This window comes from Colwellia sp. MEBiC06753 (assembly GCF_053470325.1).
In genome coordinates this window covers 115,343-158,347 of the sequence record NZ_JBQMTM010000008.1, presented here as the reverse complement: position 1 = coordinate 158,347, position 43,005 = coordinate 115,343, and the positions used below count along the sequence as shown (strand labels likewise).

Below are 43,005 nucleotides of genomic sequence, written 5' to 3'. Positions count from 1 at the left end.
GCCGCCAGCGTTCAATCTGAGCCATGATCAAACTCTTCAATTAAAATCGTTTGTTGAGACATCTCTTATAAAAGAGCGTCTCGGCTCAATGAATTCTGTACAAAATAAAACTTAAAAAAGTATTTTTGCATGAACTTCACTGAGTTAATTTTTGCTACCGAAGTAGCTTATTTGTAAAATCAACATCATGTGAATGTCCACACAAATTGCATGATAACTAATTGTTAAAGATGCCTACCAAAGTAGGTATGCCGAACTGTTCATGAATGAACGCGTTGTTCGGCGCAGGCTATCAATCTCACTCGTTGCTAGACCGCTTGTTCTCTTTCAGGTCATTCCCTGTCAGAGCGGATGCGTATTCTACTCATCCCTGTTTCGATGTCAACAAGTTTTTTGAAAATTTCTTTAAAAAAGTTTTTCAAACTTATCTGACCCGTTTAATGCTAAATCGTTAACACTAAACTGTTCAAAACAGCATTCTCAAGTCTCCCTGGGAAGTGGATGCGCATTTTAGGGATTTTTTAGAAAGGATCAAGCACTATTTTTAATTTATTTACTGTTTGCTTTTTTATTGAACAAACCGCCGATATTACAGTCATAACAAATGAAATATGTACAAAACTAATAGCAATGGACGCGTGAATTGCGCTATCTAGGTTTTAAACAGCGAGTCTTAGTAATTTATTAAGGAAATAATATTACTAGCATATAGAAATAAAGAGTTTTAAATAAATGAGAGCCTTAGTATTAGTTATATTTGTTTTTCTTACCGTTCAACAAGCAATTGCCACCAATTACCAACATAAACATAAGGCACAAGCAATTACTAACTTTTTAGAGCAACAAGTTAGTGCCACTAATAGCGTAAAAAAAGGCGTTCAGGCAATGCTGACGATTTATCCTGAGCAGGTAAACGTTATTATGCCTATTGCATTAGATCGTTACCCTGACCAATACCAAGCAATAATTGCTGGAGCTATTAGTGCAGAACCTGCATTAACTAGTGATGTAGTCGCTGCAGCAATTGCCAGCGGTGTTGCTAGTAGTGAAGCTATTGTTCAAACAGCCATTGAAGTTGAACCTAGCTATGCTAAAGAAATAGTCACCACTGCCTGTACAAATGATATCAATGAAATAAATAACATCATGCGAGTGGCGGTTTCCACTCGAGCAATAGACGCGGATGATATTGTCGATGATACCCTTGCGCTATTTCCTGAACATATAACTGATATATTAATTGGCGCAATAGAGGCGCTTCCAGAAAAAATTACCGACTTTGTCAGTTCTGCATTATTAATGTTTCCGGAAGATAATAGCGAAATTGTCGGTACAGCAATTAAACACAATACCGCATTAAGTAATGAACGCGTTGTGTTATCAGCTATTGATAGCGGCATGGACAAATCAGCAGCAATTGAAGCTGCAATTGAAGCAGGAGCCACTGCCAACGAGTTCAGTGCGATTACTATAGTAAAAGACTAAGAATAAAGGCTAAGTAAAAGGTAGAGCGCTGGACAAATAATAGATTATGTATAAGATCTGCGCTCCACGAAATTAAGGTACTCGCATGTTCGATCATATTCGCCCAGAAAATTACGATGCACAGTTAATAGAAAAGCAGTCAGAAATTACTGCTATGTTTGCAGAGTTTAATCCACCTGCTTTAGCATCTTTTCCATCACCACCAACTCATTATCGTTTACGCGCAGAATTTCGTGTCTGGCATGATGGCGATGATCTCGACTATATAATGTTTAATAGTGAAACTAAGGAAAAGTATAAAGTTACGGAATTTCCAATTGCGAGTGTACTAATTAACCAGGCAATGGCAAAACTAATTACTTATGTTAAAACTAATGAAGTATTAAGACGTAAGTTATTTCAGGTCGACTTTTTATCAACATTAAGTGGTGAGTTACTTGTTAGTTTGCTTTATCACAAGCAGTTAGACGAACAATGGGTAACTGAAGCAAACGCATTAAAAGCGCAATTAAGTGAAATTGCCAAAACCGATATTATTGGCCGAGCTAAAAAACAAAAAATCATTTTAGATAAAGATTATGTAGTCGAGCAGCTGACAGTCGATGGTAAACAGTTTGTTTATCAGCAAGTAGAAAATAGCTTTACCCAACCCAATGGTGCAGTTAATCAACATATGCTGTCTTGGGCGAGAACAGCTTGCGCTGGTCGCGGTGGCGATTTAATTGAGCTTTATTGTGGCAACGGAAACTTTAGTATTGCCTTAGCGGATCAATTTGATCGCGTTTTAGGCACTGAAATATCAAAATCATCAGTAAATTCTGCGCAATACAATATTAAAGCAAACAACTTAACCAACGTTGATATTGTTAGAATGTCGAGCGAAGAATTTACTCAAGCGATGAATGGTGAACGTACGTTCAGACGATTAGAGGGGTTTGATTTAACAAGCTATCAATACGATACCGTGCTTGTTGATCCACCAAGAGCTGGGCTTGATGACGAAAGCGTGGAACTAGTTCGTCAATTTGACACGATTATCTATATTTCCTGTAACCCAGAAACGTTAAAAACCAACTTAGCGGCATTAACCACTAGCCACGAAATTAAAAATTTCGCGCTATTTGACCAGTTCCCATTTACCCATCATGTAGAAACCGGTGTGGTGTTAACCCGTAAAAAGTAATTTAACTGGTTTGAATTAATTATGATGTTGGCGCCTAGCATTTAAGTCTTGGGCGCCTCGGGCAATTAATCTTAATTGTTCGATGGTGCGATTAGCCAGGTCTTCTCGTTCAGACTTTGAATAATCTAACGCTTCAGCGCCAGCACTAAATACAATAATAACCGCAGCATTCGCCTGTAAATAGGCAATATCACGCTCTAGTTTATTGGCTAGCTCGATATAATCACATAGCTCCATAGTGAAATAACGTATCTCTCTGCTGACCGCAGCCCTAAATTCTGGCGACGTACCCGAACGTTCACGCAGCAATAAACGAAAGATATTGCCATTACTTTCAATAAATTCCATAAAGGTAATAACAGAGATTTTGATCACTGAGCCGCCTTTTTCTATGCGCTGTCGAGCCTGACGCATTAATTGGCGTAACGTTAAACCCGCTTCATCGACTAAGGTTAAACCGAGTTCATTCATATCAGAAAAATGACGATAAAAAGAGGTTGGCGCTAAGCCTGCTTCTTTAGCAACTTCACGCAAACTTAAACTAGAAAAACTGCGATCAGCACTTAACTGACCAAGGGCAGCATCTATCAATTGTCGCCGCGTTTTTTCTTTCTGTTGTGCTCGAATACCGCTCATTATCAAAACCTTATCGTTAGTAACAGCCCATCATAGCGCAAATCACCAATAATTGTCAGCGCTGTAAAACACCAGATGTGACGATTTCTATCTTGACTGAATGTTGGATAAAGTTAAAATAGTGTACAAGTGTACGCTCAAATTTATCACCTTTGGAAGTTTAATGAAAAAACCCCCTCTTATTTGGCTAAATGTCATCGTGTTTTTAGTGACGTTTTTATTTGCTGCGATTGTTGTTCCTTACCGAGCATTTACTCATGGTTTTGATATGGCTGAAATTACTATGGCCATTGCGTGTTTTATTTATTGCGGTATTTCTATTACCGCTGGCTATCACCGACTTTGGTCACATAAAACTTACCAAGCTCATTGGAGTGTACGACTTATTTTTGCTTTAGGTGGTGCCTTTGCCCTGCAAAACAGCATTTTACATTGGGCATCTGATCATCGTATTCATCACAAACATGTCGATAACAACGACGTTGATCCGTATTCAGCGAAAAAGGGGTTCTGGTATTCACATATCGGCTGGATGTTAAGGGAGTATCAAGCCCATCGTTATTCAAACTACGAAAACGTGCGTGATCTGCAAAAAGATAAAATTGTTATGTGGCAGCACAAGCATTATCTACTGTTAACAATTATCATGAATTTTGGTGTGCCATTAGCATTTGGTATCTGGCATGGCGATATCATCAGCAGCTTACTACTCGTTGGTTTTTTACGACTGGTGTTAAGTCATCACACAACGTTCTTAATCAATTCATTGGCACATATTTGGGGTCGTCAAACCTATACCGATAAAAATACCGCTCGCGATAATGGTATTTTAGCATTTTTCACCTTTGGTGAGGGCTATCACAATTTCCATCATATTTTTGAAAACGATTACCGAAATGGCATTCGCTGGTGGCATTTTGATCCAACCAAATGGTTAATCAAGGGATGTAGTTATTTCAATTTAACCAAGAATTTAAGAAAAAGCCCTGAAGATAAAATCGAGAAAGCGAAACTTGCTATGGCATTAAAGCGCAGCCAGCAAAGACTTAAGGCTCATCCACATGCCGAAGAATTACTGCAAAAATTGCAAGCAGATTACGATGCACTGATTGTACGTATCAATGAATTCTATGCACTGAAAAAGCAGTTGCTATTAGCTCGCAAAGAAAAGCTGCAAAACGAAATGGAAAATTCAGAATTAATGAAACAATTTCATGAACTAAAACATTCACTTGCAGAACAACGAAAAAACTGGAACTTACTAGCAGCAAAACTCGCTTAATTACCTATGTGGTGATTAATAAACTAGTTACCTTACCTCTATTTCCTGCTACTATTTTTGCCTAGCATGGAAATAGAGGTCACTTCAATTGGCAAAAACAACTCCCCCTACTCAACAATCTTTTGATTACGACGCAATAATTATCGGTACTGGCCCTGGTGGTGAGGGTACAGCAATGAACTTAGCTAAAAAAGATAAAAAAGTCGCGGTTATTGAACGATATAAAGACGTCGGTGGCGGCTGTACACACTGGGGCACTATTCCATCCAAAGCACTTCGCCAGTCAGTAAGCCGATTAATTGAATACAATTCAAACCCACTATTTAGCGGCACCGAAAAAGCCAAGCATTTAACCTTTCCCGATATTTTAAGCCATGCCTCTGCGGTGATCCGTAAACAGGTAAAATTACGCAGCGGATTTTACGAACGCAATAGCGTTGAGCACTTTATTGGCGATGCATCATTCGTTGATGCACATACCATCAGTATTTTAAGAGAAGATGGTTCAGTCGAGTACATAACCGGCAAACAAATTGTTATTGCTACCGGTTCAAGGCCATATCAACCGGAAGATATAGACTTCAGTCATTCTCGAGTATATGACTCAGATAGCATATTGTCGCTTCAACATGACCCTCGCCATATCATTATCTATGGTGCAGGTGTTATCGGCTCAGAATATGCGTCCATCTTCCGTGGCTTAGGGGTTAAAGTCGATTTAATTAATACTCGCGACCGATTATTGTCGTTCCTTGATGACGAAATGTCAGACTCGTTGAGTTATCACTTATGGAATAACGGGGTTGTTATACGCCATGGTGAGCAAATTGAAAAAGTTGAAGCCAATGACGATGCTGTAATCGTTCATCTAGAATCAGGCAAAAAAATGCGTGCTGATTGCCTGCTTTGGGCCAATGGCCGTACCGGTAATACAAAAGATTTAAAGCTGGAAAATGCAGGGTTAACTGCCGATAGCCGCGGCCAATTAAAAGTAAACAATCATTATCAAACTGAAGTAGAAAATATCTATGCAGTTGGTGATGTTATTGGTTACCCAAGTTTAGCCAGTGCTGCCTTTGACCAAGGTCGCCTTGCTGCCAGTGCTATGATCGACAATAAAAGTACAGCAAAGTTAATAGTTGATATCCCCACCGGTATCTATACCATTCCAGAAATTAGCTCTGTGGGTAAAACCGAGCAACAACTGACCAAAGAAAAAATTCCTTATGAGGTTGGTCGTGCGCAGTTTAAGCATTTAGCCAGAGCGCAAATTGCCAATAGTTTAGTTGGCTCACTCAAAATACTATTTCATCGGGAAACTAAAGAAATTTTAGGGATACATTGTTTCGGTGAAAACGCTGCAGAAATTATTCACATTGGTCAAGCAATTATGCAGCAAACCAATGGTGGCAATACTATTGAGTATTTTGTGGAAACCACATTCAATTACCCAACAATGGCTGAAGCGTTTCGCGTGGCAGCACTTAATGGCTTGAACAGGTTATTCTAATGAAAGCAGTTCACGCACTTTGGATTTTAGTAATAATGTTATTTGCTCTGCCAGCAAAGGAAATACACGCAGAGCAATTTACTGTTTATCTTACCCGTCATGCAGAAAAGCAAAGTGAAGGGAAAGACCCAAATTTAACTGGTTGTGGTCAGTTAAGAGCAAATCAGCTGGCCGAGTTATTTAAAAATATCGAGTTAGCTGCAGTTTACAGCACGCCATATCAACGCACACTTGCAACAGCTGGTCCAACGGCTAATTCAAAGAATATTAGATTAGTGCAATACGCAGCAAATGGATTGTCACAGCTAGCCAGAACCATAAAACAAAATAAACAAACGGTTTTAGTGGTTGGTCATAGTAATACCACACCAGAACTGCTCGCACTATTAACTGGTCAAGCAAGCGCTCCGATGACGGAACAAGAATACCAACATTTGTATCAGCTACAATTTAATCATAATGAAGTTGTTGTAACCGATATAACCCAGCCATTACGCTGTAACTGACTACCGCACTAACCTACAGCATAGTCTACAGCGCTAACGGGCAATATTCACCTTGGGTTAATAGAGTGGCTTAGTGCTGCCGCTGCCTTTCTTAATTAAGGCAATATCATTAAGCGTATATGGCGTGCCCCATTGCTGAATGGTAACAACTTCACGCTCAACTTTGCCCTTATACGCGATAATATTGCCAGCAACTTTCATCTCAGCCGCCATATTCATCGGCAATAACTTGTCACCACTTTCACTGACGATGCCATAAAAGCCACCTTCAAACGATAAATACGTTACGGTACCAATTTGCCAACCTTGTTGGCGATATGCATTAGCATCCATGGTTTGTTCGGCGGCAATATTTGTACATGAGATTAAAAAAAATGCAGAGATCGCATATATCCAGCGATGCTTTGGCAAGGTAAACAACATAATTATTTTCTCTAAGCTTGTAATTCAAAGTGGTGGCGTGGTGGCCGTTCGTAGGCTTGATTAATATTAAGGTAAAATGTTTCGATACGACTAGCGCGCTCATCAACTGACTGATCTCGCTCTGGACTAGTTTGCTCCTGAGACTTTAATGTTGAAGCAATAAACTGATCAAACTCTTGAGATTTCTGCTCTGAAGCTTCCGCATTGAATGATTCGATTTCTGGTGAGTTATCGCCAAGGGGTTTAGATAAGTCATTCTCTTGAGCTTCTTCAGCGCTGGTTGTTATTCTTTCCTGTAACAGCTCTGTTTGCGCTTGCGCCAAAGCACTAGAGGCTTTAGCTGCAACTCTTAAGTCTTGTGCCGATGGATTTGCCGGAGCAAGCGCTGCATCGTAAACTTTACGCATTTTAGAAACGGTTTCTTCAGGTGAGCCTGGCTTAGATAAATCAACCGAAACCTCTCCTTCTACCGCATAACGCTTACCATTAGGGCCAACTTCATAACTATAACTTGGCGCGCCAGTATACCTTCCACCAGTAGCTGAATGTGCCTGCTCATGCGCGATCACTTCTTGATGTCTTAGCTCTAGGTCACGAACTTCCTGTCGTTCTTGCTCAGTTAATTCATTGGCGTCATTTGAGGTTTCATTGGTTTGGTCAGAACGTTTATTTTCTGATTGTTCAGCTTTTTGCTCAGGCGAACCCTGCTCCGCAGACTCTTGCTGCTGATTGCCTTCTCCAGGCTGACGCTCATTGACACGAGAACGAGCTCGCTCAGCTCGCTCTTGAATAGCTGCAAAATCAAAACCTTCTTCAGCTGCCTGTGCAGGCGTACGCACTCGTTCTTTTTCTGAAGCAACACCTTTTTCAGCTGCACTTTGGCTTAACGCCGCGGGTTGGGATATAACATCTCTTAAACTATTTTCACGACGCAAATTATCCGTCGGTGGATTAACAACGGTTGCTAAGGGAAGTTGATTGGCTTGCGGCGCGATATTCATAAGGTGATAGCAGCTAGTTATGCCGTAACATCAAGTAAAGTGCCTAAGGTTTCATCGGCTGTTTTGATAACTTCAGCAGATGCTTTAGCCTGATATTCAGCTACCTTCAGATTAACTATTTCTTCATTCAAATTAGGAATGCTCTGATTCGAAGCTGCAGAGTTATTCGTACTCACAGCAGAGTCTTCTTGTGTAGCAACCGTTGCATCAACAATATTTGACGCTGCTTCACTCGCCTGCTGTGTCGCGTTTTGATAGCCTTGAACACCGGCATTAAATGCTGATTGAATTTCCACACGCCCCCCAATGATGTGACAAATTTAGTGAATTAAATAAATAACAAAACATCACTAAATTTTTTGATTTGTCTTACTGCTTAATTATCGACCAAACGTTTAATAAAGTCAATTCTGACAAGGGCTCTACGCTTGACTGTGACCATGCCTAATCAATTAATTAGTAGTAAGTTTATGCTGTGCTAACCAATCAACTAAAATCTCGGTAAATTGATGAAAATTAGAAATAAAAGGCGCATGCGATGCTTTTTCAAGAGTGATGCTTTCACTATTAGGTGCCAATTGGTCAATTTTATCAATCACCGCTTTAGGTACAAGGCCATCCATTTTTCCATAAATGCGCAAAAATGGCAGGTCAATAGTATTTAATATTTGTCGTAAATCTATGTTAGACAATAAGGACAAGCCTTCATCAAGTGCAAAGCTACTAGGCAGTGGACCAGACATGACTAATTGTTGAATTTGCTTAATATCTTCTTTGATATGTGTACTGCCCATTGCTTGTATTTTCAGAAATCCATTAAGCGTTTTTTCAATATCTTGAGCAATTTGTTGATGAAACAAAGTTAACAACTCTGGTTTTAGGCCAGGCCAATGTTCTTGTTGCTGAAAACACGGTGAACTAGCTACGGTAATTAACGCGTGCACAGCGTGCTCTCTATTTTTACGCGCGATTTCAGTTGCCACTAGCCCACCTAATGACCAACCTAAATAAATTGCTGGCTTCGCTACTGAGTTAACAATTAAGTCCGCAATATTTTCCAGCGAATATTCCTTTGGGCAGTGATTAACATTGCTACCATAACCTGGTAAATCAACCAATATAATTTCAAAGTGCTTAGCTAAAGCCTGCGCCAATGGTTGAAAAACGCCACTATTTAATCCCCAGCCATGAAGCAGAACAATGGTTTGCCCTTGACCAAAACTCGTAAAATTTAACCTATGTGCCATGCTTTAAATACAGAATAAAATATTGGCGCTAGTTTATCGAAAACTGCAATTGAATAACAATGAAATGCAAAGGATTGCCTATCATCAGTCACCCGCGCCTAGTTAACTGGTGTAAACAGCTAATTAGCCAAATTAATTATTGCGAAATCTGTGATCAAGCGCTCAAGGGTGAGGATGTCATCTGCCAACATTGCTTGGCGGTCATTCCACAGTTTTCCTTAACGGATTGGGCTGGCGACCTGCTTAATCGCCCAGAAATTTATCGCTTGTTTCGCCAATGTAAATTCGACCATTTGATCAGCGTTACACCTTATCAATATCCGATTAATCAATGGTTGACCCAATATAAATATCATCGACAGCTAAGATATGGTGCTCTGTGTAACCGTTTACTTGAACACCAAGTATTACCATTGATACAAAATCAAATATTAACACCACCTGATTTAATAATACCGGTTCCTATTCACATCAATAAATGGCAACAGCGGGGTTTTAATCAATGTCAGTTATTAGCGAATAGACTGAGTAAAATACTAGGTATTTCCGTTAATAATGACGTTATTGTTCGTCATCAGAAAACCCGTGCTCAAGCGCATTTATCAGGTAAACAACGGCGTAAAAACTTAAAAGGATGTTTTACTGTAGTTGATCAGAATATATTGCAAGGAAAACATGTTTGGCTGGTTGACGATATCGTCACCACTGGCGCAACCGCCAACGAAATTAGCCGCCAATTAAAGGCGGCTAATGCGCAATCAATAACACTAATTACTTTAGCAATAAGTGCTTAATTACTTGCAGGAACATTAAAAGCTTTCGCGAAAAATAAGCTATTCGCTAGGATTTTAGACGTTCCTTGCCAATACCCTCTGAAGATTAAAATTTCAGTGGTAGCAATAACCCGCCCCTCGCCAACATTATGAGCAACAATAGAGGCATTATGAGCTAACCTGTTGACTAAGTTTTTGTCGCTATAACCACTTAACAAAGGACTTTCTGGAAATTTTGCCACAGTTGAAAATGGTACTTTTGATCGCTCCATAATCAGATTGCTGTTTTTAAAGATCGGTAACTTACTTCTTTGATAACCAAACATTAGCGGATGACTTAAATCAACATCAGCTTCAAAGATAGTACCAGCAATTAATTTGCGCGCAGATAGCGCTTCTTTATCTGCGTAAGATAAATTCTCAGTATCAAATAGCTGGTTGATTTGCGATTTACTGACGAAATTAGTCTTTAAAATTTCTTTGTCTGCTAGCCAACTGGCTGCTCGTTTTTGAGCAAACACCACACCACCATTTTTTAACCATGTTGTTAATTTTGTTTGAAACTTCTTCGTTAAGTCACTGTAGTCACCGTCAACGAAGATAATATGGCTGTATGGCGTTAAATCTATTTTCCCGATCCGGCTTTTCTCAATAACCGTCACCGGTATTTCTAGCTCTTGATCGAGATAATAACGAATTTCACCAGCTTCGTACTGAGAAACTCCTTTTCCGCCTATTAATAATGTTTTAACAGGCTCAACAACACGAAATGAATTGCTGCCTAAATCAATTCCTGATGGTGTAAGCCCAGTACTAATAGGCACAATCGATGCGGTTGTGTTGACGCTTAGCTGCTTGATAAGCTCTTGCCAAAGTGACGCTTGTTGAATACCTGCCGGAATAACCAAAGTGCCGGGTTGAAATTGAGTTAACTCCCCATTAACTTCACTGCTGAAGGCTTTGGTCGCGACTTTCACTTTAATGCCGTTGGCCAGTAATTTATTCAATAATTTAGGCGCAAAATAATCATGCCATTCAATGGCGTAAGCGTATGCTGGTGCTACATTATTTTGAGCTTTGCTAAATTCAGGACGCCAAGCTGCAGTTGCTAACTTTAAGCCCCATGTTCTTTGAACTTCACTAAATTCAATATTCATCGCCAAAGGCAATGTCCAGCCAGATACATCGTAAAAGGTATTATCGTTAAATTCTGTTTGTTGGCTAAATAGGGCTTTAATCACACGATATTGACGTTGCGCCAACGGCACAAAATAACTATTTTTAGCTGGGTATACTTGAGTATTTAAACGAAAGTCTTCGGATAACGAGTACACTTCAATTTGGTGTTGATTTAACTTAGACAAAAATAGATTTAAACGGCTGATATCTTTATCTTCATGAAAAAGGTAGCCAACAAACTTTTCTTTTTTCGCTTGCTTAATCGCTGAGTCATAAAAATCTTTGCGATAATCAGCTAACTCTTTACGTAAATTCCATGCCCCTTCAAGGGTAGATAACGAAGTTAGTACATGATTTTTAATGCCATATTCAAAGGTCAGTAATCCGTTAATAGTTTCTTGTTGCATACCACGACTACTGGCTTGTTCAAACAAAATACCAACACCACCATTTACATCCGGATAGGTACTACCCTTGCCGTAATAGAAGTCGTCAAAACTTTCTTCGCTGTAGTACAAGCGGTTTTCGGTATCCAGTGCTTTAGCGTGGTATTGTGCAATTGCTTGGGTAAGTTTTGTATTGGCTGCTGGCGTAATTGGGTTAGTTCGAGTTGGCACACCAGGCTGGAAAAAGTAGCTGCTATTCGCGCCCATTTCGTGAAAATCACCTAAGACATTCGGCTGATATTGGTGGTAAGCTTTTAAGCGATTAACACTTTCCTGCTGAGTTAATAACAACCAGTCACGATTTAAGTCAAACCAATAATGGTTAGTGCGACCCGTAGGCCAATTTTGGTGATGCTCAATATGATTAGGATCGCTATTAGCAGTTTCTGAACCAAAAGTTGCAACCCAATTGGCGAATCGATCCATGCCATCAGGGTTAATGCTCGGCTCCATCACCACAATCACATCATCTAATAATTGTTTTACTTGAACATTGGTTGACGCTGCTAAATGGTAGGCCACCACCATAGCCGCATGAGCACCACTGATCTCATCACCATGTACGCTATAACCGAGCCAGACGACAATTGGCAAATTGGTATCAGCTGGATTTTCGCTGCGCTTTGCCAAAATATTATCTAAATTAGCGAGGTTTTGTGGTGAAGAAATAGTCAGTAATAATTGTTTTCTATGCTGATAAGTACGACCTATTTCTTTGGCGATAATACGATCGGAGCCCGCTGCAAGTGTGGTTAAATAATCAACTAATTGGTCATGTCTGGCATGACGATCACCAATATCAAAACCTAACACCTCTGCTGGCTTAACCGTATTTACATTATAATTTTGCTCATTACCTAAAAAGTAACTTAACGAAGCGGCATGAAGCTGCGTTGATAAAAACAACACACATGCAGCTAAAAACTGTTGAAAATTCATCTAGCTGTCCCCAATTTAATTGTTATTAAAACTATCAAACTCTGAGATTAGGCACTAGTAGAAATTATTAAAGCATGCTGAAAAATGCATTTCCTTAGCATAGCACTAGCCTAATCAACATCAGCAGAGTAAAATAGCCATACCTGACTAAATTACTCAGGTATGCATTCGACATTATTAAAGTGAGTTACCCATGATCAGTATTTCAGAATCAGCACAAGCCCATTTCGCCAAGTTACTTTCACAGCAAGCTGAAGGCACGAATATTCGCGTGTTTGTGGTGAATCCTGGTACGGCACAAGCCGAATGTGGCGTTTCATATTGTCCACCAGATGCTGCTGAAGACACCGATATCGTTTTACCATTCAATGGTTTTTCGGCTCATATTGATGAAGAAAGTAAGCCATTTTTAGAAGAAGCTGAAATTGACTTTGTGACCGACCAAATGGGCTCGCAACTTACGTTAAAAGCACCAAATGCTAAATTGAAAAAAGTGTCAGACGATGCACCATTATTTGAGCGAGTAGATTACTTCCTTAAAGCAGAGGTTAACCCGCAGCTTGCCGGTCATGGCGGTGAATGTACCTTAATGGAAATTACCGAAGATGGTTACGCCGTGCTGCAATTTGGTGGCGGCTGTAATGGTTGTAGTCAAATTGATGTCACGGTTAAAGATGGTATTGAAAGCCAATTATTAGCATTAATGGGTGATGAAATTAAAGGTGTTCGCGATATGACCGAACACCAACGTGGTGAGCACTCTTATTATTAATACCTAGTAGTTTAACCTAATAGCTTATCTCGTTAACAAGCCGACTTTCTGTCGGCTTGTTATTGTCTTAAACAACTTAAATCTATCAAAGTAATCGCCGATATAAATGCCAGCCTAAAGTGCCCCCTCTAGCCAACATAAACCCACAAAATGCCAACCACAAACCGTGATTTAGGTAATCACTAAATAGCCACCATAATGGAAAAAATACCGTGAATGTCGCGACCAACATACTATTTCGCATAATATCTGCTCGGGTTAAACCTATATAAATACCATCATATAAGTAGCACCAGCAGCTGATAATGGGTAATAGCACTACCCAAAATAAATACTGATTTGCTTCTATCTTAACACTGGGCAAATCAGTGATCATAGCAATCAGCATTTCACCCGCGAGTAAGAAGCATAAGCTATAAAGCAACGCAAACCCTAGGGTCCAAATAGTGGTACGGGTCACGACTTGTGTTAGCTCTGTTTGCTTACCTTGACCGTGAGCTTTACCTATTAATGCTTCCGCCGCATTCGCAATACCGTCTAAACCAAAAGAAATGAGTAATAAGAAATTCATTAAAATAGCATTGGCGGCAACAATATTGTCACCAAGCCTAGCACCTTGAAAAGTGATAAAAACAAAACAGAGTTCGAGACATAAAGTACGAATCAAAATATCGCGATTAAGGCGGAAATACCCCTGTAATTCTTGCAGGTGAACCAATTTCTCCTTAATAGCTGCCAAATACTGATGAGTGGTACTATTTGTTAATAAGCGCTTAATGATGTAGATACCCGCTATCAACCCGGTATATTCCGCGATCAATGTCGCTGTCGCCACTCCTTGCACCTGCCAATCAAATACCACCACCAATAACAAATCTAACGCTAAATTAATTACGTTTATTAACACCAACAGCCACATAACAGCTTTCGCTTTATGCTGGCCAAGCAACCAGCCTAAAATAACGATGTTTGCTAGGGCTGCTGGTAAGCCCCAGATTCGAATTTCAGCATATTGACGCGCATAAAACTGCACTTGTTCACTACCACCAGCTAAATATAACGCTAAGTCGATATAAGGTATTTGCAATAAAATAAGCACAATACCGATGGCGAATGCCACCAATAAACCACGCACTAAAACCAAGACACTTTCGGTGCTGTCTTCTCGGCCAAGTGCTTGTGCGGACAAGCCCGTGGTCGACATACGTAAAAAACCACAAAGCCAAGTTATAAAAGTGATGATCATGGCACCGACTGTGCTACCACCCAAGAAATAGGCATGAGATAAATGACCAATTACCGCCGTATCAACCAAGCCTAAAAGTGGCACTGTGATATTCGATAGGATCATAGGAATAGCTAACGCGATAATTTGTTTATCTATTTTTTTCACTGAAATCTTTACTCATCAATAGAAAATTCGGGTCACCTACAAGCCAACAACATGGAGATTTATCCCGAAACACGCTACCTTATAAGCTAATATGCCACGAGTTATTCTGATGTTATGAAATTTTCGACGCGTTTATTCTTTTTATTAATCTGTTATTTTATCTCGATAAAAGTCGCTGTGTCTGCGGTGATTTTACAATATCACCATGTAAGTGACGAAACACCCGATAGCACCAGCATTTCACCTACACAATTTAAAGTGCATTTACAGTATTTACGCGACAATAATTTCAATGTTGTACCGCTTTCAACCATTGTTGATTCCATTAAACAGCAACAACCTTTGCCTGATAAAACCGTCGCCATTACCTTTGACGACGCCTATACCAATATTTACACCAACGGCAAACCGCTCTTAGATCAATTCGGTTATCCCTATACCGTTTTTGTAAATCCCAGCACCATCAATAAAGTGAGCGGCCAGTTTATGAGTTGGGGACAACTAGGTGATATGGCGAAAAATAGAGCAATAATCGCCAACCACGGCTATGACCATCATTCTTTAACGCGCACACCTGACGGCTTATCTGAAGATATGTGGTTAGCGCAATATGAGCATGATTTAATGAAAGCAGAATCAATGTTGAAAGAAAACGTTGGTCAAAGTTTTCATTATTTTGCTTACCCCTACGGCGAATATACCCCAGCCATACAGCAATGGTTAACCGGCAATCAATTTATCGGTTTTTCTCAGCAATCTGGTGCAGTTGGCAATCATACCGACTTAAGCGCAATTCCTCGTTTTCCGGCGTCAAAGCCTTACGACAATATGTCTAGCTTGCGTGACAAAATCAACTCTCTGCCACTAGAAATGAGCCCAGCTGAACAGGACAGCCAGACCATAGCTAAATTTGGTGAAATAAACTCAGTGACCTTTGATATAACGGTTGATGACTTTAATAAATCGCAGCTTAACTGTTACGTTTCTGGGCTAGGTAAGCAAAATATTGAATGGCTCAGTGACAGCCAGTTTACCATTAACTTTAATGGTGATTTACCTGTTGGCAGAATTCGTTGTAACTGCACTGCGCCTAGTCTCGAAAAATCTGGACGTTATTATTGGTATTCAAAACCTTGGTTTATTTTGAATAAAAATAACAGCTGGTACCCGCTGTAACTCATGCACTTATTACAAAGCCACGATTCGGGCGAAATCAGCCAGTAGATCTTCTTCATCTATGGTCGGTACTTCGCCCAACACGATTTCAGGCTTAAATATAGCGGCAATTTTACCTTCTGGGTTAATCAAAACAATTGATGCGCTGTGATCAACTAGATAATTTTCCTGCTCGGTATCATCCGCTATCGCGTACATTAGCCCCAAATTACGCGCAAATGGAAACAGCACGCTGTGATCGGCATTTAGCGCGATAAATTCCTGATTAAAATAACCGATATATTGCGCCAGCTTTTCTGTAGTATCGCGATTAGGATCGACTGACACTAATAACACTTGGCTATTATTAGCAATCGCTTTTAATTCGTCATAAATAAAATTCAATTTCTGCAAGGTTGTTGGGCAGACATCTGGGCACGAGGTATAGCCAAAGAAAACCCAAGACCATTTACCCGTTAAATTTTGCTTAGTAAAAGGCTGATCATGATGATCGGTTAAAGTGAAAGGCTCTATGGTTCTTGCTTGGCTATAATACAGAGCAGTTTTCGGCATATCCGGTTGCGACAATGTCGCATACATCCAACCGCCACAAGCTAAAGCAACGACAGCAACAATTAAGTAAAGCAATTTATTCATTAGGCAACCGGTAATAAATAATGATCGAGTAATAAGATGATGAATAATAACATTAAATGAATAATAGAAAATTTAAATGTCGCCATCGCTGTCTGTTCATTAGCATTAAATTTCAACTGCCACGCATAGATGAAAAACACTAGGTTTAACGCTACGGCGCCAATCAAGTACAACCAATTACTCATCCCGACTAAATACGGTAATAAACCTACAACGAACAGTAACACGGTATAAAGCAAAATTTGAGTTTTGGTAAATTCAACACCATGAGTCACAGGTAACATGGGAATATTAACCTTGGCGTAGTCATTTTTACGGTGAATTGCCAGCGCCCAGAAATGCGGTGGTGTCCAAGTAAAAATTAATAACACCAATAATAAGGCGTGTGGATGCACTTCATTGGTCATAGCCGTCCACCCCAATAAAGGAGGAATTGCGCCCGCTAAACCACCAATAGTAATGTTTTGCGGCGTCGCTCGCTTTAAGTACATGGTATAAATAAAACCATAGCCAACCAGGCCACTTAACGTCAGCCACGCAGTTAACGGATTTACCAAACCATATAATAACGCGAAGCCAATTATCGCTAAGCCGGTAGCGAAAGTAACGGCACCCGTTTGGCTAATACGGCCATTGGGTAGCGGCCTATTGTGTGTGCGCCCCATTTCAGAATCAATTCGCTGATCAACAATATGATTAATGGCAGCAGCAGCGGATGACAACATACCGATACCAAGCATTGCTGGAATTAATAGCTGCCAAGGGACAATGCCAGGTATTGACAGGCACATGCCAACTAACGCGGTTAATACCAATAAGGCAACAACCCTAGGTTTAGTAATTTCATAATAATCACGCCACAAAGGCTGACTACTAATAGTGGCATTTTGAGTGAGCACAGCAGCTTTAGGCATGATTACCTCCTAGATTTTTCGTTTTAAACTGTAGGTTAAACATATCAAGGTCAACATTAAGCACGCGGCGACAACATTGTGGCTGACGGCAACTGCCAGCGGCAAAGAGAAGACGATATTGCTAACCCCTAACCCAACTTGAATAACTAGCACCGTCAATAATAATACCGGTAACTGCTTGAAGAATGATGATTGCGATTTCCGCATCACACTAACTGCCAACCATGCTAAATATAAAAACGTGATAATGGCGCCAATACGATGCATGGCATGAATGGTGACACGTTCATCATGATCGAGATGACCATATTCATAACTATCCCGATGCGGTGGAATTAAATCAAACGAGTCTTCAAAGGTTAGTTGTTCAAGCCAGCCACTTTGGCAAATCGGTAATTCTGTACATTGTAGTGCCGCATAATTTGATGACGTCCAGCCCCCCAAAGCAATTTGCCCAGCCAATAACGCAATACCAAATAAACCAAACTTAGCATACCTTTTAATCGACCAATCACCGCCTGGTACACGATACGGCGTTAGTCGTAGATACAACAGAAACAATAAACATAAGGTCAAAAAGCCCCCAAGCAAATGCCCCATCACCACAACCGGCATCAACTTCATCGTTACCGTCCACATGCCAAGCACTGCTTGAAAAATGACCACAAACAATATAGTAAACGGTAAAAATACCGGTGTGCCGTGATGGCGGCGGCGATACGAAATAACCGTAATTGCAAGGATAAGTAACCCCAGTGTTCCTGCGGCATAGCGATGGATCATTTCATTCCATGCTTTATGTGCCTCAACAGGACTATCAGGAAATGCCTGTTCAGCTTTTAATATTTCGGCTTCAGTTTTTGGCACATCAAGATGGCCGTAACAACCGGGCCAATCTGGACAGCCTAAACCTGCATGAGTAAGGCGGGTATAAGCGCCTAAACTGACCACAATAAGCGCCAACAGAATACTGACGACAACTAAACGTCTTACATTCAACATCGTTAACCTATCCTTGAATATTTAAGTAATTTCTTTAAATCAGCCAGTATTGCCTTACCATAAGCAGGCAGTTGTTCAGCAGATGCTGGGTATGGGTGCGTTAATACAACATTGCCTAACGGATCGACAATAAACACGGTGCCAGCAGTTAACGCGGGATGACCAACAGTGGTGTTGTCATAGACTTGCCACTGGCTTAACTCGCTGTCTTCTATTGTATGATTTTGGGCTAACAACACTGAGGTCACCCGAGGTTTTTCACTGCCTAAAGCAGTATAAGTATTGGTCAACGCATGTAAGATTTGAATACAACTTTTTTGACAATCTTGCGGTTGGTTAAACACCAGAAGCCAATGTTTATCTGGTTGAATATGTTCAAGTGATAACTGACTAAGAGAAACTGGCTCATCAAGTAAGGTGCCTTGATTGGTAACGCCATAATTAAACCATTGCTGTTCCAGCGCGAATTTCGCCAGCACTATCGGTAAAATAAAGGCAACACACACCATAATAAAGTGTTTGCGCCCCGACCGCGTATTGGTCTGTTGTTGGTTATTTGTCATCAAATATTGGCCTTTTTATTATTTTTTATCGCAGCAACAATCATCAACACCAGCCAAGCAATTGCTAAACTAAACCATTGAAACGCATATCCTCGATGTTTCTCTGGCGGCATGACCACTGGCTGCCAATTTTTTTGATAGCCTACCTGTTCATTTTTATCTAAGTAAATTGCAAAGGGCAATAGCTGTATAGAAAATAATCCGCTCAATTTTGCAATATCAATTTGTTGAACGCGCAGTGGCAGAGTTACAAGGTCATATTGCTGCGCAACAAGCTCAATGCCTTTTTCGATATAGCGAATATGACCTTTTAAGGTGAATTGCCCTTGTATCGGCTCAATATCCGGCAATATTCCTCGATTGCGACTACCCGCTATCCAACCTAAATTCACTAACACCGCCTGTTTATCTTGATGATAAAACACTTGATAAACCCGATATCCTAACTGGCCATTAAAGGTTTGATTATCTTTCAAAATCAGAATATTAGGGTCAAAATTGCCGATTATTGATACCGGCTGATCGTTTTGTGACTCAGCTTCAGTTAATTGTGTTAATACAACATCTAAGCGCTCAAAATCATTCCCTATTAAACTTGCGATATGGGTCAGGCGCTGCTCTTTTTCTTGAGCTCGATTCATTTGCCAAACACCAAGCTTGATTAACAACGCAAAAACCAGCAAGGTAACAACACACCAGCGCCAATTTAATGCTGCTAAAACGCGATTAATGTTGAATTGCTGCTTCATAGATTCTATTTAGGACATCGTATGTTTATTAAAATAGTCATTGTCGGATTACTAGGCTTTATGATTTACAACTTATTCAAAGCATTAGTAATGATGAATAAAGGTGATCCGAATCAACCAAGTATGTCGAAATATATTGGCCGACGGGTAATGACATCGGTTGTTATTGTGTTACTGCTGCTATTAGGTATTCTCACTGGGGTAATTACCCCACATCCAACCCCGTTTTAGTCAGTCAAGCAGTTGAAGGCCTTTTCACCTTCAACTGCTTTAGCTTCAATGTCCTACTTACAAAATGTAGACAAAAACAAATAACATCACCCACACAACATCGACGAAGTGCCAGTACCAGCTTGCCGCCTGAAAAGCGAAGTGGTTTTTCGGAGTAAAGTGTCCTTTCAACACCCGCATAAACACCACAATTAACATAATGGTGCCCAACGTTACGTGCATGCCATGAAAGCCGGTCAACATAAAGAACGTATTACCGTAAATGCCACTATCTAAATACAGCTTCACTTCTTCAGAGTATGCATGTGCATATTCTTGTACTTGGAAGAATAGGAAAGTAACCCCCAGTAAAATGGTTAAACCTAACCACATTTTTAATTGCGGTCGCTTATCTTGCTCTAATGCGACATGAGCAAAGTGCGCGGTAACCGAAGACGTTAATAACAAAATGGTATTGATCAACGGTAAACCATACCAACCAATGGTTCCGCTTTCCGTGCCATCAGGCGTTTTTAATAATGGCCAGCTGGCAGTAAATTCAGGCCATAATACTTCACCGGTCATCGCATTATTACCTGCGCCATCTAACCAAGGCACAGCAAACATACGGGCATAGAATAATGCACCGAAAAATGCAGCAAAGAACATTACCTCAGAGAAGATAAACCAACTCATGCCCTGACGGAATGAATGGTCCATTTGCGCACTGTATTTACCCGACATCGACTCTTCAATCACATTACTGAACCAGCCATAGACCATGTAAATAACTAAACTGATACCAATAATTAATACCCAGCCGCCCCAGCTAGTTTCGCCGCTAGCAAGTGTTGATACGTATTTACCCGCACCTATCGCAATTAAAAACAGTGCAATTGCACCAACGATTGGCCAGTGGCTTTGTGCTGGTACGTAATAACTTTCATATTCTTTTGTTGTCATCGTTATTCCCCTGTTCTAGCGTATTTAACGCCTAAGACTCAACGCTCGCGGTAATATCAAACAGCGTATAAGATAATGTTAATGTTGAAATATGTTCAGGCAGTTCCGGATCAACATAAAACTGCAAGGCCATTTCCACCGCTTCGTTTGCTTTTAACGGCTGGTGGTTAAAGCAAAAGCATTCTATTTTCTGAAAATAAAGTGCCGCTTGCCCCGGTGAAACCGATGGTACTGCTTGGCCAATAATATCTCTGGTTGATTCATTCTTAGCGTAGAACTTCACTAATTTCATTTCACCTGGATGGACTTTTATTTCTGTTATCATCGGCTCAAACTGCCATGGAATGCCTTTTGCGAGATGACTGATAAATTGCACAGTGATCTCGCGGCTTTCATCAATACCCTTATCATTAACTTGGGCAGCAGTATCAGCCGTTTTGCCATTTAATCCGGTGATATCACAAAACACGTCATACAAAGGCACCATCGCAAAACCAAAACCAAACATCGCAAACACTACAAGTACGAGTTTTTTCACAGTTTTTTGAATATTTTGCTCAGGTGTTTTTGTCATCGCGCATCCTCTTTCTTATTTCTTCAATTATTAAATGTTTTGGTTGTTAAGTGATTTCGTTTAACTCAAGGCGAATGCACGGAATATAGTAACCTACATGAGTACATTCAACGAAGAAGTAAGCGAAATCACAACGCAACCAATCATTTAATCAACCTTAGGTGGTTTTTCAAAGGTGTGATACGGCGCAGGCGACGGCACTGTCCATTCTAAACCTTCGGCACCTTCCCACGGCTTGGCCGGCGCTTTTTCGCCACCTTTGATACATTTGATCACTACCACTAAGAAAATTAGCTGCGATAAACCAAAGGCAAAACCACCGATACTGACCCACTTGTTAAAGTCAGCAAACTGCAAGGCATAATCAGGAATGCGACGCGGCATACCCGCTAATCCTAAGAAATGCATTGGGAAGAACAATAAGTTCACTGAAATTAGCGAACACCAGAAGTGCCACTTACTCAAGGTATCGTTGTACATGTGACCGGTCCATTTCGGTAACCAGTAATAAGCACCAGCGAATATTGAAAATAACGCCCCTGTTACCAATACATAGTGGAAATGCGCGACCACAAAGTAGGTATCATGATATTGGAAGTCCACCGGTGTCATTGCTAACATCAAGCCAGAGAAGCCGCCGATGGTAAACAAAATGACGAATGCCACCGAGAACAACATTGGCGTTTCAAAGCTAATGGCGCCACGCCACATGGTAGCCACCCAGTTAAAGACCTTAACGCCAGTAGGCACAGCAATTAACATGGTGCAGTACATAAAGAACAACTCGCCAGCCAGCGGCATACCGGTTGTGAACATATGGTGAGCCCAGACAATAAACGATAAAAACGCTATTGATGCGGTTGCATACACCATCGAGCTGTAGCCAAATAATTGTTTACGCGAAAACGTAGGAATGGTCGTTGAGACAATACCAAATGCTGGCAAGATCATGATGTAAACTTCTGGGTGACCAAAGAACCAGAATATGTGTTGGAACATGACCGGATCACCGCCGCCTGCCGCATCAAAAAAGCTGGTACCAAAATAGGTATCGGTTAATACCATAGTGACGGTACCCGCTAACACTGGCATTACCGCAATTAACAAGTAAGCCGTGATAAAGAAGGTCCACACAAATAACGGCATTTTCATGTAGGTCATGCCTGGTGCGCGCATGTTCATTATGGTAACGACAATATTAATCGCCCCCATAATCGATGAGATACCCATAATATGTACGGCAAATACAAAAAATGCGGTACTACCATTACTGTATGTGGTTGAAAGCGGAGCATAGAAAGTCCAACCAAAGTTTGGTGCACCGGCACCTATAAAGAACGACGCCAATAGTATGGTGAAGGCAAATGGTAAAATCCAAAAGCTCCAGTTGTTTAACCGAGGTAACGCCATATCAGGTGCGCCAACCATCATGGGTATCATCCAGTTTGCCAAGCCAGTAAACGCGGGCATAATGGCACCGAATACCATGATCAAACCGTGAACCGTGGTCATTTGGTTGAAAAAATCAGGCTCTACAATTTGTAAACCTGGTTGGAAGAGCTCTGCGCGAATAACCATCGCCATAGCCCCACCAATTAAGAACATAATAAAGGCAAACCACAAATACATTGAACCAATGTCTTTATGATTGGTGGTATATAACCAACGCTTTATGCCAGTCATCTTGTGATCGTGATGCGCATCGTCATGGTGGTCAGTATCGTGTATTACATCTGTTGTCATCTCAAATCCTCCCTACTTGCCACTTGCTGCATCAACGTCAGCGGGTTGCACCACTTGTCCACTGCTATTACCCCAAGCGTTACGCTCATAAGTAATCACCGCGGCGATTTCAGTTTTGGTTAATTGACTACCAAACGCTTGCATCGCCGGATTCTTTTTACTGCCATTAACCACAATATCGATATGCGCACTAACGTCACCCTTGACTATTGGGCTTCCCACTAACGATGGGAATGCTGGTGGTATCCCAGCACCAGTAGGCTGGTGACATGCGACGCAGGCTTTGGCGTAAACCGCCTCACCTTTGGCCATCATTTCTTCTAAGCTGTAAGTTTTAGTTAAATCTTCAGTAAGTGCTTGCGCTTGTTGCTCGACAGTTTCAACCACTTCGACGGTGACTTCTTCAACGGTTTCAACAAAGGCCGCTGCAGCCGTTGACACGGTTTGCGGTGCAGAACTTGCTGCTGAAGCACCACCAACCACAGCATTAACATCACTTGCTTGTACCACTTGTCCAGTATTATTACCCCAAGCATTACGCTCATAGGTCACAACTGCAGAAATTTCCCTAAGCGACAGCTGTTTACCAAACGGCGGCATGGCATTTTTACCATTGACCACAATCCCAATATGCTCAGCAACTTTATCGCTGTTAGTAGCAATAACACTGCCTTTGAGAGCGGGAAATGCTGGTGGTAAACCTAAACCTGTAGGTTGGTGACATGCTGCGCAATAGGCGTTGTAGGTTGTTTCACCCAATTGCATTTGTTCTTCCATCGAGGCCGCAGCGTTTAGTGAAGCGGCTTCTGCCGCCTTAGCGTCAGCAATTAGCTGCTTTTGTTCATCTAACCATGCGGCATAATCTGCTTCGGTTTTCACTTCAACTACTACTGGCATAAAGCCGTGGTCTTTACCACAAAGCTCTGCACATTGGCCGCGATAAATACCTGGTTCGTCCACTATCGTCCAAGCTTCATTAATAAAGCCTGGGTTAGCATCTTGTTTAACCGCAAAAGCAGGTACCCACCAAGAGTGAATGACGTCATCAGAAGTAATTAAAAAGCGCACTTTCTTATTAATTGGAATCACTAACGGTTTATCCACTTCAAGCAGGTAATGTTCACCTTTAGCAGCACTTTCACCCGACAAATTATGATATTGCTCGCGAGGAGTTGCCAGCACTGAATAATATTCAATGCCCTGATCGAAATATTTATAGTGCCATTTCCACTGTGAACCAGTGACTTGAATAGTAATATCGGAGTTGTCGTTGTTTTCCATCTCAATCAGGGTGCTTGTTGCGGGCACCGCCATGGCGATTAAGATCACGATAGGAATTGCTGTCCACAAAATTTCCACTTTAGTACTTTCATGGAAAGTTGCAGGTTTGACTCCTTTTGATTTTCGATGAAACGCCATCGACCAAAACATTGCGCCAAAAACAATAACGCCAATAGCAGCACATATGTAAAAAATTAACATATGCAGGTCATAGACCTCGTTACTAATTTTAGTAACACCTCGCGTTAGATTTAGCTCCATCTCCGCCCAAGCTGAACTGGAAAGCAAGGTTCCCAAAAACAGCCAACCTAGGTTACGTCTCTTCACTCGACATCTCCTCTACCCTGTTGAATAACAAAGACAGTAAAAGCGTTAATGAGTTGCCTCACTAACGTTACATATACTTGTTAATTGCTTGCTGATGCTTTGATGTTTAGCGCATACGCATCAGTTATTATTATTTTTTTATTTTTGTACACTTACCACCCTAGAATTACTCAAAATTTAATCAAGGTCTAGTGCTTTATTTTTAAATATTTAAAATTTTTCTTTAAATTTCAGTAGAGTAGGAACTCTAAAGTTCACAGGTAGAAATGAATGATTTTTAAACAAAACGCCTGCAGTATCTGGCATTCGATGTTTTATTAGTTGATACGTTTTTTAAAGTTTGCCAATAAAAAAGCCAGTCAAAATGACTGGCTTAATTTTTCAAGATAATTATTTAATTAACGAATTAGTTACATCCAATCAGCATTTCTGATCACACCAACTGCAATTCCTTCAACATTAAAATGCTGATTGCTAAGGTCGACTTTAATTGGAGAAAAAGCTTCATTTTCTGCGTGTAAATAGACGATATTACCTTCTCGCTTAAAGCGCTTAACAGTTACCTCATCTTCAACCCGTGCAACAATAACCTGACCATTATGAACATCGGTTGTTTGATGAACGGCAAGCAAATCACCATCGAGAATACCAATATCTTTCATACTCTCACCATTTACGCGCAATAAATAATCTGCCGCAGGGTGAAATAAATTTCCATCTATTTGGTAACGATCTTCGACATGCTCTTGAGCGAGAATAGGCTCGCCTGCGGCAACGCGGCCAATAAGCGGTAAGCCTGACTCTTCAATAAATTCTTCTGCTAGGCGTATGCCTCTTGATGTGCCAGGTAACATCTCAATGTAACCTTTTTTAGCCAGTGCTTTTAAATGCTCTTCCGCGGCATTCGCTGACTTAAAGCCAAAAAACTCTGCAATTTCAGCGCGGGTTGGTGGCATACCCGTTTCAGCAATTTTTTCTTTAATGAGATCAAATATTTGAGATTGTCGTGTCGTTAACGGCTTCATAGTGCCCCTGATATCCATACAGTATTACTGTGAGTATATACAGACTGTATGTATATGCAAGACTTGTTTACCCTGAAAAATTTTGTGTAAAGTGATGAGTGTTATTTTCGGTCACCGCATTCGCCAATATTTCATTGCCATTTTCTAACATAAATTGCTGAAATGCCTTAGCTAAAAGGCTTTGCTGCTTTGATGCGTTTTGCACTAAACGCCATTGGCTGCTAACCGGAAAGTGCTCCACTTCTAAAACTTTTAACCCCGGGGTAAAACCAAAATCTAAGGTGTAACGACTTAACACAGATATTCCTAACCCCGCAGCTACCGCCTGCTTTATTGCTTCACTGCTAGCGATAGTCATTTTTTCTCTTAGCTTGAATCCATGTTGTTCGAATAAAGCAACTGCCGCTTCTCTAGTACCAGAGCCAGGTTCTCGCAGAATAAACGGGTAATGACTTAACCGCGCTAAACTAATTTTAGGTTGAAGTGCTAACTCGTGACGCTCTGGCACCACCACCACTAATTCATTCGATAAAAAAGGCGTTTCTATGACTTCGATATCCGGCGGTATTTGGCTAAATAAATAAAAATCATCGCTATGCGCACGCAGTCGTGAGTAAACCATTTCACGGTTACCAATTTCCAGTTTTACATCCACTAACGGGTAGCGTTTATGAAATGCCGCTAATAACAATGGTAAGAAGTACTGAGCGGTAGTCACAACTGACAGGGTTAACGTACCTGTAACTACCCCCTGCAAGTTATCGATATCAGTTTTTAAATTATCTAGTGATTGGAAAATCTGATTGGCACTGCGCAATATCGCATGACCGGCATCAGTCAGTTCAACCTTTCGACCCTGCATTTGATACACCGGCATACCAATGAGTTCACTTAAGTTTTTCAGCTGAATAGACACAGATGGCTGTGAAATATATAGATTTTCCGCTACCAAAGATAAACTTTGATAGCGTGCTAACGCCTGAATCAATTGCAACTGTCTTATTGTAGGGTGCCTAATCGCCATCTATAGAATTTTATCTATGATAAAAATAAGAAATATATATTAGATTCTATTTATTTTAATTTCTAATATAAATTTTAGATTAATTATTATCCGCTAATGAGCGACTGACTATGTTAGAAACTATTTCACAGAACATTCGAGCCTTAGGTGCAATTCTGGGGCAAACCATTGCCAATGAAAACGACCAACAGTGGCTAGATAACGTTGAGCGCGTACGTCTACTGGCTAAAGATGGCGTCGCCAACGATAGCTATGCGGTTGACGAACTTAAATCGATTTTTCAATCATGCGATGAACAAAAATTGATGATTTATGCGCGCGCTTTTAGTCAATTTCTTAATTTAGCCAATGTTGCCGAGCAACAACATACCGCTAGTGAGCAAGGCTTAGCCGAGCTTGACTTACCGCACCCGCTAGCTTCATTAAAAGAACAACTTGGCGATATCGATGGAAGTGCGTTTTTAGATGCCATCAATAAATTACATATCGAGTTAGTACTTACTGCCCATCCAACCGAAGTAAACAGAAGAACCTTTATTCACAAGTATCATGAAATTGCTGAGCAACTAGCAGAGTCTGGCGCCGAAGGTAATGAACGTATTGAAGAGTTGATCGAACAAGCATGGAGTACCAATGAAATTAGGCAACAGCGCCCGACACCGCTTGATGAATCACGCTGGGGTTTAAATGCCATCAGTAATAGTTTATGGCAAGCAGTACCGACCTTTATTCGCGAATTAGACGAGCTCTGCCAAGAACTAAGCGGGAAACCACTCCCACTTGACGCTAAACCTATCACCATGGCCAGTTGGATGGCTGGCGATCGCGACGGCAACCCATTTGTGACAGCAAAACTGAGTAAGCAAGCAATTTTGCAAGCTAGGCTAATGGCTGCAGAGTTGTACTTGGAAGACTTTAACCAGCTTTATTTAGAACTATCAATGACTAAAGCCAGTGATGAACTCAGTCAAGCCGACAAAAATAACATTGGTCCTTATCGCTATATCCTCAAACAAACCATTAGCAAGCTAGAGCAGAGTATTGATTTACTGAAAGAGGGCAAAACCAAAGGAGCTATTGCCGAACCTGAAGAGTTACTAACGCCACTACGTTTATGCCGAGAAAGTCTATTGTCAGTAGGCTTAAATCGCAGTGCAAATTCATTATTACTTGATGTGATTCGCAAGGTGCATTGTTTTGGCATTTCATTAGTTAAGCTTGATGTACGCCAGCATAGTGAGTTTCATGATCAGGCAATCAGTGAAATCGTCAGCGCACTGAATTTAGGTGATTATCTTGCGTGGAATGAACAACAACGCTGTGAGTTTTTGCAGCAAGAAATTAATAATCCTAGACCGCTGTTACCCGATCATCACTGGAGTGAACAAACGCAAGAAGTGCTGGATACCTTTGCCTTTATCGCCAGCCAGCCTAAAGAAGTACTCGGTATTTATGTGATTTCTATGGCAAGTCATCAAAGTGATGTCCTGGCAGTGAATTTATTAATGAAAGCAACGGGTGTGACTTGGGATATGCCAATTGCTCCGCTATTTGAAACACTGGATGACTTAAACAATGCCGCAGACGTTATTGATAAATTATTATCAGATCAAGATTACGCTAAACGAACATTGGGCAATCAGCATGTAATGATAGGTTACAGTGATTCCGCTAAAGACGCTGGTGTACTAGCCGCGGCTTGGGCGCAATATCAAGCGCAAGAGTCTTTAGTGGCAGTGGCAAAACGCCATGCAGTAACATTAAAATTATTTCATGGTCGCGGTGGTACAATTGGTCGTGGCGGCGGGCCGGCTCATGCGGCAATTGCCTCACAACCTCCAGGTACGCTTGAAGGCGGTTTGAGGGTAACAGAGCAAGGTGAAACCATTCGTTATAAATTTGGTTTACCCAACCTTGCGGTTAGAAGCTTACATTTGTATGCCAGTGCCATATTAGCCAGCTTAGTTAAACCCCAACCTGCCCCTAAAGCACAGTGGCGCCAATTAATGGACGAAATGGCAGCAAGAAGTTGCGATATTTATCGTGACTATGTTTGTCATCAAGAAGATTTTGTGACTTATTTTCGTCAGGCAACGCCAGAGCAAGAGCTATCTTCACTGCCGCTAGGCTCTAGACCCAGCAAGCGTAAATCCGATGGTGGCATTGAATCGCTACGCGCTATTCCTTGGATTTTTGCTTGGAGTCAAAATCGCTTAGTTGTGCCAAGTTGGCTAGGCCTTGGGCAAGCCATCGCTGAGTTTAAACAGCAGCATCATCACACTATAGAGGATATGCTATCAAATTGGCCATATTTTAGAGCACGTATTTCGCTTACCGAAATGGTGTATTTAAAATCTAATACAGATATTTCTAAACTCTATGATCAAAGCTTAGTGGCGCCAGCATTACAACCTTTAGGTGACCAATTGCGCTCGCAATTAACCGCAGATAAAGCCACCATTTTATCTTTGCTGGGCCAAAGCCAAACCATGGAAAACGACCAATGGAATTTAACCTCATTCCAATTGCGTCAACCCTACTTGCTGCCACTGCATTTATTGCAAATTGAAGCACTTAAACGTTTGCGTAAGCAACCTGAACACCCAGTTTGTGAACAATTGTTGATGGTGACCATGACAGGAATTGCTACCGGTATGCGTAACACCGGCTAACCGAAATAATCCCTTAGCTAACAAAAAGGCAGAAACATCACGCTTCTGCCTTTTTTGTTACCTAATTGCTTGTTAATAATCTACGGTACAGAAGTAACGACAAATAATAGCATTACAAAATATTATTTAACGCTAGACCAATACCAACACGCGTTTGGCTATAATTGTAGTCAATTAAACTTTCACCATAACCCGAAGAAATAGTTGCGTAGCCTCTTAACTTACCCCAAAAAGGAAAGGTCATCGCTAGCTCAGCGTAGCCATTATCAGTAGCAAAATTACGTCGCCCTAAAAAGCTGTATTCGACACTATCCGCTTTATAGGCCATATGTAATTCATAATGCCCCATATAATCTAAAATATCCGGATTATCGTCACCTTTGGTATCAAACTCATCAACTTTTTTATCTTCTGACAAGCGCACCCAAGGTCTCAGCGATAGCGCAAAGTTATCTTTCTCAAATAAGATATTGCCATACACCCGATTCCAACTTCTCGATAATTGTGGTCCCCGGCCATTCGATTGATGCTCTATACCCATCATAAGACCGACATTGCCACCAAATGGGTGCCAGTTTGTCGAGGTGAGATAAAAAAATTCAGGCTGATAATTAGTTTCGCGAAACGGTTTCGATATACCTTGCGAATATATTTGCCACCATGCCTGAATGGTAAACGCAAAGTACAAGCCATCTCTAGGAAATAACAAGTCATTGAAATTTAACGGCACTTTTAAACTTAACTGAAATTTAGACTCAATATCTTCTAAGTTGTCTTTAAAGCTTCCGTAAGAGCTATAAGCTTCTTTGTTAATTCGGTTAGTGGTATAGGCTGGCAAAATATAATTAATTCGATGCGGAGTTATGACATAAGGGTCAAATTCCGTTCGACGTTCTCGGATAAAGCGCTCAGATATTGCCCCCGCTTTGACTGGCTGAATTTCACCATCATCGGTTTTAACTTCAACAATCATGGTCTCGCCATCTTCTGATGATTCACAGCGCTGCCTAATTTCAGCCAAAGTCCGCTCGTCTTCACCATTTCTATAAGCCGCCATTACACACACTTCTAGCGAGTCTTGAATATTCTTTTCAACACCAGCTTGGGATGCATCATTTGCGTAAACAGAAAAGCTTAACGCCAAGGCACCATTGATTAATAGCAGTTTTTGAATATGCATAAACGTGTTCCCTTAAATTACACAAAGCTTTAAGTATCATTAGCTTAGAATATATAGCTTCAACAAATGCAAACTAATTTGTTCTTGTGATGCCATATTAGCATGCGTTAACCTAATTAGTAGACAGTTTGCTATTAAATAGTTAACAAATTGTAGAATTTGCATTTTGTGACGAATCATTATTTATTTGTTTATATAGACCTAAATTAGCAATACCTCCAACAAAATTCTGCAAAGGATGCAAAATGTATATCAGCTTAAGCTTACTAATTGTATTTGGCTTTCTTTACAGTGTTATTGCGAGCCGATTAGAAAAAACCATCATTACTGGCCCTATGGCATTTATCAGTTTTGGTATGCTAATCAATTACCTACAAATTGGGTCATTAGAATTTGACTTTAAAGGCGAGCAATTAAAGCTCTTAGTTGATCTGACATTATCATTAGTTTTATTTTTAGATGCGACCAATGCTGACACGTCGATTTTAAGAAAATATGCAAAAATACCGCTGAGGTTATTATTGTGCGCATTACCACTGACGATTGTCACTGGAGCTTTGATCGGCTGGCTTATTTTTCCCCACTTTTCATGGGTACAACTAGCCATTCTTGCCACCATGTTAACGGCAACCGACGCAGCGTTAGGTAAGGCTGTTTTTGGCAACAAAGCGGTACCTCAACATATCAGAGAAAGCTTAAATGTTGAAAGTGGTTTAAATGATGGTTTGTGTGTTCCTGTGTTATTGGTGTTAATCGTTATAGCCCAACAAAGCCATAGTGATCAAAACGGTTTAACACTAGCCATCAGTTATTTCATCTCTGAGGTAGGTATTGGCGTGCTTACCGGTGTAGCTGTTACCTTTTTGGCAGGAGAAGTGGTGAAAATTGCTTGGCGTAAGAGATGGATCAATGAAATATGGCGCCAACTGCCGGTAATTATGATCGCGTTTTTGTGTTTTTCCATAGCCCAAGCATTAGAAGGCAGCGGTTACATTGCGGCATTTGTTGGAGGAATAACATTTAGAGTGCTCGCAAAAAAACATACCCACGAGTTAGTGTTAAGTGCCGAAGGCTTCAGTGAATTACTGGCAATGCTTACGTGGATCACGTTTGGCTCCCTTGCGCTAACCACCATTAAACAACAATTTGATTGGCAAATATTGCTATATGCTTTGCTGAGCCTAACCCTTGTTCGAATTGTGCCGGTGTTCGTCTCTCTCATTGGCACCAAAGAACCTTGGTATAACAAATTATTTATTGGTTGGTTTGGGCCTCGGGGGCTTGCCAGCATAGTTTTTGCCATTATTGTGCTAAATGCCAACATCCCAAATAGCGAGGATATCAGCGTTGTAGTGGTATACACAGTATTACTAAGTGCTATTTTGCACGGCATTTCTGCGGTGCCCTATGCCAATAAATTTCAAAAAGCAAATACCGGCGTGGTTAATAGTATAAAGGCTAGTAGAGAACGGCTTAATTAACTCTTTTTATGCGCAGAGTATAAATGTTAATATTGCCGGCAAAAGCTCAGCGTACAAGGATAATTGAATGAAAGTTACCGTTTTTGGTATTGGCTATGTTGGATTGGTACAAGCCGCTGTACTTGCCTCTGTTGGCCACGATGTTGTATGTGTCGATGTCGATGAAGTAAAAGTTGAAAACTTAAAGAAAGGCATTATTCCTATTTATGAACCCGGTTTAACGTCATTAGTTGAAGAAACCTATCAAAATGGTCTTTTAAAATTTACCACCGATGCCAGCTATGGTGTCGAACATGGTGATATTCAATTTATCGCAGTAGGTACGCCGCCGGATGAAGACGGCTCAGCCGATCTTAAATATGTATTAGCGGTAGCGAAAACCATCGCCACTCACATGAACTCGGCTAAAATCATTGTTGATAAATCAACGGTACCCGTCGGCACAGCTGACAAAGTTGCGGACACAATATTACAGGTACTTCAATCTCGCGAGCTTGATTTGGCTTTTAACGTGGTATCGAATCCTGAGTTTCTTAAAGAAGGGGCAGCAGTTAATGACTGCATGAAACCAGATCGCATCGTTATCGGTACCGACAGTGAAAAAGTAAAAACGGCAATGCGAGAGTTATACGCACCATTTAACCGAAGTCACGACCGAATGATTTTTATGGATGTTCGTTCTGCCGAGCTAACAAAATATGCGGCAAACTGTATGTTAGCCACCAAAATTTCGTTTATGAATGAAATGTCAAACTTAGCAGAGCGCTTAGGTGCCGATATCGAAGCGGTTCGTCACGGTATTGGCTCAGATAGTCGTATCGGTTATCAATTTATCTACCCTGGTTGTGGCTATGGCGGATCGTGTTTTCCAAAAGATGTACAGGCACTGATCAGAACCTCGAATGAAATTGGCTACACTCCGGCGCTGCTACAAGCCGTTGAAACGGTAAATATTGCCCAGAAACAAAAACTATTCCAAAACTTATCAACGTATTTTTCCGGCAATCTAGCGGGCAAAACCATTGCGTTATGGGGCTTATCATTTAAGCCACAAACGGATGATATGCGCGAAGCGTCTTCACTAGTATTAATGCAAGCACTTTGGCAGGCAGGTGCGAAGGTACAAGCTTATGACCCCGAAGCGATGGAAGAATGTCAGCGTATTTGTGGTTCAAGAGATGACTTACTATTAGTCGGCACTAAAGAATCTGCGCTAAATAATGCTGATGCCCTCGTTATTTGTACAGAGTGGAGCCAATTTCGAGCACCAGATTTTGCACTACTTGCTAGTCAATTAAATCATAAAGTCATTGTTGATGGCCGTAATCTTTATGATCCGGCATTAATGGCAGAAAAAGGTTTTACTTATTACGGCATTGGTCGTGGCGAAAGTGTTATTAAGCCTTAATAGAAGAGTTAGCGAGCGCTAATCTAGAAAGCTCACTTTAGATTAGCTATCGCAGAGCACTGCATCTTAGAGAAGATAATTTTAGAAAAACATACCTTAGAGATAATCATAAAATGAAATATTTAGTCACCGGTGCAGCAGGTTTTATCGGCTTTCACGTCGCACAGCGTTTATGCGAAGAAGGTCATGAGGTCGTTGGCATAGATAACCTCAATGATTATTATGACGTTAGCCTAAAACTAGCGCGCATCGCGTTACTCGATAAACTCTCTAACTTTAGTTTTGAAAAAATTGATTTAGCGGATCGCCAAGGCATTGCTCAGTTGTTTGAACAAGGTGATTTCCAACGAGTAATCCACCTAGCCGCCCAAGCTGGGGTTCGCTATTCAATTGATAACCCGATGGCGTATGCCGATGCTAACTTAGTCGGGCACTTAACCATACTTGAAGGTTGTCGACACCACAAAATTGAGCATTTGGTCTACGCTTCATCAAGCTCAGTTTATGGCTTAAATAATAAAACGCCTTTTGCTACTAGCGACTCTGTTGATCACCCCGTATCGCTTTACGCCGCTACCAAAAAATCCAATGAGTTGATGTCGCATACCTACTCTCATCTTTATGGTATTCCAACCACAGGGCTACGGTTTTTTACTGTCTATGGCCCTTGGGGACGCCCTGATATGGCGTTATTTAAGTTTACCAAGGCTATTTTAAATGACCAGCCTATCGATGTTTATAACAACGGCGATATGCGCCGAGACTTTACTTACATTGATGATATCGTCGAGAGCATTATTCGCATTAAAGATGTGATCCCATCGGCTAAACTAGAATGGTCAGTTGAACAAGGAAACGCTAGCGAAAGCTCGGCACCTTATAAAGTATTCAATATTGGCCATGGCTCACCGGTTAAGTTGCTATCGTTTATCGACGCCATTGAACAATCCACTGGCAAAAGTGCGATTAAAAACATGATGCCAATGCAACCTGGTGATGTTTATCAAACCTATGCTGATGTTGAGGATTTATTTACAGCGATTAACTATCGCCCTCAAACTAGCATTGATGAAGGCGTAGAAAATTTTGTGCGTTGGTATCGAGAGTTTTATCAGCTTTAGGCCAACACCATCATGTCCGCCTAAATAACTAATTAACTTAAGTTAAACGTGATTCAAATACCAAGGCATGGCTTCTAATATGCCCTGCTGAACTCGGTATTGAGGTGAATACTGCAATTTAGTTTGTGCTTTAGTGATATCAGCTTGTGAGTGTCTAACATCACCAGCTCGGAACTCTCGATATTCAGGTTCAAGCGCTATATGGATGCCATTATCACTTAATGCTGTTTTAATCGACGCATAAAGCTCGTTCAGCGTGGTGCGATCACCCAGAGCAACGTTATAGACTTCATTTTTTGCGTCTTCAGGTGAAGTCGCCGCCAAAATATTCATTTGTACGGTATTGTCGATATAACAAAAATCACGGCTGGTTTCGCCGTCGCCATTGATAAACACTTGCTCGCCTTTGAGCATCGCGGCTGTCCATTTTGGGATCACCGCGGCGTAAGCGCCATCTGGGTCTTGCCTGCGACCAAACACATTGAAATAACGTAAACCAATACAGTTAAAGTTATAAGCACGTGCATAAACATCAGCATAAAGCTCGTTCACGTATTTAGTTACTGCATAAGGCGACAATGGTTTGCCAATATTTTCTTCTACCTTTGGCAGAGCCGGATGATCACCATAAGTTGAGCTACTAGCAGCATACGTGAAGCTGGTTACTTGTGCTTGCTTTGCCGCTTCTAGCATATTTAAAAAACCAGTAACATTAGCAGCATTCGAGGTGATTGGATCGGCCAATGAACGAGGCACAGAGCCTAGCGCCGCTTGATGCAACACATAATCAACACCTTGACAAACCTTTTGGCAAGTCGCCAAATCGCGAATATCGCCTTCTACAAAAGTAAATTTCTGCCATTGTTCAGCACTAACTAAGGTTTTTACTTCATCTAAGTTACGTTGGTAACCTGTGGCAAAATTATCTAAACCTATGACTGTTTGATTCAGTTTTAACAATGCTTCTAATAAGTTCGACCCAATGAATCCAGCCACCCCAGTGACTAACCAAGTTTTGGGTGCAGCAACTAACTCACTATTTACCGTTTCAAACGTTCTCATTTCACTTCCTTTACCTGTACCGCACCTAGTTTATAAACGCATATCGACCGAGTCTTTAGGTAAGATGCATTTCAAGTCATATAACACATGCGTGCTTTTACCCAATGCTTGAATCGCTTCAACCCCCATGGCTTTAAATTGGCTATGAGCAACCGCTAAAATAATTGCGTCATAATGATTTTGCTTTGGTGATTCGATAAGTTCTATACCGTATTCTGCTTGTGCTTCTTCACTAGCACAAAGTGGATCTACTACGTCAACATTGACATTGTATTCTTTTAATTCTTCTACAATATCAATGACTTTAGTGTTACGAAGATCGGGGCAGTTTTCTTTAAAGGTTAAGCCCATTACCAATACTTTAGCCTGATCAACTTGTATGCGCTTTTTCAGCATACCTTTAACTAACTGAGAAACCACATAATGTCCCATGCCATCATTTAAGCGACGACCAGCCAAAATCATCTCCGGGTGATAACCGACTGACTGAGCTTTATGAGTTAAATAATACGGATCTACACCAATACAATGGCCGCCGACTAAACCTGGTCTAAACGGCAGGAAATTCCATTTGGTGCCAGCAGCTTCCAACACTTCTAAGGTATCAATATCAAGCTTATTAAAAATCACTGATAATTCATTGATCAAGGCAATATTGACGTCACGTTGGGTATTCTCAATAACTTTCGCGGCCTCTGCCACCTTAATAGATGACGCTTTGTAAGTGCCCGCAGTAATAATTGAAGCGTAAAGCGCGTCAACTTTATCAGCTACTTCAGGCGTTGAACCAGAAGTAACTTTTAAGATAGTTGGTAAACGGTGAGTTTTATCACCAGGGTTAATACGCTCAGGTGAATAACCGGCGTAGAAATCTTGATTCAATTTAAGGCCAGAAACTCGCTCTAAAATAGGTACGCAATCTTCTTCCGTTGCCCCTGGGTAAACAGTTGATTCATAAACAACAGTTGCACCTTTACCGATAACACTACCAAGCAATTCCGATGCTTTACGTAGCGGCGTTAAGTCTGGCTGACGGTGTTTATCTATCGGTGTTGGTACGGTGACAATGTAAAAATCGCAACCTTTAAGCAGTTCTTTATCGGTAGTACAGACTAATAAACTCGATTCTTTAAGCTCGTCACTGTCCACTTCATGGGTGCGATCGACGCCGTCGTTGAGTTCGTCTACACGAAGCTGGTTAATATCAAAACCAACCGTATTAAATTTTTTACCAAACTCTACAGCTAGCGGTAAGCCAACGTAACCTAGCCCGATTATTGCTATTTTATTCACGGACAACTGCGACATATTTTTCTTCCCTAAACCGAATACCCTTTTATTAGATAACCTTATTTTTACATATCATTTAAAGAAACAAAACAAACTAATTGGTATTTAACGTTGGAATATTAGGTGCTTTTGGCAGGCCAAAATCACTGCGAGTGGCAAACCACTCATTTAGTTGCTTATCAATACCTGCTATATCTCCGACAACAAAGTTATTTTGTATTGAACTTTGCTCAACCTCATCATCTACGGCGATCAAATTTGCGGAATTTCTGTCAGATATAATCAGGTTGTTTTCGATGAGAATACTATTATCTTGATAAATTCGACCTTCGACACCAAAGCTCAGTAAGTCAAAATTATCGCTAAATGGGCCTTCAATTAGCACCGAATTCTTTATGATCAGCTCACCACCGTTTGGCACATCAACTAATCGACTGTCTTGTGTTGTCGTGTTAGCAATAATCGAGTGTTCAATGGTTGTTTTACTTGAGCGAGACTTTACTTCATGGCCCGCATTAAATGTATTAATAAATGTCGAGTTCTTTATATAAAGTTCAGTGTTTTCCAATGTATAAATGCCATGGTAAAAGCCATTATTACCTAAATACTCAAAGCGACTATTCACAATACTTATCAGCCCGCCTTTGGGCGTACCTAAAAAGCCGCCTTGAGCATGATGAAAATAAACATTGTCTAGAATAATTCCGCTGCCCTCAAAACGGACGCAAACGCCATTACCATCAGCAACTTCTATCGAATGACATTCAAGACCTCGCACTAAAACATTATCACCAGTAATCAGCAATGCCCCTTTGCCGTTTATTGCTTTACCAAATATTACCGCACCTTCTTCAGCAATGATCCTGACTTTATTTTTGGTTATTATTGCCGCCTCATTATAATGCCCTTTAGCTAGCTCTATTACACTGGCGTCTTTCGCCGACTTGGCCGCCGCACTAAGACTTGGCATCAATTGCCCATCGAGTCGAATATCACCCGGCGGCATCACAGCGTCAGTGTAATGAGTAGGCTTTTGCTCTTCATAACCGAGTGAGTTCACTGAAAATGTTTGGAATGACACATTGCTCGAATAAGAGGCAAATTTAGGTATTTGCAGAAGTGCCACATAAATCGCCATGGCGCCGACTAACATTACCAGCTGAATCTTCAGCCTTTTTCTGCTTGTAAGGCTATCCGCTAGCGTTAAATATCCACCAAAGACCAAGATTGAAAATAAAATACTTGTGCGCGGTGAATCAAACGGGTCTCCGAAAAATCCGAATATGGCAACACCTACGACATAAGCACGAACCAAGTAGCTTATCGAACGCCCTGCTAAAGTATTTGCGCTTCGCACAAATAACGCGGTCAATATCCAAGCTAATAATACAATACCGACCAAGCCAGTCTGATAATAAAAGCCAAGATATGTATTTTTAATATGCCAAGGTAAATGTTGGTAATCATTGAAGAAAAACCAATGATCCATACCTTGTTGAAACTGACTATTATCAAGCAAATTAATCAATGGCTGAGAATCTGCTGCAAGATGCAGTGCAGTAATATCTATCGCTTTCCCCCTGCTGTGCTTAAGATATAAAGTTGCAGGCCAACCAAGTAAACCATTTCGACCAATAGTTCCAGAGTTTAATTCAACCACATATTCAGTTTGTATCGACTCTAATCTAATGGTTTTTGCCGCACAATTAGCGCTAAAATTACTGGCAAAAATCAGATTTTTTTCACAGAGATAAACACTTAGGCTAGCTTGTTGGTTAAAGTCAGTGGTAATGGTTAAACGATAATCGGTATCAGGCGTAATATGCACGCGCTGGCCAAAGCCTAAGTCCCCACCTTGATTAAGCACTAATGTTTTATCACGAATAGTAAAATTACCAACACCGGTCACTTTTTCGGGGTGAGTGAGCACATAATTAAGTGGGAATGAACCAAAACCATTGCCAAAAGCTATGGTTGCCATATCTGAATTACCTGACTTCACTACATTAAGCCAATGCGCCATTCTGCCTTGCAAGTCATTAACTACAGTTTCCATACGAGCATTAATTTGATAACCGCTACCGGCAGCAATTAAAATTAATGCTGCGCCAAGTGTTGCAACATAACTAAATAGTGCGTCAACAAGTGTGTTAACAGCTAACTGCTTTATTTGGCTCTGCAGAAACCAAGCCCAAACAACAAGAATACCAACAGATATGGACAAGGTTTGTATGCTTGATGACACCCACTTACTGTTATTAGTCATCAGCAAATAAATGGCGATAACGCCAGCTATGGCTATCATCAGCTTACCAATTAATTTTTGTTGATATTGCTGCTGGATAATATTTGCCGCCAACACTGACATTAATATTAAGCCGCAACTAGCTACCCCCATATAGCCGTTTAAATAAAAAACCGCACCAAAAGCCAACAAATTTACTAGCCCAAAAGCTAAATATCGACTCAACTTAGGCTTTTCACTTTGGTGTCGAATATGACTCATTGCGATAAATAGCACGATTAAACTTATAGCAATCGCTGCATAAGTCGTGCGGGTAAAGCCTACTAATACACAATAGCCAAGACAAAATAACGCCAATAGTGCAATTAGTCGCTGAAGCCCATTTTGCCAATACAAACAACCTAATAAACAAACGGGGGCAATAAACAATAAATAACCATCATAGGCCTCTCCACCGGTATGCATAGCGGAAGTTATAGCTGTCACTCGATAGGAAGAAGAAAAATCTAATAAAGTTGAAACGGGTTGCCACCAATTGCTGAAATGCGCTAACTGAGTTAATACGCCACGTTCCCAACAAACTAATAAAAATAAAAAGAACGCTGCAGTTACTCCTCCCCAAATTAACGCATCAAGCAACCGGCTAGGTGATTTTTGGTAGCAGGAAGAAAAACATACTGCCAAAACTATGCCGTATAAAAATCCTTTGGCAACGCGAAAGCGATAGCCATCATCAAAGTAAGGGTTGGTGAAACTTGGTGAAAAGAGGTTTGATATTGGGAATTGCCATGCAGAATAAACAGCAATGAGAACAAACACTATTAAAGGTAAAGCGTAGATTAATTTTATTTTTTCTTTTTTAATCAATGCTAATGAACCCAATACCGCTGGCAGCAATATATAATCCAATTCATTAACAATAAATCGACCAGAAATAGAAGAAAAGTCAGCAATAATAAAAATGCTAGGAAGCAAAGCAAAAATAAGTGCAGGGCGATAAAGAAATAATCCCGTGACTAGAGCCATCAAGGTAAGGGTTAGCATTGTGTAAGCTGGAAATGCGCTAATACCATAAACGCTCAACGCCACACCGATAAAAGTCAGCCCTAATAACCAATAATATTTGTCATCTTTTAAGTGATTAATCGGCTCTATTTGCATTTTGGTTATTTTATTGATTGAAGAAAATTAAGTGTTGCTAACTCAACGTTTTGCTTCCATTGCCTACAAGAAAATGTATGATCAGCGTCGGAAATACGATGGATAGTAACATGTGGTTTTAGCGCTTTTTTCCAGTGCTTATTAGAAAATGCTTGCTGCTCGAATTCTTTTGCCGTCAAATCATTACCGCTTAAAACCAACAAGACTTTACCTTCAAACGCTTGTATCCCTGCCAACATACGTTGCTGGTAACATTCTTTTTGCTGAGTAGTCGTACGAATTGAGTCAGAAGCAAAGCCTTTAACGTCTTTAACGCTTGCCGAGACATTAACCTTACCGGCTAATAGTTTTTGCCAAAAATCTTTCGATATTAGCCGTTGAACATAGTAAAACTTAAGCATCGCTTTACCCATGGCTTGATCGCTACGAAGCCATGGATTAAGTAAGACTAAACCAGCGACTCGCTCATCATTATAACCATAAATCACCGCCGCAGAGGCCGCATCACATAGCCCCCAAATGACAACGCGTTGCAAATGAGGCTGATGCTCAAAAAAAACATCTATTGCCGCTTTTATATCGCCATCTATGTCATCAAACTCTGCTTTAACGCCACTGGCATCGCCCATGCCTCGATAGTCGAAACGCATAGTAGAATAACCAGATTGGGCTATAACTCTAGCCAATTGAACGAATTGACGATGACTTCCCACGCGGTATTGAGGTCCGCCGACAATAACAAGCACCCCAGTTGTTTGTGTTATCTGCCCAGGATGAATAATAGAAAGTAATTGGTTATTATTGATGGCTATTGCCTGTGCAAATTCATCGGTCATTGTCAATTCCTGAGACAATCGCGTGCCCAAGTGATGTTAATTCTGGCAAATCAAAGACTTCAGGCACTTGCCAAAACTGAGGTGTTGCTAATAAATGAGTGGTGATGTTATCAATACCATCGGTTAATCGCTTAGTCACTGGTGGCAAAGCATTTGCGGCTAATTCTAACCAATGGGTAGGCGCCAACCATTGTGTTTGAGGTGTTATCGCTAAAGCCTCTAACTGATTTAGAAAATTCGCGGTAATGACATAACCAGCTATTTCCGTATCGTCACCTGCCAGTATTTGTGCCTTTACATTCGTTTTATCACCCGTTTGATTTATTAACTGATTGGCTTGTTTAAGACGAATTAATTGAGAGACAAACAATTTGCCATTAGCAATGGGTTTCCATAATACTTGCCCAGCAATAGGTAATTGACTGTGCAGAAGCTGCTGATGGGCACCAATAAGCAAGGCGCCAACGCGCACACCTAGTAAAATAAGTTGACTATAACCTTGAGCTACCAACCATTGACCAACGGTTAACACATCATTTAGCCATTCTTGTGGACCAGCCTGCTCAAATTCACCTTCACTATCTCCGGTACCAAAATAGTCCATGATGAAGCTGTCGGTGCCTTCACGCGAAAAAACTTGGCACTGTTTTGCCAACACTGCTCTCGCTAAATTTAACTCTTCCATTATAGACGGCAGACAAAGAACAGCTGTCCGACTTTTGTTACCACCAAATTCAGTAACAAAAACTTTGCCGCTCGTCCCTTCGACAAAATGACCAGCCAGCTGCATAGTTAGCTAAGCTTCTCTTCAACAAACGTCACCAAGCTACCTAAAGTTTCAAAAACTTCCGCACTGACCTCATCATCTTCAATAACGATACCGTAATTTTCTTCCACCATAGTCAATACAGTGACAATAGCCATAGAGTCAAACTCTGGCACAGACCCTAAAATTTCAGTTTCCAGTTCCCATTGCCCTACTTCATCTAATTGTAAGGTTTCTTGTAATAATTGTTTTATTTCAACTGCTAATGACATAACTTTTTTCCATACTAATCTAAGGTAAGCTTATTTTGAGCTCACTAATTTATTCTTTAACCAATTTATCGTGCGATAAATGCCTTGTGATTTTGCATAGGTGATATGGAACAAAGCGCGTTGCTCGCATTGAAGGCGTTTATGCCAATCCATCACTTTGCCGAAATACTCTATTCGTTTAATGTGCTGCTCAGATGACAGCCACTGATAAGCATCAACTTTTAATAACAATGCCGGTGAATACCGAGCATAGGTTTCATCAAACGTGGTTTTTAAAATTGTTAATGTCTCACCATGTACAATACACAAATCAATGGCAACTAAAGTGTCATTAAAACGGTAACACCACACTTGTGCACATTGCTGTTGTGCAAAGCTTTGTAATAAATCGAGATAAAACCTGCCTTGCTCGTTGTCGATACTAACAGCAGTACCTAGATTATTTTTCCAACTCTTACTTTCTAACTCACCATACTGAGTCACGCATTGCGCCATTTCTTCAGCTTTAGTAACAACAGTTAACGAGATAGCCACTTCTTCTTTTGCTAA

General features: G+C 40.7%; 39 protein-coding genes (1 of these 39 running past the window's edge). 13 read left to right on the top strand and 26 right to left on the bottom strand.

What is annotated here, in order from left to right:
* Nucleotides 1-732: 732 nt before the first annotated feature.
* Entirely contained in the window at nucleotides 733-1,485 is a 753-nt protein-coding gene (locus ACOB82_RS08700) for a hypothetical protein (protein ID WP_448212585.1), read from the top strand.
* Nucleotides 1,486-1,570: 85 nt separating this feature from the next.
* Nucleotides 1,571-2,668 carry a tRNA (uridine(54)-C5)-methyltransferase TrmA gene (gene trmA / locus ACOB82_RS08695; protein WP_448212584.1) on the top strand — a complete coding sequence of 366 codons (1,098 nt, stop codon included), beginning with the start codon at nucleotides 1,571-1,573 and terminating at the stop codon, nucleotides 2,666-2,668.
* Between the two features lie 15 nt (nucleotides 2,669-2,683).
* Here trmA and fabR read toward each other — a convergent pair whose 3' ends face one another.
* Nucleotides 2,684-3,304 carry an HTH-type transcriptional repressor FabR gene (fabR, locus tag ACOB82_RS08690; protein WP_448212583.1) on the bottom strand — a complete coding sequence of 207 codons (621 nt, stop codon included), beginning with the start codon at nucleotides 3,302-3,304 and terminating at the stop codon, nucleotides 2,684-2,686.
* A 163-nt stretch (nucleotides 3,305-3,467) separates the two neighbouring features.
* On the opposite strand from fabR, the gene ACOB82_RS08685 reads away from it, so the two are divergent.
* The 3 genes from ACOB82_RS08685 (at nucleotide 3,468) to ACOB82_RS08675 (ending at nucleotide 6,602) form a co-directional block, all read left to right on the top strand.
* Nucleotides 3,468-4,586, top strand: a complete 1,119-nt coding sequence (locus tag ACOB82_RS08685; protein WP_448212582.1) for a fatty acid desaturase — start codon at nucleotides 3,468-3,470, stop codon at nucleotides 4,584-4,586.
* An 88-nt stretch (nucleotides 4,587-4,674) separates the two neighbouring features.
* Complete coding sequence (gene sthA / locus ACOB82_RS08680; RefSeq protein ID WP_448212581.1) at nucleotides 4,675-6,096, top strand: Si-specific NAD(P)(+) transhydrogenase; 1,422 nt, start codon at nucleotides 4,675-4,677, stop codon at nucleotides 6,094-6,096.
* On the top strand, nucleotides 6,096-6,602 hold the full coding sequence (locus ACOB82_RS08675) for a SixA phosphatase family protein (protein WP_448212580.1): 507 nt from the start codon (nucleotides 6,096-6,098) through the stop codon (nucleotides 6,600-6,602). The genes sthA and ACOB82_RS08675 overlap by 1 nt, the downstream gene beginning before the upstream one ends.
* Nucleotides 6,603-6,659: 57 nt before the next feature.
* On the opposite strand, the gene ACOB82_RS08670 is transcribed toward ACOB82_RS08675, so the two are convergent.
* The 4 genes from ACOB82_RS08670 to bioH form a co-directional block, all read right to left on the bottom strand.
* Nucleotides 6,660-7,025, bottom strand: a complete 366-nt coding sequence (locus ACOB82_RS08670) for a hypothetical protein (RefSeq protein WP_448212579.1) — start codon at nucleotides 7,023-7,025, stop codon at nucleotides 6,660-6,662.
* A gap of 11 nt (nucleotides 7,026-7,036) precedes the next feature.
* A complete protein-coding gene (locus ACOB82_RS08665) occupies nucleotides 7,037-8,026 on the bottom strand; it encodes a putative metalloprotease CJM1_0395 family protein (protein WP_448212578.1) in 990 nt (329 codons plus the stop codon).
* Between the two features lie 17 nt (nucleotides 8,027-8,043).
* A complete protein-coding gene (locus ACOB82_RS08660; protein WP_448212577.1) occupies nucleotides 8,044-8,322 on the bottom strand; it encodes a hypothetical protein in 279 nt (92 codons plus the stop codon).
* A 156-nt stretch (nucleotides 8,323-8,478) separates the two neighbouring features.
* The gene (gene bioH, locus ACOB82_RS08655; RefSeq protein ID WP_448212576.1) at nucleotides 8,479-9,273 is read right to left on the bottom strand and encodes a pimeloyl-ACP methyl ester esterase BioH; all 795 of its coding nucleotides are present in this window, start codon (nucleotides 9,271-9,273) and stop codon (nucleotides 8,479-8,481) included.
* Between the two features lie 59 nt (nucleotides 9,274-9,332).
* Here bioH and ACOB82_RS08650 point away from each other — a divergent pair, with 59 nt between their 5' ends.
* Nucleotides 9,333-10,067, top strand: coding sequence for a ComF family protein (locus ACOB82_RS08650; protein ID WP_448212575.1), 735 nt, complete (start codon nucleotides 9,333-9,335; stop codon nucleotides 10,065-10,067).
* Here ACOB82_RS08650 and ACOB82_RS08645 read toward each other — a convergent pair.
* Nucleotides 10,064-12,610: a M14 family zinc carboxypeptidase gene (locus ACOB82_RS08645; RefSeq protein ID WP_448212574.1), complete on the bottom strand. Its 2,547-nt coding sequence runs from the start codon at nucleotides 12,608-12,610 to the stop codon at nucleotides 10,064-10,066. The genes ACOB82_RS08650 and ACOB82_RS08645 overlap by 4 nt on opposite strands.
* Before the next feature lie 193 nt (nucleotides 12,611-12,803).
* Between ACOB82_RS08645 and nfuA the strand changes: the two genes are divergently transcribed.
* On the top strand, nucleotides 12,804-13,382 hold the full coding sequence (gene nfuA / locus ACOB82_RS08640; RefSeq protein WP_448212573.1) for a Fe-S biogenesis protein NfuA: 579 nt from the start codon (nucleotides 12,804-12,806) through the stop codon (nucleotides 13,380-13,382).
* Between the two features lie 85 nt (nucleotides 13,383-13,467).
* Here nfuA and ACOB82_RS08635 read toward each other — a convergent pair whose 3' ends face one another.
* Complete coding sequence (locus ACOB82_RS08635) at nucleotides 13,468-14,775, bottom strand: MATE family efflux transporter (protein WP_448212572.1); 1,308 nt, start codon at nucleotides 14,773-14,775, stop codon at nucleotides 13,468-13,470.
* A gap of 114 nt (nucleotides 14,776-14,889) precedes the next feature.
* On the opposite strand from ACOB82_RS08635, the gene ACOB82_RS08630 reads away from it, so the two are divergent.
* Nucleotides 14,890-15,951 (top strand): polysaccharide deacetylase family protein, encoded by a 1,062-nt coding sequence (locus ACOB82_RS08630; RefSeq protein ID WP_448212571.1) that lies wholly within the window; start codon nucleotides 14,890-14,892, stop codon nucleotides 15,949-15,951.
* A gap of 12 nt (nucleotides 15,952-15,963) precedes the next feature.
* Here the strand turns inward: ACOB82_RS08630 and ACOB82_RS08625 are convergent, their stop codons facing one another.
* Genes ACOB82_RS08625 through ACOB82_RS08605 form a run of 5 tightly spaced genes read right to left on the bottom strand, consistent with a single transcriptional unit; the run spans nucleotide 15,964 to nucleotide 19,815 of the window.
* Nucleotides 15,964-16,587 carry an SCO family protein gene (locus ACOB82_RS08625; RefSeq protein ID WP_448212570.1) on the bottom strand — a complete coding sequence of 208 codons (624 nt, stop codon included), beginning with the start codon at nucleotides 16,585-16,587 and terminating at the stop codon, nucleotides 15,964-15,966.
* Complete coding sequence (cyoE, locus tag ACOB82_RS08620; protein WP_448212569.1) at nucleotides 16,587-17,501, bottom strand: heme o synthase; 915 nt, start codon at nucleotides 17,499-17,501, stop codon at nucleotides 16,587-16,589. Before cyoE ends, ACOB82_RS08625 begins: the two co-directional genes overlap by 1 nt.
* Nucleotides 17,502-17,510: 9 nt before the next feature.
* Entirely contained in the window at nucleotides 17,511-18,503 is a 993-nt protein-coding gene (locus ACOB82_RS08615; protein WP_448212568.1) for a COX15/CtaA family protein, read from the bottom strand.
* A 2-nt stretch (nucleotides 18,504-18,505) separates the two neighbouring features.
* The gene (locus ACOB82_RS08610; protein ID WP_448212567.1) at nucleotides 18,506-19,066 is read right to left on the bottom strand and encodes a hypothetical protein; all 561 of its coding nucleotides are present in this window, start codon (nucleotides 19,064-19,066) and stop codon (nucleotides 18,506-18,508) included.
* Nucleotides 19,066-19,815: an SURF1 family protein gene (locus ACOB82_RS08605; protein WP_448212566.1), complete on the bottom strand. Its 750-nt coding sequence runs from the start codon at nucleotides 19,813-19,815 to the stop codon at nucleotides 19,066-19,068. The genes ACOB82_RS08610 and ACOB82_RS08605 overlap by 1 nt, the downstream gene beginning before the upstream one ends.
* A 21-nt stretch (nucleotides 19,816-19,836) precedes the next feature.
* On the opposite strand from ACOB82_RS08605, the gene ACOB82_RS08600 reads away from it, so the two are divergent.
* On the top strand, nucleotides 19,837-20,046 hold the full coding sequence (locus tag ACOB82_RS08600) for a DUF2909 domain-containing protein (protein ID WP_448212565.1): 210 nt from the start codon (nucleotides 19,837-19,839) through the stop codon (nucleotides 20,044-20,046).
* Nucleotides 20,047-20,103: 57 nt separating this feature from the next.
* On the opposite strand, the gene ACOB82_RS08595 is transcribed toward ACOB82_RS08600, so the two are convergent.
* The 6 genes from ACOB82_RS08595 to ACOB82_RS08570 all read right to left on the bottom strand — a co-directional run bounded on the left by ACOB82_RS08595 (nucleotide 20,104) and on the right by ACOB82_RS08570 (nucleotide 26,962).
* Nucleotides 20,104-20,988: a cytochrome c oxidase subunit 3 gene (locus ACOB82_RS08595; RefSeq protein WP_448212564.1), complete on the bottom strand. Its 885-nt coding sequence runs from the start codon at nucleotides 20,986-20,988 to the stop codon at nucleotides 20,104-20,106.
* A gap of 31 nt (nucleotides 20,989-21,019) precedes the next feature.
* Nucleotides 21,020-21,562: a cytochrome c oxidase assembly protein gene (locus tag ACOB82_RS08590; protein WP_448212563.1), complete on the bottom strand. Its 543-nt coding sequence runs from the start codon at nucleotides 21,560-21,562 to the stop codon at nucleotides 21,020-21,022.
* A gap of 147 nt (nucleotides 21,563-21,709) precedes the next feature.
* A complete protein-coding gene (gene ctaD / locus ACOB82_RS08585; RefSeq protein WP_448212562.1) occupies nucleotides 21,710-23,305 on the bottom strand; it encodes a cytochrome c oxidase subunit I in 1,596 nt (531 codons plus the stop codon).
* Nucleotides 23,306-23,317: 12 nt separating this feature from the next.
* Nucleotides 23,318-24,847, bottom strand: a complete 1,530-nt coding sequence (gene coxB / locus ACOB82_RS08580; protein ID WP_448212591.1) for a cytochrome c oxidase subunit II — start codon at nucleotides 24,845-24,847, stop codon at nucleotides 23,318-23,320.
* Nucleotides 24,848-25,323: 476 nt separating this feature from the next.
* The gene (gene lexA, locus ACOB82_RS08575) at nucleotides 25,324-25,938 is read right to left on the bottom strand and encodes a transcriptional repressor LexA (RefSeq protein ID WP_448212590.1); all 615 of its coding nucleotides are present in this window, start codon (nucleotides 25,936-25,938) and stop codon (nucleotides 25,324-25,326) included.
* Nucleotides 25,939-26,005: 67 nt separating this feature from the next.
* Nucleotides 26,006-26,962 (bottom strand): LysR substrate-binding domain-containing protein, encoded by a 957-nt coding sequence (locus ACOB82_RS08570; protein ID WP_448212561.1) that lies wholly within the window; start codon nucleotides 26,960-26,962, stop codon nucleotides 26,006-26,008.
* Between the two features lie 110 nt (nucleotides 26,963-27,072).
* Here ACOB82_RS08570 and ppc point away from each other — a divergent pair, with 110 nt between their 5' ends.
* Entirely contained in the window at nucleotides 27,073-29,634 is a 2,562-nt protein-coding gene (gene ppc, locus ACOB82_RS08565; RefSeq protein WP_448212560.1) for a phosphoenolpyruvate carboxylase, read from the top strand.
* A 112-nt stretch (nucleotides 29,635-29,746) separates the two neighbouring features.
* Here the strand turns inward: ppc and ACOB82_RS08560 are convergent, their stop codons facing one another.
* Complete coding sequence (locus ACOB82_RS08560; RefSeq protein WP_448212559.1) at nucleotides 29,747-30,814, bottom strand: phospholipase A; 1,068 nt, start codon at nucleotides 30,812-30,814, stop codon at nucleotides 29,747-29,749.
* Between the two features lie 245 nt (nucleotides 30,815-31,059).
* On the opposite strand from ACOB82_RS08560, the gene ACOB82_RS08555 reads away from it, so the two are divergent.
* The 3 genes from ACOB82_RS08555 to ACOB82_RS08545 all read left to right on the top strand — a co-directional run bounded on the left by ACOB82_RS08555 (nucleotide 31,060) and on the right by ACOB82_RS08545 (nucleotide 34,824).
* Nucleotides 31,060-32,295 (top strand): cation:proton antiporter, encoded by a 1,236-nt coding sequence (locus tag ACOB82_RS08555; RefSeq protein WP_448212558.1) that lies wholly within the window; start codon nucleotides 31,060-31,062, stop codon nucleotides 32,293-32,295.
* Nucleotides 32,296-32,362: 67 nt separating this feature from the next.
* Nucleotides 32,363-33,703, top strand: coding sequence for a UDP-glucose dehydrogenase family protein (locus tag ACOB82_RS08550; protein WP_448212557.1), 1,341 nt, complete (start codon nucleotides 32,363-32,365; stop codon nucleotides 33,701-33,703).
* 113 nt (nucleotides 33,704-33,816) lie between these two features.
* Nucleotides 33,817-34,824: an NAD-dependent epimerase gene (locus tag ACOB82_RS08545; protein WP_448212556.1), complete on the top strand. Its 1,008-nt coding sequence runs from the start codon at nucleotides 33,817-33,819 to the stop codon at nucleotides 34,822-34,824.
* A 42-nt stretch (nucleotides 34,825-34,866) separates the two neighbouring features.
* Here the strand turns inward: ACOB82_RS08545 and ACOB82_RS08540 are convergent, their stop codons facing one another.
* The 7 genes from ACOB82_RS08540 to ACOB82_RS08510 form a co-directional block, all read right to left on the bottom strand.
* Nucleotides 34,867-35,886, bottom strand: coding sequence for an NAD-dependent epimerase/dehydratase family protein (locus ACOB82_RS08540; RefSeq protein ID WP_448212555.1), 1,020 nt, complete (start codon nucleotides 35,884-35,886; stop codon nucleotides 34,867-34,869).
* A gap of 30 nt (nucleotides 35,887-35,916) precedes the next feature.
* The gene (tviB, locus tag ACOB82_RS08535) at nucleotides 35,917-37,194 is read right to left on the bottom strand and encodes a Vi polysaccharide biosynthesis UDP-N-acetylglucosamine C-6 dehydrogenase TviB (RefSeq protein ID WP_448212554.1); all 1,278 of its coding nucleotides are present in this window, start codon (nucleotides 37,192-37,194) and stop codon (nucleotides 35,917-35,919) included.
* A 76-nt stretch (nucleotides 37,195-37,270) separates the two neighbouring features.
* The gene (locus ACOB82_RS08530; RefSeq protein ID WP_448212553.1) at nucleotides 37,271-40,582 is read right to left on the bottom strand and encodes a hypothetical protein; all 3,312 of its coding nucleotides are present in this window, start codon (nucleotides 40,580-40,582) and stop codon (nucleotides 37,271-37,273) included.
* Nucleotides 40,583-40,587: 5 nt separating this feature from the next.
* Entirely contained in the window at nucleotides 40,588-41,418 is an 831-nt protein-coding gene (locus ACOB82_RS08525) for a hydrolase 1, exosortase A system-associated (protein WP_448212552.1), read from the bottom strand.
* A complete protein-coding gene (locus tag ACOB82_RS08520; protein WP_448212551.1) occupies nucleotides 41,408-42,103 on the bottom strand; it encodes a hypothetical protein in 696 nt (231 codons plus the stop codon). Before ACOB82_RS08520 ends, ACOB82_RS08525 begins: the two co-directional genes overlap by 11 nt.
* 107 nt (nucleotides 42,104-42,210) lie before the next feature.
* Nucleotides 42,211-42,456 carry an acyl carrier protein gene (locus ACOB82_RS08515; protein ID WP_448212550.1) on the bottom strand — a complete coding sequence of 82 codons (246 nt, stop codon included), beginning with the start codon at nucleotides 42,454-42,456 and terminating at the stop codon, nucleotides 42,211-42,213.
* 30 nt (nucleotides 42,457-42,486) lie between these two features.
* Nucleotides 42,487-43,005, bottom strand: the 3' portion of a protein-coding gene (locus ACOB82_RS08510; RefSeq protein ID WP_448212549.1) for a GNAT family N-acetyltransferase. Its footprint extends 507 nt past the window's final position; 519 of the gene's 1,026 nt are visible here — the last part of the coding sequence; its start codon lies off the right edge, out of view; its stop codon occupies nucleotides 42,487-42,489.

Coding starts and splice junctions, on each gene's coding strand:
- ACOB82_RS08700 (WP_448212585.1), top strand. CDS start 733: ATGAGAGCCTTAGTATTAGTTATATTTGTTTTTCTTACCGTTCAACAA.
- trmA (WP_448212584.1), top strand. CDS start 1,571: ATGTTCGATCATATTCGCCCAGAAAATTACGATGCACAGTTAATAGAA.
- fabR (WP_448212583.1), bottom strand. CDS start 3,304: ATGAGCGGTATTCGAGCACAACAGAAAGAAAAAACGCGGCGACAATTG.
- ACOB82_RS08685 (WP_448212582.1), top strand. CDS start 3,468: ATGAAAAAACCCCCTCTTATTTGGCTAAATGTCATCGTGTTTTTAGTG.
- ACOB82_RS08675 (WP_448212580.1), top strand. CDS start 6,096: ATGAAAGCAGTTCACGCACTTTGGATTTTAGTAATAATGTTATTTGCT.
- ACOB82_RS08670 (WP_448212579.1), bottom strand. CDS start 7,025: ATGTTGTTTACCTTGCCAAAGCATCGCTGGATATATGCGATCTCTGCA.
- ACOB82_RS08665 (WP_448212578.1), bottom strand. CDS start 8,026: ATGAATATCGCGCCGCAAGCCAATCAACTTCCCTTAGCAACCGTTGTT.
- bioH (WP_448212576.1), bottom strand. CDS start 9,273: ATGGCACATAGGTTAAATTTTACGAGTTTTGGTCAAGGGCAAACCATT.
- ACOB82_RS08650 (WP_448212575.1), top strand. CDS start 9,333: ATGAAATGCAAAGGATTGCCTATCATCAGTCACCCGCGCCTAGTTAAC.
- ACOB82_RS08645 (WP_448212574.1), bottom strand. CDS start 12,610: ATGAATTTTCAACAGTTTTTAGCTGCATGTGTGTTGTTTTTATCAACG.
- nfuA (WP_448212573.1), top strand. CDS start 12,804: ATGATCAGTATTTCAGAATCAGCACAAGCCCATTTCGCCAAGTTACTT.
- ACOB82_RS08630 (WP_448212571.1), top strand. CDS start 14,890: ATGAAATTTTCGACGCGTTTATTCTTTTTATTAATCTGTTATTTTATC.
- ACOB82_RS08625 (WP_448212570.1), bottom strand. CDS start 16,587: ATGAATAAATTGCTTTACTTAATTGTTGCTGTCGTTGCTTTAGCTTGT.
- cyoE (WP_448212569.1), bottom strand. CDS start 17,501: ATGCCTAAAGCTGCTGTGCTCACTCAAAATGCCACTATTAGTAGTCAG.
- ACOB82_RS08615 (WP_448212568.1), bottom strand. CDS start 18,503: ATGTTGAATGTAAGACGTTTAGTTGTCGTCAGTATTCTGTTGGCGCTT.
- ACOB82_RS08610 (WP_448212567.1), bottom strand. CDS start 19,066: ATGACAAATAACCAACAACAGACCAATACGCGGTCGGGGCGCAAACAC.
- ACOB82_RS08605 (WP_448212566.1), bottom strand. CDS start 19,815: ATGAAGCAGCAATTCAACATTAATCGCGTTTTAGCAGCATTAAATTGG.
- ACOB82_RS08600 (WP_448212565.1), top strand. CDS start 19,837: ATGTTTATTAAAATAGTCATTGTCGGATTACTAGGCTTTATGATTTAC.
- ACOB82_RS08595 (WP_448212564.1), bottom strand. CDS start 20,988: ATGACAACAAAAGAATATGAAAGTTATTACGTACCAGCACAAAGCCAC.
- ACOB82_RS08590 (WP_448212563.1), bottom strand. CDS start 21,562: ATGACAAAAACACCTGAGCAAAATATTCAAAAAACTGTGAAAAAACTC.
- ctaD (WP_448212562.1), bottom strand. CDS start 23,305: ATGACAACAGATGTAATACACGATACTGACCACCATGACGATGCGCAT.
- coxB (WP_448212591.1), bottom strand. CDS start 24,847: ATGGAGCTAAATCTAACGCGAGGTGTTACTAAAATTAGTAACGAGGTC.
- lexA (WP_448212590.1), bottom strand. CDS start 25,938: ATGAAGCCGTTAACGACACGACAATCTCAAATATTTGATCTCATTAAA.
- ACOB82_RS08570 (WP_448212561.1), bottom strand. CDS start 26,962: ATGGCGATTAGGCACCCTACAATAAGACAGTTGCAATTGATTCAGGCG.
- ppc (WP_448212560.1), top strand. CDS start 27,073: ATGTTAGAAACTATTTCACAGAACATTCGAGCCTTAGGTGCAATTCTG.
- ACOB82_RS08560 (WP_448212559.1), bottom strand. CDS start 30,814: ATGCATATTCAAAAACTGCTATTAATCAATGGTGCCTTGGCGTTAAGC.
- ACOB82_RS08555 (WP_448212558.1), top strand. CDS start 31,060: ATGTATATCAGCTTAAGCTTACTAATTGTATTTGGCTTTCTTTACAGT.
- ACOB82_RS08550 (WP_448212557.1), top strand. CDS start 32,363: ATGAAAGTTACCGTTTTTGGTATTGGCTATGTTGGATTGGTACAAGCC.
- ACOB82_RS08545 (WP_448212556.1), top strand. CDS start 33,817: ATGAAATATTTAGTCACCGGTGCAGCAGGTTTTATCGGCTTTCACGTC.
- ACOB82_RS08540 (WP_448212555.1), bottom strand. CDS start 35,886: ATGAGAACGTTTGAAACGGTAAATAGTGAGTTAGTTGCTGCACCCAAA.
- tviB (WP_448212554.1), bottom strand. CDS start 37,194: ATGTCGCAGTTGTCCGTGAATAAAATAGCAATAATCGGGCTAGGTTAC.
- ACOB82_RS08530 (WP_448212553.1), bottom strand. CDS start 40,582: ATGCAAATAGAGCCGATTAATCACTTAAAAGATGACAAATATTATTGG.
- ACOB82_RS08525 (WP_448212552.1), bottom strand. CDS start 41,418: ATGACCGATGAATTTGCACAGGCAATAGCCATCAATAATAACCAATTA.
- ACOB82_RS08520 (WP_448212551.1), bottom strand. CDS start 42,103: ATGGAAGAGTTAAATTTAGCGAGAGCAGTGTTGGCAAAACAGTGCCAA.
- ACOB82_RS08515 (WP_448212550.1), bottom strand. CDS start 42,456: ATGTCATTAGCAGTTGAAATAAAACAATTATTACAAGAAACCTTACAA.